This window comes from Pseudomonas sp. QD4 (assembly GCF_049199125.1).
GTDB lineage: Bacteria > Pseudomonadota > Gammaproteobacteria > Pseudomonadales > Pseudomonadaceae > Aquipseudomonas.
The window spans coordinates 1-57,671 of the sequence record NZ_JBLZOM010000007.1 but is presented as its reverse complement, the minus strand read 5'-3'; the positions used below and the strand labels follow the sequence as shown (position 1 = coordinate 57,671).

Annotated in this window: 44 protein-coding genes (1 of these 44 running past the window's edge); 20 read left to right on the top strand and 24 right to left on the bottom strand. The window is 65.2% G+C overall.

The window, feature by feature from the left end:
* The 3 genes from ACOZJV_RS29265 to ACOZJV_RS29255 form a co-directional block, all read left to right on the top strand.
* Positions 1-367, top strand: the 3' end of a protein-coding gene (locus ACOZJV_RS29265; RefSeq protein ID WP_078468755.1) for an ATP-binding protein. 641 nt of this gene lie to the left of the window's left edge; 367 of the gene's 1,008 nt are visible here — the last part of the coding sequence; the start codon falls outside the window, past its left edge; its stop codon occupies positions 365-367.
* A gap of 53 nt (positions 368-420) precedes the next feature.
* Positions 421-1,035 carry a vWA domain-containing protein gene (locus tag ACOZJV_RS29260; protein ID WP_421549058.1) on the top strand — a complete coding sequence of 205 codons (615 nt, stop codon included), beginning with the start codon at positions 421-423 and terminating at the stop codon, positions 1,033-1,035.
* Positions 1,036-1,222: 187 nt separating this feature from the next.
* Positions 1,223-2,869, top strand: coding sequence for a phospholipase D-like domain-containing protein (locus tag ACOZJV_RS29255; RefSeq protein ID WP_421549057.1), 1,647 nt, complete (start codon positions 1,223-1,225; stop codon positions 2,867-2,869).
* A 33-nt stretch (positions 2,870-2,902) separates the two neighbouring features.
* Here the strand turns inward: ACOZJV_RS29255 and ACOZJV_RS29250 are convergent, their stop codons facing one another.
* A complete protein-coding gene (locus tag ACOZJV_RS29250; protein ID WP_078468758.1) occupies positions 2,903-3,475 on the bottom strand; it encodes a LuxR C-terminal-related transcriptional regulator in 573 nt (190 codons plus the stop codon).
* Positions 3,476-3,624: 149 nt separating this feature from the next.
* Here ACOZJV_RS29250 and ACOZJV_RS29245 point away from each other — a divergent pair, with 149 nt between their 5' ends.
* From ACOZJV_RS29245 to ACOZJV_RS29220, 6 genes are all read left to right on the top strand, one after another.
* Entirely contained in the window at positions 3,625-4,803 is a 1,179-nt protein-coding gene (locus ACOZJV_RS29245) for an acetyl-CoA acetyltransferase (protein WP_078468759.1), read from the top strand.
* Positions 4,804-4,805: 2 nt separating this feature from the next.
* Entirely contained in the window at positions 4,806-6,335 is a 1,530-nt protein-coding gene (locus ACOZJV_RS29240; protein ID WP_421549056.1) for a class I adenylate-forming enzyme family protein, read from the top strand.
* Positions 6,336-6,377: 42 nt separating this feature from the next.
* Positions 6,378-7,718, top strand: coding sequence for an MFS transporter (locus ACOZJV_RS29235; protein ID WP_421549055.1), 1,341 nt, complete (start codon positions 6,378-6,380; stop codon positions 7,716-7,718).
* A gap of 189 nt (positions 7,719-7,907) precedes the next feature.
* Positions 7,908-9,977: a type VI secretion system tip protein TssI/VgrG gene (gene tssI, locus ACOZJV_RS29230; RefSeq protein ID WP_078468762.1), complete on the top strand. Its 2,070-nt coding sequence runs from the start codon at positions 7,908-7,910 to the stop codon at positions 9,975-9,977.
* 48 nt (positions 9,978-10,025) lie between these two features.
* Positions 10,026-13,973, top strand: coding sequence for an RHS repeat-associated core domain-containing protein (locus tag ACOZJV_RS29225; RefSeq protein WP_421549054.1), 3,948 nt, complete (start codon positions 10,026-10,028; stop codon positions 13,971-13,973).
* On the top strand, positions 13,970-14,158 hold the full coding sequence (locus tag ACOZJV_RS29220) for a hypothetical protein (protein ID WP_020297025.1): 189 nt from the start codon (positions 13,970-13,972) through the stop codon (positions 14,156-14,158). Before ACOZJV_RS29225 ends, ACOZJV_RS29220 begins: the two co-directional genes overlap by 4 nt.
* 26 nt (positions 14,159-14,184) lie before the next feature.
* On the opposite strand, the gene ACOZJV_RS29215 is transcribed toward ACOZJV_RS29220, so the two are convergent.
* From ACOZJV_RS29215 to ACOZJV_RS29200, 4 genes are read right to left on the bottom strand one after another with little or no spacing between them, the layout of a single operon-like run.
* Positions 14,185-14,838, bottom strand: a complete 654-nt coding sequence (locus tag ACOZJV_RS29215; RefSeq protein ID WP_421549053.1) for a response regulator — start codon at positions 14,836-14,838, stop codon at positions 14,185-14,187.
* Between the two features lie 55 nt (positions 14,839-14,893).
* Positions 14,894-18,013 carry an ATP-binding protein gene (locus ACOZJV_RS29210; protein ID WP_421549052.1) on the bottom strand — a complete coding sequence of 1,040 codons (3,120 nt, stop codon included), beginning with the start codon at positions 18,011-18,013 and terminating at the stop codon, positions 14,894-14,896.
* Positions 18,014-18,018: 5 nt separating this feature from the next.
* Positions 18,019-19,293 (bottom strand): EAL domain-containing response regulator, encoded by a 1,275-nt coding sequence (locus ACOZJV_RS29205; RefSeq protein WP_201131492.1) that lies wholly within the window; start codon positions 19,291-19,293, stop codon positions 18,019-18,021.
* A gap of 2 nt (positions 19,294-19,295) precedes the next feature.
* Positions 19,296-22,067 (bottom strand): ATP-binding protein, encoded by a 2,772-nt coding sequence (locus tag ACOZJV_RS29200; RefSeq protein ID WP_421549051.1) that lies wholly within the window; start codon positions 22,065-22,067, stop codon positions 19,296-19,298.
* 201 nt (positions 22,068-22,268) lie between these two features.
* Here ACOZJV_RS29200 and ACOZJV_RS29195 point away from each other — a divergent pair, with 201 nt between their 5' ends.
* From ACOZJV_RS29195 to ACOZJV_RS29185, 3 genes are all read left to right on the top strand, one after another.
* Positions 22,269-25,391 (top strand): autotransporter outer membrane beta-barrel domain-containing protein, encoded by a 3,123-nt coding sequence (locus ACOZJV_RS29195; RefSeq protein WP_421549050.1) that lies wholly within the window; start codon positions 22,269-22,271, stop codon positions 25,389-25,391.
* Between the two features lie 166 nt (positions 25,392-25,557).
* On the top strand, positions 25,558-26,106 hold the full coding sequence (locus tag ACOZJV_RS29190; protein WP_421549049.1) for a dihydrofolate reductase family protein: 549 nt from the start codon (positions 25,558-25,560) through the stop codon (positions 26,104-26,106).
* Positions 26,099-26,641 (top strand): TetR/AcrR family transcriptional regulator, encoded by a 543-nt coding sequence (locus ACOZJV_RS29185; RefSeq protein WP_078468767.1) that lies wholly within the window; start codon positions 26,099-26,101, stop codon positions 26,639-26,641. Before ACOZJV_RS29190 ends, ACOZJV_RS29185 begins: the two co-directional genes overlap by 8 nt.
* 114 nt (positions 26,642-26,755) lie before the next feature.
* On the opposite strand, the gene ACOZJV_RS29180 is transcribed toward ACOZJV_RS29185, so the two are convergent.
* Positions 26,756-28,297 (bottom strand): FAD-dependent oxidoreductase, encoded by a 1,542-nt coding sequence (locus tag ACOZJV_RS29180; RefSeq protein ID WP_421549048.1) that lies wholly within the window; start codon positions 28,295-28,297, stop codon positions 26,756-26,758.
* Between the two features lie 16 nt (positions 28,298-28,313).
* A complete protein-coding gene (locus ACOZJV_RS29175) occupies positions 28,314-28,673 on the bottom strand; it encodes a hypothetical protein (protein ID WP_421549047.1) in 360 nt (119 codons plus the stop codon).
* 356 nt (positions 28,674-29,029) lie between these two features.
* On the opposite strand from ACOZJV_RS29175, the gene ACOZJV_RS29170 reads away from it, so the two are divergent.
* From ACOZJV_RS29170 to ACOZJV_RS29155, 4 genes are all read left to right on the top strand, one after another.
* Positions 29,030-30,970 carry a PAS domain S-box protein gene (locus ACOZJV_RS29170; protein ID WP_421549046.1) on the top strand — a complete coding sequence of 647 codons (1,941 nt, stop codon included), beginning with the start codon at positions 29,030-29,032 and terminating at the stop codon, positions 30,968-30,970.
* Positions 30,967-31,761, top strand: coding sequence for an exodeoxyribonuclease III (gene xth, locus ACOZJV_RS29165; protein ID WP_421549045.1), 795 nt, complete (start codon positions 30,967-30,969; stop codon positions 31,759-31,761). The genes ACOZJV_RS29170 and xth overlap by 4 nt, the downstream gene beginning before the upstream one ends.
* Before the next feature lie 241 nt (positions 31,762-32,002).
* Positions 32,003-33,376: an iron-containing redox enzyme family protein gene (locus tag ACOZJV_RS29160; RefSeq protein ID WP_421549044.1), complete on the top strand. Its 1,374-nt coding sequence runs from the start codon at positions 32,003-32,005 to the stop codon at positions 33,374-33,376.
* A gap of 20 nt (positions 33,377-33,396) precedes the next feature.
* Positions 33,397-34,377, top strand: coding sequence for a methyltransferase (locus ACOZJV_RS29155; protein ID WP_421549043.1), 981 nt, complete (start codon positions 33,397-33,399; stop codon positions 34,375-34,377).
* Here the strand turns inward: ACOZJV_RS29155 and ACOZJV_RS29150 are convergent.
* From ACOZJV_RS29150 to ACOZJV_RS29105, 10 genes are all read right to left on the bottom strand, one after another.
* Positions 34,372-36,321 carry a response regulator gene (locus ACOZJV_RS29150; protein WP_421549042.1) on the bottom strand — a complete coding sequence of 650 codons (1,950 nt, stop codon included), beginning with the start codon at positions 36,319-36,321 and terminating at the stop codon, positions 34,372-34,374. The two genes, ACOZJV_RS29155 and ACOZJV_RS29150, sit on opposite strands and share 6 nt — an antisense overlap.
* A complete protein-coding gene (locus tag ACOZJV_RS29145) occupies positions 36,311-37,186 on the bottom strand; it encodes a sensor histidine kinase (protein ID WP_078468775.1) in 876 nt (291 codons plus the stop codon). The genes ACOZJV_RS29150 and ACOZJV_RS29145 overlap by 11 nt, the downstream gene beginning before the upstream one ends.
* Positions 37,179-38,195, bottom strand: a complete 1,017-nt coding sequence (locus ACOZJV_RS29140; RefSeq protein WP_178102899.1) for an ATP-binding protein — start codon at positions 38,193-38,195, stop codon at positions 37,179-37,181. The genes ACOZJV_RS29145 and ACOZJV_RS29140 overlap by 8 nt, the downstream gene beginning before the upstream one ends.
* Complete coding sequence (locus ACOZJV_RS29135; RefSeq protein WP_078468776.1) at positions 38,186-38,590, bottom strand: anti-sigma regulatory factor; 405 nt, start codon at positions 38,588-38,590, stop codon at positions 38,186-38,188. Before ACOZJV_RS29135 ends, ACOZJV_RS29140 begins: the two co-directional genes overlap by 10 nt.
* Complete coding sequence (locus ACOZJV_RS29130) at positions 38,587-38,949, bottom strand: STAS domain-containing protein (protein WP_078468777.1); 363 nt, start codon at positions 38,947-38,949, stop codon at positions 38,587-38,589. The genes ACOZJV_RS29135 and ACOZJV_RS29130 overlap by 4 nt, the downstream gene beginning before the upstream one ends.
* A 2-nt stretch (positions 38,950-38,951) precedes the next feature.
* Positions 38,952-39,803, bottom strand: a complete 852-nt coding sequence (locus ACOZJV_RS29125) for an STAS domain-containing protein (protein ID WP_421549041.1) — start codon at positions 39,801-39,803, stop codon at positions 38,952-38,954.
* 374 nt (positions 39,804-40,177) lie between these two features.
* Positions 40,178-41,926: a ubiquinone-dependent pyruvate dehydrogenase gene (gene poxB, locus ACOZJV_RS29120; protein WP_421549040.1), complete on the bottom strand. Its 1,749-nt coding sequence runs from the start codon at positions 41,924-41,926 to the stop codon at positions 40,178-40,180.
* A gap of 118 nt (positions 41,927-42,044) precedes the next feature.
* A complete protein-coding gene (locus tag ACOZJV_RS29115; RefSeq protein WP_078468780.1) occupies positions 42,045-43,112 on the bottom strand; it encodes an NAD(P)/FAD-dependent oxidoreductase in 1,068 nt (355 codons plus the stop codon).
* A 139-nt stretch (positions 43,113-43,251) separates the two neighbouring features.
* Positions 43,252-44,790: an MFS transporter gene (locus tag ACOZJV_RS29110; protein WP_421549039.1), complete on the bottom strand. Its 1,539-nt coding sequence runs from the start codon at positions 44,788-44,790 to the stop codon at positions 43,252-43,254.
* Positions 44,787-45,284 carry a GlcG/HbpS family heme-binding protein gene (locus ACOZJV_RS29105; protein ID WP_078468782.1) on the bottom strand — a complete coding sequence of 166 codons (498 nt, stop codon included), beginning with the start codon at positions 45,282-45,284 and terminating at the stop codon, positions 44,787-44,789. The genes ACOZJV_RS29110 and ACOZJV_RS29105 overlap by 4 nt, the downstream gene beginning before the upstream one ends.
* Before the next feature lie 103 nt (positions 45,285-45,387).
* Here ACOZJV_RS29105 and ACOZJV_RS29100 point away from each other — a divergent pair, with 103 nt between their 5' ends.
* Positions 45,388-46,269 (top strand): LysR family transcriptional regulator, encoded by an 882-nt coding sequence (locus ACOZJV_RS29100; RefSeq protein ID WP_421549038.1) that lies wholly within the window; start codon positions 45,388-45,390, stop codon positions 46,267-46,269.
* A gap of 72 nt (positions 46,270-46,341) precedes the next feature.
* Here ACOZJV_RS29100 and dhaL read toward each other — a convergent pair whose 3' ends face one another.
* From dhaL to ACOZJV_RS29065, 7 genes are all read right to left on the bottom strand, one after another.
* Entirely contained in the window at positions 46,342-46,986 is a 645-nt protein-coding gene (gene dhaL / locus ACOZJV_RS29095) for a dihydroxyacetone kinase subunit DhaL (protein ID WP_201131477.1), read from the bottom strand.
* A gap of 3 nt (positions 46,987-46,989) precedes the next feature.
* The gene (locus ACOZJV_RS29090; RefSeq protein ID WP_078468784.1) at positions 46,990-47,991 is read right to left on the bottom strand and encodes a dihydroxyacetone kinase subunit DhaK; all 1,002 of its coding nucleotides are present in this window, start codon (positions 47,989-47,991) and stop codon (positions 46,990-46,992) included.
* 83 nt (positions 47,992-48,074) lie between these two features.
* On the bottom strand, positions 48,075-49,193 hold the full coding sequence (locus ACOZJV_RS29085; RefSeq protein WP_201131475.1) for an MDR/zinc-dependent alcohol dehydrogenase-like family protein: 1,119 nt from the start codon (positions 49,191-49,193) through the stop codon (positions 48,075-48,077).
* A gap of 39 nt (positions 49,194-49,232) precedes the next feature.
* Positions 49,233-49,991, bottom strand: a complete 759-nt coding sequence (locus ACOZJV_RS29080) for an SDR family oxidoreductase (RefSeq protein ID WP_078468786.1) — start codon at positions 49,989-49,991, stop codon at positions 49,233-49,235.
* A 185-nt stretch (positions 49,992-50,176) separates the two neighbouring features.
* On the bottom strand, positions 50,177-51,199 hold the full coding sequence (locus ACOZJV_RS29075; RefSeq protein ID WP_421549037.1) for a substrate-binding domain-containing protein: 1,023 nt from the start codon (positions 51,197-51,199) through the stop codon (positions 50,177-50,179).
* A 44-nt stretch (positions 51,200-51,243) separates the two neighbouring features.
* Positions 51,244-52,236 (bottom strand): ABC transporter permease, encoded by a 993-nt coding sequence (locus ACOZJV_RS29070; protein WP_078468788.1) that lies wholly within the window; start codon positions 52,234-52,236, stop codon positions 51,244-51,246.
* Positions 52,233-53,720 (bottom strand): sugar ABC transporter ATP-binding protein, encoded by a 1,488-nt coding sequence (locus ACOZJV_RS29065; protein ID WP_421549036.1) that lies wholly within the window; start codon positions 53,718-53,720, stop codon positions 52,233-52,235. The genes ACOZJV_RS29070 and ACOZJV_RS29065 overlap by 4 nt, the downstream gene beginning before the upstream one ends.
* Positions 53,721-54,003: 283 nt before the next feature.
* Here ACOZJV_RS29065 and rpiB point away from each other — a divergent pair, with 283 nt between their 5' ends.
* From rpiB to ACOZJV_RS29050, 3 genes are all read left to right on the top strand, one after another.
* Entirely contained in the window at positions 54,004-54,465 is a 462-nt protein-coding gene (gene rpiB, locus ACOZJV_RS29060; RefSeq protein WP_201131472.1) for a ribose 5-phosphate isomerase B, read from the top strand.
* 92 nt (positions 54,466-54,557) lie between these two features.
* Positions 54,558-55,538 (top strand): sugar-binding transcriptional regulator, encoded by a 981-nt coding sequence (locus tag ACOZJV_RS29055; protein WP_078468791.1) that lies wholly within the window; start codon positions 54,558-54,560, stop codon positions 55,536-55,538.
* A 456-nt stretch (positions 55,539-55,994) separates the two neighbouring features.
* Positions 55,995-57,551: a TerC family protein gene (locus tag ACOZJV_RS29050; RefSeq protein ID WP_078468792.1), complete on the top strand. Its 1,557-nt coding sequence runs from the start codon at positions 55,995-55,997 to the stop codon at positions 57,549-57,551.
* The last annotated feature ends 120 nt before the right edge of the window (positions 57,552-57,671 follow it).

The following is a 57,671-nucleotide window of genomic DNA, read 5'->3' as shown; positions in this document are numbered from 1 at the left end:
TGAGTTGCTGGGGCAGATCGCCCTGGACGATGGGGCTCTGGCGCAGATCACCGAGCGCTGTTTCGCCGCTGGGGTCGACGGTCTGCGCGCCGACCTGGTGTGGTTGCGCGCGGCCCGGGCCCATGCCGCCTGGCGCGGGGCAACGGCGATCACTGGGCAGGATATCGACGCCGTGGCCGAGTTTGCGTTGCGCCATCGCCGTCGCGACACCCCGCCGGCGGCGGCAGACCAGCCCCAATCTTCCCAGGCGCCGTCCGCGACGCAGCAGCAAGCCGCCACGGGCCAGGGCCAATGGGGCGAAATGCCGGCCCAAGCCCAAGCCACCGGCGTGCGCCGTGAAGTGCCGAGCTGGCCAAAAAAGCCCTAGGCATCCGCCCTCGCTCTGCCGCGGGGGCGGATGCCAGGCCCCGGGCAGGGAGGTTGGACCAGGGACGGCAGGGTCGGGGCCGGGCGGCGCCTGAGGGCACGATCAACTGGCCAGGGACCTTGCTTAAAGGTCGGCCACGGGTGCGCGAGGATCTGCTGTATCGCCTGCGCAGTCGCACGGCCCATGAGCTGTGGCTGGTGATTGTCGACGCCTCGGCTTCGACCCGCCGGCATTCGGCGCTGAGCGATGCCAAGGGGCTGCTGGCGCAACTGTTCGACGACGCCTACCGCCAGCGCGCCCGGCTGGCGCTGCTGACCGCCAGTGGCCGCACACCGAGCTGGCAGGTCCAGGGTTTGAAGGCTTCGGCGGATTTGCGCCAGTGGCTGGACGGGCTTGGCGCGGGTGGCGGAACGCCCTTGCTGCAGGCGCTGGAAGAAGCCGCGCAATGGCTGGCCCGGCGCCAATGGCGTTTTCCGGCAGAGCAGCAGCGGGTCTTGCTTATCACCGACGGCCGGCTGAAAAGCCTGCCGCCGCAGCCCCCCCTCAACTGTCCGGCATTGCTGATCGACATCGAGCGCGGCCCCATCCGCCTCGCCCGCGCCCAGCAACTGGCCACTGCCCTGGGCGCCGAATACCGTCATATCGACCTGCTGCTCCCAACCGCCTGACACAACTCCTGTAGCCGCTGCCGATAGGCTGCGCTGTCCCTCACAACCGCCGTAATTCACCTGACACGCCACGGCGTCTGTGCTGCCCAGCGCAGCCTGCTGGCTGCGGCTACGGGTGTCCGTCGCGGGCGCAGGCCGGGGAGCGGTTCAGGGGCTACGCTTGGTCCACCGTCACAGGAGTGAATGTATGCGGGTACTGGTGAGTAACGACAAGGATGATTTTCGGGTCAAGGCTTATGCCGGGACTAACGGGGTGTTGCTGGCCATGGACCTGGACCCCGCGCGGCGCAAGGGGTTGCTCGGGTTTGCCATTGAAAAGCGCAGCGCCACCAAGCCCTGGCTGTTTCTGTTCAACAGCCTGACTTTCCCCGGCAAGGCCCACAGTTTCCCTCAGTACAACGCCACGCCGAGCGATCAGGCGCCGCTGCAAAAATTTCGCTGGGCCGATTACGCGGTCAACCCCGGGGCGACCATGGATTACCGGGTGCACCTGGCCTATGGCAGCCCGGATGCGCCGCAACTGGGGGAGTCGCTGCAGGTCACGGTCACGGCCGATAACGGCCTGCCGCCGGGGCAGCGGGTGATCTTCAATCGAGCGGTGGCCGCCAGCCAGGCGTTTTCGCGCAAGTTTCCCGAGCTGGATGCGCTGATCAGCGCCAACAAGCACCTGCCCATCGAAGCCTGGCCCGAGGCGCCCCGGCAATGGCTGGAAAACGGCCTGCTCGGCGAGCTGCTGGGGTTTATCGAACGTGCGGTGGATGCGCACTGGGCGCTGGATATCGCGATCTACGAATACCAGCTGCAATCGGTCATCGACGCGGTCAATGCCGCCTTCGACCGTGGCGCCAGGGTGCGGGTGCTGTACCACGCCCAGCCCGGGGATGCGGACACGGCGCTGAATCAGGCCAATCTGCAGCACCTGCCGCCGGCCAATGCGCGCGGGCGGGTGACCCACAGCATTTTCCATGACAAGTTCATTGTCCTCAGCCAGCTCGACGCCAACGGCACGGCGCAGCCGGCCGCCGTGCTCTGCGGCAGCACCAACTTCACCGCCAACGGGGTCTACCGCCAGGCCAACGTGGTGCACGTGCTGGACAACCCCAGCCTGGCCGCGAGCTACCTGGAGGTATTCGAGCACATCTGGGCCGCCCCGGCAGACGTCGGCGCGACGCGCAAATGGCTGACCCAGCACAACCCGGTGCGGCTGGACACGCCGCTGTTTGCCGGGTTTTCCCCGCGCTCGGGGCAGGGCGACCTGCAAGCCTTTGTCGAGATCATCAACGCCTCGAAAAAGGACCTGCTGTTCGTCACCGCATTCACCCTGCCGGACATGATCCTCAACGCCTTGCTCGGCCAGCCCCACGACGACGTGCTGCGTTACGGCCTGCAAAACACCGCCAGCCGCATCACCGGTTTCCATGCCGACCGCAGCGCCGAGTTCGCCGCCACCGCATTGCTCAACGACGGCCTGGAAGGCTGGCTGAAGGAAGGACTGAAGGGCCAGAAGGGCAATTTGCTGGTGCACACCAAGGCCATCGTCAGCGACTTCACCAGCGACGCGCCGGTGATCATCAGCGGCAGCCACAACCTCAGCGCCGCCGCGAGCAATGGCAATGACGAGAACTTTCTGATCATCCGTGGCGACACCGACCTGGCGGACCGTTACGGCCTGGAGTTGCTGCGTTTTTACGAGCATTACCGCTTTCGCTATTACGCGAAGAAGCTGGCGCTCAAGCAGGTCCAGCCATTGGCGGTGGATGATGCCTGGAGTGACGATTACTACCGCGAGGGCGACTTGCGCCAGTTGTCGCGGCTGCGCTTTGCCGGGCGCTGAGGCCGCCCGGGGCCTGGCTTGGGCCGGGCCCGCTCAATTGACGAAAATGATCTTCGAGACCAGTTCCGCACTGTTTTTGGCTTGCAGCTTTTTCATCAGCCGCGCGCGGTGGACTTCCACCGTGCGGTGGGAGATCGCCAGTTTCTTCGCCACTTCCTTGCAGGTCAGGCCGTTGACGATATGCATCGACACTTCGCGTTCGCGGGGTGTGAGGTTGACCGTGGCGTGGTGCGGGCGGTCCATGCGCTCGAAGTGCCAGATCATCAGCTTGAACGGGTCGTCCAGGGTCAGGGTGTAGCCATGGGCCTTGGCCCAGAACACTTCGCCACTCTTGTGCTGCATGAAGCGTTCGTCGGAATAGGCGCAGCTGTTGCTGTTGAGCAACCAGTTGCGGCTGCGGTTGCCGATGGTGGTGTAGTCCGCCTGAGAGGGGTAGATCAGCAGGGTCAGGTGGCCCACGAGTTCTTCATGGGAGTAGCCGAACAGCTGCAGGAAGGCCTCGTTGCAGTCGAGCATCACCCGGTGGCCGGTGATCAGCTGCGGGGCGGGAGACATTTGGAATGCCAGGCGCTCAAGGTCATTTTTCTGTTGGGCGAAAGCGTTCATTGGGCATCCTGCCTCGATGTGAATTCGCAGTCGGGGTGCTGCTCCCCGGCGCGGCTACTTATCCATGTACGTAGTTGCACGAACTAGCGAGGGGTTCGTGCTGGAGGCATTGTAAGGAATGCCTGTGACAAGCAAAGAAGAAAATCGCCATGACCCATGATTCCGTATCCATCGTCGCCGCCGGACACACCCCCTTTGGCCGGCTGGACGGTCGCACCCTGGAAGACCTGATCGTCCAGGTCAGCCGCGAGGCCCTGGCGGACGCCGCCATCGATGCATCGGAGATCGATGCGCTGTTCCTCGGGCACTTCAACGCCGGGATGGTGCCTGATGCGTTCCCCGCGTCCTTGCTGATGCAGGCCGACCCGGGCCTGCGCTTCAAGCCGGCCACCCGCTGCGAGAACGCCTGCGCTTCGGGCTCGGCGGCGATCCAGGCGGGGATCAACGCCATCCTTTCCGGCGCCGCCGAGCTGGTGCTGGTGGTGGGGGCCGAGAAGATGACCCACAACTCCACGGCTGAGGTCACCCAGGCCCTGGCGGGCGCCGGCTACCAGAACGACGTCGAAGAGGCGGGGCTGAGTTTTCCCCAGTTGTTCGGCCTGGCCGCCGAGCAGTACCGCGATCGCTATCAGTGCCCGATGGCCTCGATGGCCGCCATCGCCACTAAAAACCACTCCAACGCCATGGCCAACCCTTTGGCGCAGATGCACCGGGTCATGGATTTCGAGCATTGCAACAACGTGTCCAAGAGCAACCCGTATGTGGCGCCATCGCTGCGCCTGACCGATTGCTCGCTGATCAGTGACGGCGCGGCGGCCATTGTGCTGGCCTCGTCCAAGCGCGCCCGGCTGTTTCGGCGTGATGTACTGATTCGCGCCGCGACCCAGGTCAATGACTTCCTGCCGATCGCCCAGCGCGACCTGCTGGCCTTCGAGGGCCCGCAGCGGGCGATTCACTCGGCGCTGCGCGGTGCCAGCCTGACCTTGACCGACCTGAGCTTTGCCGAGGTCCACGATTGCTTCACCATCGCCGAACTGCTGATTTATGAAGCCATGGGCCTGGCGCCCAAGGGCGAGGGGCATCGGGCCCTGGACGACGGCATCGTCCGCGCCGGTGGCCGCCTGCCGGTAAACCTGTCCGGCGGACTCAAAGCCAAGGGGCATCCAGTGGGCGCGACCGGGGTGTCAATGCACGCCCTGGCGTTCCGCCAACTGACCGGCGAGCCAATCGGGATCGCCGTGCCGGGCCCGGAGTTCGGGCTGGTGTTCAACATGGGCGGCATGGCGGTGGCCAACTATGCCTCGGTGCTTCAGGCACTCAGGGCCTGAGCATGAATATCGCCAACTGGTTACTGGATGCCGGTCGCCGCTGGCCCGAGCGCCCGGCGTTGTTCAGCGGCGCGCGGGCAGTGGCCGACTATCGCACCTTTGCCGCCCACGCCGCGCAGCGTGCGGCCGAGCTGGTGCAGCAGCACGGTATTGCGCCGGGCGAGCGTGTCGCGTTGTTCATGAAAAACAGCTGCCACTACCTGGAGTTGCTGTATGCCATCTGGTGGGCGGGCGCAGTGGCGGTGCCGATCAATAGCCGGCTGCACCCGGCCGAAGCCGCGTGGATCGCCGACAACGCCCAGGCGCGGCTGATCTTCACCGATGACGGTCAGGTGTTCGAGCCCCAGGCGCTGACGCCGCCGTGCCGGGAGCTGGCCCTGAGCGCCTGCGGGCCGCTGACCGAGAGCCTCGGCAGCCCATGCCCGCGTCAGTCCGAGGACCTGGCGTGGTTGTTCTACACCTCCGGCACCACCGGGCGCTCCAAGGGGGTGATGCTGTCCCACGGCAACCTCAGCGCCATGTCCCTGTGCTACCCGATCGATGTCGACCCGGTAGCCGCCGGGGATGCGGTGGTCTATGCCGCGCCGATGTCCCACGGCGCCGGGCTGTACAACTTTATTCATGTGCGCTGCGGTGCGCGGCATGTGGTGCCCGAGTCCCGCGGGTTCAAGGCCGAGGAGCTGTTCGCCCTGGCCGGTGAGCTAGGGCAGGTCAGCCTGTTTGCCGCGCCGACCATGGTCAAACGCATGGTCGAGCAGGCGCGGGCCCAGGGTTATGCCGGGGCGGGGATCAAGACCATCGTCTACGGCGGAGCCCCGATGTACCTCGCGGACTTGCGCGAAGCCCTTGCCACCTTTGGCCCGCGACTGGTGCAGATCTACGGCCAGGGCGAAAGCCCGATGACCATCAGCGCCTTGCCCCGCGAACTGATCGCCGACTGCGACCGCGCCGACTGGGCGGCCCTGGCGTCGTCGGTGGGGCGTGCCCACTCGTGCGTCGAAATCAGCATTCGCGACCCTCAGGGCGCGCCGCTGCCCGCTGGCCAGCCCGGTGAAATCGCCGTGCGCGGCGCCACGGTGATGCTCGGTTACTGGCGCAATGCGCGGGCCACCCGCGAGGCCCTGGTGCAGGGCTGGTTGTTGACCGGGGACATCGGCTACCTCGACTGCGCGGGTTACCTGACCCTGACCGATCGCTCCAAGGATGTGATCATTTCCGGTGGCAGCAACATCTACCCGCGCGAGGTGGAGGAGGTGCTGGCCCAGCACCCGGCGGTGTTTGAAGTTTGCGTGGTGGGTGAGCCGCACCCGCAATGGGGCGAGTCGGTGGTAGCCTTCGTCGTTGCGCGCGACGGCGCGGTGCTTGATCAACAGCAACTCAACGCCTGGTTTGTGCAGCGCATGGCCTCGTTCAAGAAGCCGACGAAGTACGTGTTTCGCAAAGAATTACCCCGCAACAGTTACGGCAAGATCCTCAAGACCGAACTGCGTCTGTCGTTGATGGAGGCGGTGAGCGTTTCAGCGACGCCTTGAGGCGTGTTTTTCATGGATAGCGACAAGACAGGAGTCCACACAATGGATCTGCAACAGAAAAACCCGGCCCGGCAACGGCGCCGGGCGTTTATCGGTGCCACGTCGGGGCACCTTATCGAGTGGTACGACTACGGCGTCTACGGCTTTCTCGCGGTGTACATCGGCAAGGCATTTTTTGTCTCCGACGACCCGACCACCAGCCTGCTGGCGAGCTTCGCCGCCTTTGCCCTGAGCTTTTTCATCCGGCCCCTGGGTGGTCTGTTTTTCGGTCCGCTGGCGGACAAGATCGGCCGGCGCAAGACCCTGATCACGGTACTGGTGATGATGGCCGGCTCCACCTGCCTGCTGGGGCTGTTGCCGACCTATGCCTCGATCGGGATCGCCGCGCCGATCATCCTGGTGTTGATTCGCTGCGTGCAGGGCTTCTCGGCCGGTGGCGAGATCGGCACCATCACCAGCTTTATTTCCGAGTACGCCGGACCCGGGCGCCGTGGGTTTGCCACCTGCTGGCTGATGGTCACCGCGGTGCTCGGGCTGTTGCTGGGCGGGGCGGTGGCCAATGGCATGACCTGGGCCCTGGGCGCGGACCTGATGCAGGCCTGGGGCTGGCGCATTCCGTTTCTGATTGCCGCGCCCCTGGGCCTGGTCTCGATGTACATCCGCCTGCGGCTCGAGGACAGCCCCGAGTTCCTGGCCCTGCAACGCGCCGGACAAACGTCCAGGGCGCCGCTGCGTGAGGTCTGGCAATGGAAGCGGGCGATTGCCCTGGTGTTCTTCATCATCACCTTGCACAGCTCGATCTTTTACCTGGTGCTGACCTTCGCCTCGACCTACATGTCGAGCATCCTCAAGTTCGACAGTGGCACCACCCTGTTGTACGTGTTCGTCGCCAGCTTCTCGGCGGCGTTCGTCATGCCGTTCGGCGGGGCCTTTACCGACCGCTACGGACGCAAGCCGTTTTTGCTGGTGGTCGGGACGCTGGCCACGCTGGCGATGTTCTGGTTCTTCAAGTCGGCCCCGACCGCGACGCCCACCTCGTTTTTCTTCCCGCTGATGGCGGTGGCGATTCTGTTCGGGCTTTACGCTTCCTCGACCTACGCCCTGATGAGCGAGCTGTTGCCGACGCGGATCCGCTCCACGGGCATCGCGGTGGCCTACAACATCCCGGTGGCAGTGTTTGGCGGCAGCGCGCCGCTGATTTCCACCTGGCTGATCAAGCTCACCGGTGACATCACGTCGCCCTGGTACTTCTACATCGGCACCGGTGTGGTGTCGCTGATTGCCCTGGTGGTACTGCGCCAGGACGACTTTGTGGCCCGCGCGGCCAGCGCCGAACCGCCTTTCGCCCCGGCCCCCGGTGCGCTGCTGACCCCGGTGCGCTGAAGACCTGCCGGACTCGGGCCGCGCCTGCGGCCTGAGTCACAAATCCTTGATTGTCTTCAGATTCTTCCTGGTCGATGTGGTTATAAATCTGGCGCTGGGTCCGTGCATTCTGAATAATGCGGGTTTGGGTGCACCCTGGGTCCCGCGGACCGACAGGGTACCGTCCCTCATCGTCAGGCAAGGATCGCAATGAATCTCACTCAGCAGGCCCGAGTGGTCAAGCTCATCAGCCCGTTGGGCGCCGATGTCCTGCAACTCGACCGAATGGATGGCAATGAAGCCCTGGGCCGTCCCTTCGAATACGAGCTGGCGCTGGTTTCCAAACACCATTCGTTGCCGCTGAACGCCTTGCTCGGCCAGCCGGTGAGCCTGTCCATCGAGCAATACGACGGCTCCCTGCGCTACTTCCACGGCATTGTCAGCCGCTGCGGGCAGACTGCCGGCAGTGGGCAGTTTGCCGGTTATCGGCTGTCGGTCCGACCCTGGCTGTGGCTGCTGAGCCGCACCTCCGATTGCCGGATCTTCCAGAACCGCACGGTGCCGGACATCGTCATGCAGGTGTTTCGCGACCTGGGCTTCACCGACTTCGAAGACGCCCTGACCCGCACCTACCGCGAGTGGGAATACTGCGTGCAGTACCGCGAGACCGCCTTCGATTTCGTCAGCCGCCTGCTGGAGCAGGAGGGCATCTACTATTTCTTCCGCCATGAGGCGGGGCGCCATGTGCTGGTGCTGGCCGACGACTACGGCGCCCACAGCACGGCGCCCGGTTACGCCAGCGTGCCGTACTACCCGCTCAAGGACCGGATCCGCGAGCGCGACCACATCTTCGACTGGCACCTGGACCACGAGGTGCAGCCCGGCTCCCTGGAGCTCAGCGATTACGATTTCCAGCGCCCCAGCACCCGTTTGGAAGTGCGCTCCACGGTGCCGCGCCCCCACAGCAACGGCGACTACCCGCTGTACGACTACCCCGGCGAATACGTGCAGGCCGAGGATGGCGAGCAGTACGCGCGCAACCGCATCGAAGCGATCCAGACTCAGTACGAGCGCATTGTCATGCACGGCAACGCCCGGGGCATTGGCAGCGGGCATCTGTTCAGCCTGACCGGCTACCCCCGGCTCGACCAGAACCGCGAGTACCTGGTGGCCACCGCCCGTTACCGGATCAGCCAGGAGGCCTACGAATCGGGCGCCGCCGATGGCGATTTTCAGTTTGAAAGCACCCTGGATTGCATCGACGCCACCCAGGTCTTCCGTCCGCTGCCGCTGACCCCGCAACCCCTGGTGCGCGGCCCGCAGACGGCGATGGTGGTGGGCCCCGCCGGCGAGGAAATCTGGACCGATAAATTCGGCCGGGTGAAGGTGCATTTCTATTGGGATCGCCACGACCGCTCGGATGAAAACAGCTCGTGCTGGATCCGCGTCTCGCAAAGCTGGGCCGGCAAGAACTGGGGCGCGATGCACATTCCGCGCATCGGCCAGGAAGTGATCGTCAGCTTCCTCGAAGGCGACCCCGACCGCCCGATCATCACCGGCCGGGTGTACAACGCTGAGCAGACGGTGCCCTACGACCTGCCGGCCAACGCCACCCAGAGCGGGATCAAGAGCCGTTCAAGCAAGGGCGGCACGCCGGCCAACTTCAATGAAATCCGCATGGAGGACAAGAAGGGCGAGGAGCAGCTGTTTATCCATGCCGAGAAGAACCAGGACATCGAGGTCGAGAACGACGAAACCCACTGGGTGGGCCGCGACCGTGCGAAAACCATCGACCGCGACGAGACCGTGCACGTCCACCGGGACCGCACCGAAACCGTGGACAACAACGAGACCATCACGGTCCACGCCAACCGCAAGAAGACCGTGGACCTGAACGAGACGGTGCTGATCGGCATGAACAAGTCCGAGACCATTCTCATGGCCTCGCTGCAGAACGTCGGCATGGGCCGCATGGAAAACGTCGGGCTCGGCTACAGCCTCAACGTCGGCATGATGATGAACACCTTTGTCGGCCTGAACCAGACCACCCAGATCGGCAAGAAAAACGTGATCTCGGCCGGTGAAAGCTATCACCTGGCGGTGGGCGGCAGCGACGATGGCTCGACCATCACCCTGGACGGCAAGAGCCTCAAGCTCGGCAGCCAGACCATCGAACTCACGGCCGACAAGGAGATCCGCCTGACCTGCGGCCAGAGCACGATCCGCATCACGCCCTCGGAGATCGAGATTCTCTCGCCGAATGTCGATATCAACTGCTAGCACACCCTCAGGTAAACGGTCCCACAGACCTCAAGGATGGACAGATAGATGAGCGGTCTTCCCGTTTCCCACGTTGGCGAAAAGGTTTCCGGCGGTGTGATCGCCACCGGCTCGCCAACGGTGCATGTCGGCGCGTCCGGGGTCGGCATCGCCGACCGGGTGTCGGCCTGCGTGCCCAATGTCGGCCAGCCGGTGAACCCGATGCTGGGCTGCAAGCTGCTGCCCGAGGAAGTCGACTTCGCCCTCGCCGCGCCGGACACCTTCACCTTCGGTCGCGGCTACCTGTCGAGCAACCCGCGCATCAGCCGGCTCGGCCAGGGCTGGTGGCTGCCGGGGGAGAGCATGCACCTGGAGCTGAGCCCGACCGCCTGTGTGCTGATTGACGCCCAGGGCCGGCGCATCAGCTTTCCGGCCCTGGCGCCGGGGGCGGTGTTCTACTCCGGTACCGAGCGCCTGTGGCTGCGTCGGGGCTGCGCCCCGCAGGAAGGACCGGCCGTTCAGCCGTGGAAGGGGCGCTGGGCCGCGGTGCCGGAGGCGCTGGCCGCCGACGAGGGTGCCGTGCTGCTGTTGATCGACACCAGCTACCTGCATTTCCAGCGCCAGGCCGACGGTGTCTGGCGCCTGCACGCCACATTCGGCCGCAGTGGCTACCGCACCGAGTTCGGCTGGAGCCAGAGTGGCCTGCTGACCAGCATCCGCGACAGTGCCGGACGCAGTTACGCCCTGGTCTACCAGGGCTGTTGCGAACCGTCGCCGGGGGATGACGGGGTGCGTCTGCAGGGGGTGATCCTGGCCAATGTCGACGGCCCGGTACCGGCCGACCTGGACCTGCAAAGCCGCCGCCTGGACTGGCTGGTGCGCTACCAGTTCAACGACAGCGGCGACCTGGTGGCGGTGCGCAACCGCCTCGGCGAAGTGGTCCGGGTGTTTGCCTGGCACAACCACATCCTGGTGGCCCACGGTGAGCCGGGCGGCCTGGAAGTGCGCTACACCTGGGACCTGCACCAGCCCCACGGCCGGGTGCTCAAGCAAAGTGAAACCGACGGCCTGACCCGGGAGTTCCGTTACCAGCGCGAGGCCACCGAGGTGGTCGACAGCCTGGGCCGTACCGAGCGTTACGAGTTCAGCGGCAGCGGCGGCGAGCAGCGCTGGACCGCCCTGGTGCGTGCCGATGGCAGCCGTACCGAGTTCGAGTACGACATGTTCGGGCGCCTGGTGCTGATCCGCGATCCACTGGGCCGCGAGTTCCGTCGTCGACTCGATGGCCAGGGCCGGGTGCTGGAAGAACAGACCCCGGGCAAGACCCGATTCCGCAAGAGCATCGACGACGAAACCGGGCTGCTCAAGGAACTGATCGACAGCATGGGTCGCCAGTGGCTGCTCAAGCATGACGCCAGTGCCCGGTTGCTCAGCGTCCAGGGGCCGGCCGGCATCACCCGCTATGCCTACGACGACCCGGCGCTGCCGGACCGGCCCACCCAGGTGGTGGATGCCAGGGGCGGCATCAAGCGCCTGACCTGGAACCGCCTCGGCCTGCTGGCCAGTGTCACCGACTGCTCGGGCCAGACCCGGACCTGCGAATACGATGGCGAAGGCCAGTTGCTGGCCGAAACCGATGCCCTGGGCCAGGTCACCCGCCGTGGCTACGATCACCTGGGCCAGGTCACGGGCCTGTCCATGGCCGACGGCACCCAACTCAAGTACCGCTACGATGCCCAGGGGCGCCAGACCCATATGGCCGATGGCGACGGGCACTTCACCCAGTTCTTCTGGGACCGCGCCGAACGCCTGACCTGCGTCACCGATGCTGCCGGACATGAGCAGCATTACCGCTACGACGAAGCCGGACGCCTGGTCATGCTGACCAATGAAAATGGCGCCCAGGCGCATTTTGCCTATGACCTGCTGGACCGTCTGGTGCAGGAAACCGGCTTCGACGGGCGCTGCCAGCGCTACCGCTACAACGCCGCCGATGAATTGGTGGCGCGGGTCGATGCCGACGAGCGCGAGACCACCTACGCCTACAACCTCGACGGGCGTCTGCTGAGCTGTCACCTGCCGGCCACCGCCAGCGCGCCGGCGAGCAGCCAGCATTACCGCTGGCTGGCCGACGGGCGCCTGGCCGGGGTCAAGGGCGCGGATTGCGAACTGCGCTTTGCCTATGACGAGGCGGGAAATCTGTGCCTGGAAAACCAGATCCACGCCGACGGCTGGGTCTACAGCGTCGCGCACCGCCATGACGAACTGGGCGCGCGCCAGAGCAGCCGTTTTGGCGATGCCCCCGAGGTCAACTGGTTGACCTACGGCCCCGGCCATGTGCACGGGGTGCTGGTGGCCCAGGCCGAGCTGGCGTTCGAGCGCGACGCCCTGCACCGTGAAACCCGCCGCGACGGCCGGCTCAAGGGCCAGCCCGAGGCGTTGTTCAACCTCGAGCGCCGCTACGACCGCCTGGGACGCCTGACCCACAGCCAATTGACCCTGGCGGCGGGCGATGACTGGCGGCGCAGCTATCAATACGACGCCCTGGGGCAACTGACCGGCATCGATGAAAACCTGCGCCCGAACCGGCGTTATGACTACGACCGCAGCGGCCGCCTGGTGGCCAGCCAGCGCAGCGACGGGACGCCCCAGCGCTACGCTTTCGACCCGGCGGGCAACCGTTTCGACAGCGAGGCCCTGACCTCGGCGGCGCAACACAGCAGCACCAGCCTGCACAACGAGTTGTACCGCTCGGGTTATGTGCACACCGACAGTGCGTCCCAGGCCGGGCCGCAGTCCGCGGTCGGCAGCCTGGGCAATCGGGTCGAAGCGTTCGGCGGCAGCCGCTACCGCTACGACGGCGCGGGCAATCTGCTGGAGCGCATCGACGCCGATGGCAACCGCCTGCAACTGGCCTACGACGGTGCTCATCGCCTGGTCCACCTGGTGCGCTGGCGCGCCGATGGGGGGCGGGTCGAGGCGCGCTATCGCTATGACGGCCTGTCGCGGCGCATTGCCAAGACCGTGCGCGAAGGTGAGCAGGAATACACCGTGCGCTTCGGCTGGGACGGCGATCGCCAGTGCGCCGAAGCCTTTGGCCAACGCCTGCGCACCACGGTCTACGAGCCCGGGACCAGTGTGCCGTGGCTGCGCCTGGAGCAGGACTGCGAGCCCGACAGCCCGGAACTGTTGCAGGTGCGCCAAGCCATGGCGGCCGAAGACCAACCGCTGCCGGCGCAGTGCTTCCCGGCGTTGGGCGCAGCGCGTATCGGCTTCTTTCACACCGACCATATCGGCACCCCGCTGCGCCTGAGTGACGAGCAGGGCCGTATCCTGTGGCAGGCCGAGGCCGACGACTGGCGCGCGATAACCGGGCAAAGCGGTTCCACCGACCAGCCGCTGCGTTTCCAGGGCCAGTATCACGACCTGGAAAGCGACCTCTACTACAACCGCTATCGCTACTACCTGCCGGAACTGGGGCGCTATGCGACCCAGGACCCGATCGGCCTGCGGGGCGGGCCTAACCTGTACGTCTATGCGTTGAACGTGCCCTCGGTGGCCTACGACCCGACGGGTCTGTTCGTGCCCTTGCTGGTGATCGGCGCCTTCGCCCTGCGCGGGGTGATCGGTGCCGGCATCGAGCTGGGGGTGCAGGCGGGCAAGCAGGTGCTGGGGCAGGTCAAGGACAACTGGGACAACGACCGCGAACTCACCGATATCAAGTGGAAGTGCATCGACATCAACTGGAAGCATGTGGCGGTATCGGGGGCCGTGAGCACCGTGGCCCCGGGTATGCTCACCACCGGCAAGAACGTGCTGACCTCGGCCAAGGCCCTCAAGACCCTGAATGGCCAGGCCGCCAATACCGCGAACCGCGCCGCTAAACTGGCTGCGCGCAAAGCGGCCCATTCCTCGAAAATCAAAAGTGCCGTCGGCACCCAGATTGCCTGGCAAGGCGCAAAACAAGTGGTCAAGTGTCCGTTGAAAGACGAAGAAGAGGAGTGCCAGGAACAATGAAACGCATGCTGTTGATGACGGCGATCTTCATCCCGCTGGCTCTTTTGTACAACGTACTGACCCAGTATTTCGGCGAGACCTGGCTGGTGGTCGGGGCCTTTTGCCTGCTGCTGGTGGCGCTGCGGGTCGGGTTGTACCTGTACCGCCGGTCCAGGGGTATCAAGGACAACTACCTGGATGAATGAGCACGGCCCGGGCCCGGGCCGCACGCTCACTGGAACGCGCCGGACTCCAGGCAGAACGCGACCAGGGCCTGGTCGCTGTCCAGGTTCAGCTTGCGGATCGCCGAGATCTTCTGTGCGCTGACGGTCTTGATGCTGCGCTTGAGGTTGGCGGCGATCTGCATCATCGATTCGCCACGCACGAAGTGGCGCAGCACCTCGTATTCCTTGGGCGTGAGGCTGCTCAGCCCCTCGGCCATCGAACGCACCGGGCCGTTGTGCTGCTCGTTGTACTCAAGGTCGGGCGGGTAGTGCACGCGCCCGCGCCGGACGTTGTCCAGGGCGCTGAGCAGCTCGCTCATGTCGTGGCGCTTGAGTAGCACCGAGCGCACGCCGATGTCGTACAGGGTGGCGACGATCATCGGGTTCGACATCATGGTCAGGACCAGCACCTGGACCCGCGGGAAGTGGCGGATGAGGTAGGTCACCAGGCGAATCCCGTCGCCGAATTTTTCATCGCCCTCCATGAAATAGTCGGTGATCACCACATCGATGCTCGGGTTGTCCGCCAACTGTTGGATCAGGGCGCTGGGGGTAGTGACTGCCGCCACCACCTCGTAGTGGGCGGTGCTGTTCAGCAGGCTGCTGACGGCAGCCAGTACCAGTGGATGATCGTCGGCCAGTGCAACGCGGATTTTTTTCATGTGGACACGATCCATTTTCAGAAGAAATGCACGGTAGAGGATAAGTGGCAGCGTTTCAGTCGGGCAGGCTGATCCGCTCCAGGGCGTGCAGCAGAGTCAGGCTATGCGCGTGGGTGGAGGGCGTCAAACCGGCCTCCCTCAGGTCATTCCCGAAACGCTCGAGCTGCTCGATCAGCGCCTCGTAGCCGGCCACCGCGAGGGAGCCGCGAACCCGGTGCAGCAGCTCGAAGATGCGGTCGTAATCCTGTTCGTCGAGTGCCTGGCGCAAGGTCTGGATATCCACGGTCATGGTGCTGATGAAGATCTGCCGCAGGTCGCTGGGCAGGCCGGGCGGTTCCTCGAACAACGGGATGCACTGCTCGGTGTCGAGGCCGCTGAGTTGGGACAGGCTGGCCCACAGCGTCTGCAACTGCACCGGCTTGACCAGCCAGGCGTCCATGCCGCAGGCCCGGCAGCGTGCTTCCTCCTCGCACATGGCGTTGGCGGTGACGCCGATCACCGGTCGGTCATCGCCGCCCGCGCGAATGCGGGTGGTGAGCTCATAGCCGCTCATGCGCGGCATGTTGACGTCGGTCAGCAGCAGGTCGTAGTCGCCGATCCGCCACAGGTCGAGGGCCTCGGCGCCGTCGGCGGCCAGGGTGCTGTGGCAGCCCAATTGCTTGAGCTGGTGGCTGAGGGTCGCCTGGTTGATCGGGTTGTCTTCGGCGACCAGCACGTTCAGGCGAAGCGGCGGCAGGCTGTTCAGCGGCTGCAGGCCCGCGGCCCGGCCGGTCGGCCCGGGCTCGGGTTCACCACGCAGCTTGCGCTCCAGCAGAAAGCCGATGGCGCTGAAATCACAGGCATCGGCCAGGCTGGCCCCGGGGCCGGTCCGATGCCCGTCGAGGACGATTTCAGTCAGGCCGGCGAGGGCCTCGGCGCGGCCGCCGGGGGCGTCGAACATGCGCAGCAGAATGCCCGGCCCGACCCCGTCGAGCGTCGCGCCTTCCAGGGACGTGGCCTCGGCGCCCCAGCGATTGAGCCATTGGCAGAGGTTGCCGGTCAGTTCGTGATGGGGGCTGTGCACGTAGATTCGTGCACCGGCCAGGTCCGGCTGGCGCGTCGCGGTGCTGGTGCCAGCCAACGGCAGCTCGAGGCTCATGGAGAAACTGCTGCCCAGCCCCAGTGCGCTGGTCAGGCGGATTTCACTGCCCATCATCGCCGCCAGTTTGGCGCAGATCGACAGGCCCAGCCCGGCACCATGCACGGTGTGGGAGTGGGCGTCGATCTGATAGAAGGGGGTGAACAGCTGTTGCTGCTCTTCCTGGCCGATGCCGATGCCGGTGTCCACCACTTGCAGGGTCATCAGCACCTGGCCATCGCTCCCGGGCTCGGCACGGGCGCGGACGATGACGTGCCCGGAGAGGGTGAACTTGATGGCGTTGCTGATCAGGTTGGTGAGGATCTGGCGGATCCGCACCGGATCCCCCAGCAGCGCCTGGGGCAGTTGCGGATCGACGCAGGAAAACAGCAGCAGGTCCTTGTTCCGGGCACTGTCGATAAAGGCCCCGGTACAGCCTTGGACCAGCTCCCGGGGGTCGAACGACTGCCCGCCCAGGGCCAGTTGGCCGGACTCGATCCGGGTGATGTCGAGAATGTCGCTGATGATCTGCAACAGCAGCCCGGAGGACACCTGGATGCGTTCGAGCAACTGGCGCTGTTCGGGGTCGAGGTCGGTCAGCCCCATCAGCTCCAGCGAGCCGAGGACCCCATAGAGCGGGGTGCGGATTTCGTGGCTCATGGTTGCCAGGAACACCGACTTGGCGCCGTTGGCCCGGTCGGCGGCGTGCTTGGCCTGGGTCAGCTCCTGTTCCATCTGCGCCCTTGCACTGAGGTCGGCGAAGGCACAGACCACCACATCCTGGTCGTGGTAGCGGGTCGGGGCAAAGGCGATATAGAACGAGCGGCCATCGTGGGCGCGGTGGTTTTCGATGGTGCCCGGTTGCGTGGCGCGGCTGAGCCGCTCCAGCAGCGGTTGCTCCAGTCCGCTGTCGTGCAGGCTCTGGCCGACCTGGGTGTCGAACCACTTGAAGGCCAGGGTGTTGGCGAAGACGATCCGGCGTTCGTCGCGGCTGAACACGCAGAGCGCCACCGGGGTGGTTTCCAGCAGGGTACGACTGAACTGGTCGCTTTCCATCAGTTGCCGGTGGGCCTGTTGCGCCGGTGCGATCACCCGTCGGTTGTAGCGGCGCACATAGGCCCAGCCGGCCAGCGGGCTGAGTGACAGCAGGGCGATGATGCTTGCCAGCAGCCAATAGTGGCCGAAGAACAGGCTGGGGTAGGACAGGATGTAGTAGCCGGTCCAGGCCCCGTTGGCGGCGTCGACCCGGAACACCAGCCCGTCAGCCCGATAATTGACCCCGGGGCCGACCCCGCTCGGGTACGGCGCCGGACCCAGCAGCAGGCCGTCTTCCCGGCCGACCAGCCAATGGGCGTCGTAGACGCCACGTTGCAGCACCCGGGAAAAAATATTGATTCGCTCGCGGCTGATCAGGGTCGCGGCATAGGTGCCGGGGCTGCCGCTCGCGGCGTGACGCAAGGGCAGGTAGGCGATCACATGGTCGGGGTAGCCCTGCAGGCCGATCCAGCGGATGCGGTCGGCGCTCGCGGCATCGGCGCGGATCGCGGCCATCGCCGCCTGGGTCAGGGGCGCCGACAGGTTGGGGCGGCGGTTGCCGACCGTGGGCACGGTGTAGCTGGTGCCCGGTTCTGCATCCACCACCAGCAGGCCCGAGGCGGGAAAGCTCGAACGCACCCAGAAACTGGAATAGAGGTCGGCCAGGTAGCGCCCGAACCCCGCGGCACGGCTGCTTTGCAGAGGGCAGGACTTGAGATCCTGGCAGATCAGGGTGAACGGCGTATCGACCGGCGAAGGCGTGCCCTGGTACAGGGTCGCGCCGGGTATCTGCTGGTCGTCCATGGCGTGGAAGATCCACGGCGAATTCTGCTGCGGGTCGCTGTAGTCGAGGATATGCGCCTGCTGCAGGCGGGTGAGCAGCGCCTGCTGCTCGTCCATGTAGCGGCTCTGCAGGGTGAAGTCGATGCTGATGCGCTCCTGCTCCTGGCTGATGATCCGCTGGAAGCCCCAGAGCAGGGCACCGGACATGATCAGCAGCAGTGGCAGGACGCCGAACAGCACCAGGTTCAGTCGTCGAGAGTTTCGCGCGATGCGTCGTAGCGGGAGGTTTGGCATGGAGTAGGAAAAGCGGCCCGGGTGGGTGGAGAAAAAGGTGGCGGTACACTGCATCCCAGCAACTGCGAGAAAGCGTCCAGCTCCAATGCCGCGGAAATAAGATAACCCTGGGCGCTGTCACAGCCAATAAGCCGCAGAAACTCCAGGTCACGTCCTGACTCCACGCCTTCGGCAACCACTTCCAGGCCCAATTGCCGACCCAGTTGCACCGCTGCCACCAGGGCCGCGGCCCGGGCTTCGTCGGCTGCTGCGCCGTTGACGAAGTGGCGGTCGATTTTCATCTCGGTAAAAGGCGTCGAAATCAGGCTGTACATCGAACTGTAGCCCATGCCGAAGTCGTCCTGAGCCAGGCCGAAACCCTTCAGCCGCAGGCGACTGGCGCCCATGTGGTATTGCCCGGGCGACAGTGGGCGTTCGGTTTCCAGCAATTCGAAGCAGATGTCGCGGGTGGCCAGGCCGGCGCGGGCGGTCATCTGTTGCAGGTGGTCCGGCAGGTCGGGGTCATCCAGCAGCCCGGTGGGCAGGTTCACCGATACCGTGATGCGGTGGCCCAGGGCGTGCCAGTGCTTCTGCGCCTCGATCGCGTCGTCGAGCATCAGGAACAGCAGCGCGCGATCCAGCCGGTGCCGGGTAATGGACGCCAGGAACGAGTCCGGCATCAACAAACCGAAGGACGGGTTGTTCCAGCGCACCAGGGCTTCGGCGCCGATGATCTTGCCGCTGGCCAGCGAGCGGCGTGGCTGGAAGCGCGCCTGCAGTTCGCGGCGGGCGATGGCCCGCTCCAGCACCTGGCGTTCGAACACCGGCTCGTGCTCGGGCTTGAGCCGCGTGCCGGCGCGCTGGCCGGTGCTGATGATGGTGCAGATCTGCTGCACGTGGCCGGCGTCCAGCGGTTTGGGGAAGGTGCCTAGTACCGCCAGGCCTTTCTCCTTGGCCATCAGGCCGACGCTGTTCATCAGGCGCCTTGAGCAGGACGAGACTATAGCCAGGATCGGTGCCCGTGGCATACCGCTCAGGGCGTCGATGAATTGCACGCCGTCCATCTCCGGCATGTGCAGGTCCACCAGCACCAGGTCGTATTCCTGCTGGTGCAACAGGGCCAGGGCCTGGCGGGCGTCGAGGGTCGTGTGCACGGTGCCAAAGCCTGCCTCTTCCAGCAAGCGCTTGACCCGCAGGCACTGGATCGGGTGGTCGTCCAGTACCAGAACACGGATTGTCTTGGGCATGCTCACATCACCTTCCTCTTTACTGATTGAAGTACCTCGCAAAGCGTATCCAGAGGTACCGGCTTGATAAGCAGATGACGAATCCCCGCTGATTCGCAGCGGCTGCGCAGTACCGGCGACAGCTCACCGGTGATGCCGATGATCGGCCCGTCGAAGCCGCGCTCACGCAGGGTGCGGGCGAATGCCAGGCCGTCCATGTGCTGCATCTGCAAGTCGGTCAGCACCGCATCGAACGCCAGCAGGTCGTCGCGTTTCAGGGCGTCGACGGCGCTGGCGACCGCCACCACCCGGTTCCCCAGGTACAGGCCTTGTTGCAGGATCACCTGCAAGGCCAGGGGGCTGTCGTCCACCGCCAGCAGCCTGAGGTCCATCTGCGGTGCCAGGTTGTCCGGCGGCGAAAAGCGCATTTCGTTGACAATCCCGGCCTGTGCCTGGGCCACGGCGTCGCGCAGGCTGTCGAGGCTGTACATCCGCGCGACCCAGGCCGGGTTCGCCTGGCGTAGCGCGGGGGCTATCCCGGGGGCATGCATGATCACCCGCGGACCGCTCCAGGGGCCGAGCTTGAACGGGTCGAGAAACGCCTCCACCAACACCGAGCGCAGGGGCGGGGCCTCTTTGTCCGGGGTGTAGGGCAAGGCCAGTGCGCCCCAGTGGCGCAGCCAGTGGCAGAGGTTCTGCACCACTTCCAGCACGTCGCCCCGGACATACACCGGGGTCACGCCCAGGCGCGGCATTTCAGGTTCGGAGCGGTCGGTAACGGCTTCCAGGGCCAGGCTCAGGCCGAAGCTCGAACCCAGCCCGGGCTCACTGATGGCCGAGAGCTGGCCGTGCATCATGTCCGCCAGGCGCGCGCAGATCGCCAGTCCCAGGCCGGTGCCGCAGGCTTCCTGGCTCAACCAGCTGGGTACCCGGTAGTAAGGTTCGAACAACCTGGCCTGGAATTCGCCAGCAATGCCGGGGCCGGTGTCGACTACCTGGAAACGCAAGCGGGCCAGGTGGCCGCTGGTTGGCGTGCAATGTAGGCGCAGGATCACATGGCCCGACTCGGTGAACTTGATCGCGTTGCTCACCAGGTTGTTGAGGATCTGCCGGATCCGCCCGCCATCTCCGAGCACCTGTTCGGGCGTGTCCGGGTCCAGGGTCACGTACAGCCGCAGGCCCTTGCCACGGGCCCGGGCCGAGTAGCTGAAGGCCACTTCTTCTACCAGTTGCACCGGGGAGAACGGGGCGAGGTTCAGGCTCAGCCGGCCGGACTCGATCAGCGACAGGTCGAGGGTGTCGTTGATGGTGCGCATCAGCGCCGAGGAGGCTTGCTGCGAGGCTTGCAGATAGTCCTGCTGCTGGGCATTGAGGGGCGTGGTGTCGAGCATTTCCAGGGAACCGAGAATGCCGTACATCGGGGTGCGGATCTCGTGGCTGAGGGTGCTCAGGAACAGGGTTTTTTCACGGTTGGCCTGGTCCGACAGGCTCTTGGCCTGGAGCAGCGATTGCTCGGCCAGCTTGAAGTCGGTGACATCGTTCATGCAGCACAGCACCGCGGCCACGCCGTTGTAGCCGGTGGGGGCGCAGGTCAGCTGGAGAAAGGTGCCGTCCGCCAACTGGTGCTCGATGGCGTGGACCCGGCCGTGGGCGGTGGCCAGGATCTGCGCCTGCAGTTCCGGGACTGCGGCCAGCCAGCGCCGGCCCGATTCGTTGGACAGGATCAGCGAGCCCTCGTCGCGGCGAATCAGGCACAGGCCCACCGGGGCCATTTCGATAAACCGGTGGTTGAGCGAGACGCTGTCCGCCAGCGCGCTGTAATGGCGAACCGCAGGCTCCACCAGGCGCAGGCGGATAAAGCGTGCCCCGAGGAAAATCCCGGCAAACAGCAGCAGGGTCATCAGGGCCGTGGTGTACAGAGGGCCTGCGGTGTCCTGCAGCAATTGGCTGACCGGGGCGTAGTACACCAGGCGCCATCCGGCGTTGCCCACCGACTTGTTGAGCACGACGTAGTCGGGCAGGCCGCGCAGGCGGTGCAGGCCAAAGGAGTCTTCCTCGGCCTTGAACCGCGACAGCGCCTCGGGCACCGCCCAGGCGGCACTGTGCAGCACCACCGCGCCGTTGGCGTCATAGAGCACGTATTTGCCCTGGTGCAATTGCAAGGGGTCGAGCGCCAGGTCGGTCTCTTTGAGTTGCAGCCCGAGCCAGCCGTCGGCAGCGTTGTGCTCGTCGATAGGGCGCAGCAGGTACACCTGTTTCGAGCGGCCGTTGGGCACCCAGGACCACAGGGTGCGCGCCCCCGGGTGCTGGTTCAACAAGGCTTGCGCCGCGCTCTGGTCGAGGCTTTGCAGCCACTGGGCGCTGGCATCGAGGTTCGTGCCGCTGCCGCCCCCGGGCTCATACACGGTGCGGATCAGGCCCTGGTCCGGGGCCAGGTAAATCAGTTCGCTGTGGGTGTTGGCGATCTCGACCAGGTCGCGGGCCGTGAGGATCAGCGCCCAGGAATAGTTCGCGGCGTTATTCCCCAGGGGTAACAGGCGTAGTTGATTATTAGTTGCAAGGAAGTTGGCAGTTTTGGAACTTAGGCTGCCGTCGATATTGCGCACGGCGGAAGAAGAAATAGCCTTCAGCAGACTTTCCCGTTGATTGAAGAACTGTTGCGCATTGAAGGCCGCGGCATTCATCTGACGCCGATAGCTGGAAAGGGTTTCCGTCAATGAACCCTGAATCAAAAAACCCGCAATGATCAGGATGCAAGACAGCAAACTGAGCATGAACAGACGCAGCAGAGCCACCGGAATATGGGGTCCGGAAAAGTGCCTGAGGGGCTGCGGGGAAGGGCCGTGTTTAGTCATCCGCCCATGTTAGGGATATCGCTGAATAGTCCCTTTAAGAAAATTCTTAATACCCGTCATTTAGGATAATTCTCATAGGTTAGTTGCGTGAAAGATTCGACCATCCAGGCCTCTCTTGCTCTATGCAAAGGTGTGGAAGTTATGTTTCTGGTTAAAAGGGCGCTCACGGTATTTTCCGTGTTGCCGCTGCTGACACTTTCCGCCCAGTCTGCTCAGGCGACTGATTATGAAAAAATCGACCTCAGTTCCGCGCAAGGCGAATCTCGGGTGCTCGATGACGTGCGCGTCGACTTCACCGGCAGCGGCCCGGGGATTCTTGTCAGCGGCGCGCAAAACCAGTTGCAGGGCGACGGTTACCAGGTGCAGGTCACGGCGGCCAGCGCGAACAGCGCGGTGGTCGGGGTGCAGGTGGAGGCCGGAGGCCAGGCCACGTTGAATGACGTCAGCATCATCACCGGCGGCTCCGACCGGGCCGACGGCGCGCTGGTGACGGGGACCGGCAGCCGCCTGACGTTGAACGATGTGCAGATCACCACCGGTGGCTCCGGCAGTCGCGGGGTGGTGGCTACCGACGGCGGCCAGGCGGTGTTGTCCGGTGGCTCGATCAGCACCTCGGGCAACCAGGCCGAGGCCCTGTCCGCCAGTGGCAGCGGCTCCAGCATCCAGGCCTCGAACATGGATCTTTCCAGCACGGCGACCTGGAGCGGCACCCTGGTGCGGGCCGCGAGCGGTGCCTCCATCAGCCTGGACAACGTGACGCTCAACACCCTGGGCAGCATGGGCGCGATGTCCGCTGAAGGGGTTGGTTCGTCCATCAGCGCCAATGGCGTCAACCTGACGGCGACTGACGGGCAGGGCGTGCGTGTCACCAGCGCGGCGTTGACCTTCCGCAATGGCAGCATCAACGCCAAGGGCGACGGCATTCTGCTGAGTCAGCTGTACCAGATACCGGGCGGCGTGGCCCAGGTCAGCAACAGCGACATCGTTTCGCAGAACGGCTACGGCATCAACATCAACGCTGACAGCGCCGCCGCCGACCTGGATAACGTGCGCATCACCACCCAGGGCAATTACGGCTCGGGGCTGTGGATGCCCGGGAGCAACAGCCGCGCCGACCTCAAGTGCAGCACCATCGAAACCTTCGGCAACCAGGCGACGGGCATCGACAACCGCGCTGGCAAGGCGACCATCACGGGGGGCAGTATCGTCACCCACGGCGCCAGCTCTCACGCACTGTATGCGTCGGCCGATACCATCAACAGCCCGGGCGCCGAGTTCGACGTCAAAGGGGCGTGGATCGAAACCTTCGGCCGTAGTTCGGTGGGCGCCCTGGCGCGAATGTCCGGGGCCAAAGTCAGCGTCAGTAACAGCCGCATCCTGACCCACGGTGACTCCGCCTACGGCCTGTTCGCCTCCGGGCGTGGAGCCAGCGTGGCACTTGTCGACTCCGACCTGTTGACTGAGGGCGAGTCAGCCTATGGCCTGTCCATCAGCAACAATTCCACGGCCAGGTTTCAGGGATCGGCCGTGCAAACGGTGGGTACCTCCGCCCACGGCATTGTCAGTTACGCCACCGGGGCCGGGGTGGTGAATGACATCGAGGTCAACGCCAGCCAGATCGACACCCAGGATGGTGTGGGCATCCTGGTCAATGGCGGCGGCCTCGACATCCGCCTCACCGACAGCCGCCTGCTGGCCCGCAGCGCCGGCCAGCCGGGCACCGCGCTATGGATTACCGACCGTGCCGGCGGGGTGTTGGCGGGGGATGTGCAACTGGATGCCGTGAGGTCGCAGATCAGCGGCGACATCGTGGTCGACGCCGGCACCCTGCAACTGAACCTGGGCGATCACTCGACCTTGCACGGGGCCATTCAGGACAACCGGCAAAGCGCCCGGCTGGACATCGACGACAGCAGCTTCTGGACGCTCACGGGCGACTCCACGCTCAATCAGTTGACGAATGCCGGGGTGGTGGAGTTCGCCGATCCGGGCCTGGGCGGCGCCTTCAAGCAACTCAAGGTGAGCGGTGACCTGAGCGGCGACGGGCTGTACATCATGAACACCGACCTGGGCCAGCAGGCGGGCGATCGGCTGCTGGTCGGTGGCCAGGTCACCGGGCAGAACCAGATCCTGGTCCGCAACTCCGGCGCCGAACCCGGTGCCGACGGGCAACGCCTGACCCTGGTGGAGAGTGCCGGGGGACCGGGCTCGTTCAGCCTGGCCAACGCCGGAAAGGTGGTCGATGCCGGGACCTATCGCTATGAGCTGCAAGGCGATGCCCAGTCCGGCGAGTGGGACCTGGTCAACGTCGGGCGCAACCAGCCGCTGACCCCAGGGCCGGACAACCTGTCCACCGGCGCCAGTGCTGCCATCAACAGCAGCGCCATCGCCACCTTGCGCGGCACCTGGGACGCCGAGCGCGCGACCCTGGTACAGCGGGTCGGCGAACTGCGTGCCGGTACGGGCGGCCAGGGCCTGTGGGTCCGTGGCTTCGGGCAGCAGCAATCCCTGGACAACGGCGTGGGCCGGGACTTTTCGCAACGGGTGCAGGGCAGCCAACTGGGGATCGACACCCGCATCGCCACTGCCCAGGGGGCGCTGGTGGTGGGTGGCCTGGCGGGGTACAGCCAGACCGACCGCGATTTCAAGGGCGAGGGCAGCGGCAAGCTCGACAGTTACCACGCGGGGGCCTACGCCACCTACCTGGATGACTCGGGCTGGTACACCGACACCTTGCTCACCCTCAACCGCTGGTCCACCCGGCTGGATGTGCACGGCACCGATGGCGCCAAGGTCTCCGGGCATTCACGCAGCCACGGGGCCGGGGTTTCGGTGGAAGCCGGCAAGAAAATCAACCTCGATGACGGCTGGTTTGTCGAACCCCAGGTGCAAGTCTCGATGCTCTACGTGGCCGCGGACAGCTACCGCCTGGACAACGGCCTGCAAGTCGATGCCGGTAACGGCCTGTCGACCCAGATGCGCGCCGGCGCCCGCACCGGACGCGCATTGCCACTGGACAACGGCGTGCGCCTGCAACCCTACCTCAAGGCCGGTTGGGTCGAAGACTTCTCGGCCCGCAATACGGTCAAGACCAACGGCATCAGCAGCCGCCCCGATGGCAGTGGCGGCGGCTGGTATGCCGGGGCCGGGGTCACTGCGCAGGTGAGTCCCAAGCACCAATTGTATGCCGATCTGGAGACCAGCGAGGGTTCCAGCATCGACCGTCCCTGGGCGGCCAATATCGGCTACCGCTACAGCTTCTGACGCTGGGCGGCGTTTGTGGCCGGTGCTGCGAGCAGACGCAGCGCCGGCTTTTCAAGAGTGGGGCGTGCCTTTGGCCTGGCCGTGAATGAATGAGCAAGTGGCTGCCTGATCCACACGAAAAATGATTTATCATACGCCGTATGTTTATTTGCGCGAGGTAGCGGCTATGGCGTTCGGCAAGGTTTTTATCGCCACATCGGTGGATGGATTTATCGCCCGCAGCGATGGCGGCATCGACTGGCTGCCCGCTGGGGAGTCCGGCGAGGACTATGGCTACGGGGCGTTCATGGCCTCGGTGGATGGCGTTGTCATGGGCCGTGGCACCTATGAAAGCGTCCTGGGCTTCGAGCCCTGGCCGTTCGAAAAACCGGTGGTGGTGCTCAGCCGTACCTTGAGTGAGCAGGATGTGCCGCACCCCCTGCGGCACCGGCTGCGGATCAGCGCCGCCGAGCCCCTTGCGCTGGTGGCGCAGTTGCGGGCCCAGGGTTGGGAACATGCCTATATCGATGGCGGGGCGGTGATTCGAAGCTTTTTGCACGCCGGGTTGATCGACGAATTGACCCTGACCCGGGTGCCGGTGCTGATCGGCAGCGGGCGGCCCCTGTTCGGCGAACTTGAGGGGGATGTGCGCTTGAGCGTGGTCGCTTCGACGCTGTATGCCGATGGCCTGGTCAGTACCCGCTATCGCGTCGAGACGGGGCCCGCCCATGACTGAGAAAACCAGGCGCAGCGGTCGTCCCGCAGCCGGCAGTTCTCTCAACCTCGATCAGGTCCTGGACGCCGGCCTGAGCCTGCTGGAAGCAGTGGGGCCCCAGGCTTTTGGTGGCAGGGCCCTGGCGCGACAACTGGGGATCACGCCGATGTCGGTGGCCTATCACGTGGGCGATCAGCACAACCTGATGCGCCTGCTGGTGGAGCGGGTGCACGCCGAACCGCTGCCCGAACCGGCACCGGACCTGCCGCCCCGGCAACGGCTCCAGGCCCTGTTGGGTGGTTATATGGCGCGGGTTCGCCGGCACCCGGCTTTGACCTTGTGCGTCCTCAGTGACCCGCAGTTGTTCCATGGCTCGCTGGCGGACCTCAGCGCGCGCCTGCGGCAGGCCGTGGGCCAGTTCGACGATGACCCGGTGCTGTTCGACCTGCTGCTCGACTACACCCACGGCCATGCCCTGGCGCTGGCCTTGGCCGGTGAGGCTGGGCACGCACTGGAAGGGGCGTATGAAGCCGGGCTGCGGCGTTTGTTGCGCTGAATTCCGGCAGTGGCGGGGACCAGCATGGCCGCGACCATTGCCCGAGATCGAACCCTGCGACGCTGGGTTCGAACACCTGGAACAGCCCTGAGTCGACTGGCGCCGCATTCAGCGTCAGGCGCCATCACCCTCGATCGCCTCGATCAAGGCCAGGGCCTCGCTGCGTGACAGCGGGCGCTGCATGCGTTGCGCGAGCACGGCCATGGTGCGCTGGTGCTCGCAGGCCACCACCGACTCGACCTGTTCATCGACGCACAGCAGCGCGATAAAGCACTGGCGCTCCGGTTCTCCCAGGTACTCAATGTGCGTCCAGTCCCGGGCGTGGCCCAGGACTTCGAAGGTCTTGCCGTAGTGGTAAGTCCAGAAAAACGGCACATCGGCAAACTCCCGCTGCCCACCCAGCATATTGCCGGCGGCGAGAAAGGCCTGCTGCTGCGCCAGGCGCCAATGTTCGAGGCGCAGCGGGCGACCGGCGAGGGGGAAAGTCAGCATGTCGCCGGCCGCCCACAGGCCCTCGGCCACGCGCATCTGGCCATCGGCCTGGAGTGACTGGTCGTCGGCCAGGGGCAGGCCACGGGTCAGGCCGGTCGCCGGTTTGATGCCGGTGCCGAACAGCACCAGATCAGTGTCGAGCCGGGTGCCGTCCCGCAGCATTACCGCTTCGACCCGGCTCGTGCCCTCAAGCCTCACGGCCTCGGTGTCGGGGTGGAAAATCACGCCGTTGCGCTGGTGCAGGTCGCGCAAGGAGCGGCCGATGCGCTGCCCCAACTGCTTGGCCAGGGGCACGGCGTGGCGCGCCACCACCTGCACCTGCAACCCGGCCTTGATCATGGCCGAGGCCGCTTCCAGGCCGATAAAACCGTCGCCGATAATCACCACTCGGCTGCCCGGCGCGCAGGCATCGAGCAACTGTTCGGCATCGGCCAGGGAACGCAGGACAAAGGTCCCGGGTAGTTGGGCGCCGGCAATCGCCGGTCGCTGGGCAATGCCGCCGGTGGCCAGCAGCGCCGCGTCGTAGGTCAGGCTCTGGCCGTCGGCCAGGGTCAGGGTGCGCGCGTCGGCATCCACCGCGCGCACTTTGCCGCGCAGGCGCTGGATATCGGCGCTGCGATAAAAATGCGGGTCGAGCAGGGAGGGGATTTCTTCGACCGCCATGTCGCCGGCGATCACGAATTTGCTCAAGGCGGTACGGTCGTAGGACGTGGGGTGTTCCGGGTCGATCCACACCAGTCGCCCGGCATAGCCCTTGGACCGCAGGGCGAAGATGGCCGCGCTGCCGGCCGCCCCGGCGCCCACCACCACAAAACAGCGATTGTCGCGTCGGGAGGAGGGGGGCGTCGCCGGCATGGGCTGGTCATCGACCCACACGGTCTGTTCCTCGACCCGCACTCCGTAGCGCTTGAGGTGTGCCAGGGCCGGCGGCTCACAGACCTCGCCGTTTTCCAGGGCAAACGCCGCCTTGTGCCAGGGGCAGATCAACCGGCCTGCACAGACCGCCCCGTCTTCCAGCGGTGCGCCGGCATGCGGGCATTGGGCCTGGAACGCGCGGACGGCCTGGCCATGGCGCAGCAGCACGACTTCCTCGGCCCCGACCTGGAGCCGTATGCCGCGGTCGTCACGCAACTCATCCAGTCGGGCCACGGCATGAAAGGTCATGGGCCGTCTCCTTCAATCAGTCGCCGGCGCCCCCAGCCCCCGAACCTGCGCCGACCGCGCCGCCGGAGCCCGCCTTGCCGGTGCCCATCGGGCCTTTCTGGGTCTGTTCCGATTTATTGTTCTGCAACTGGTCGTTGGAGTACGGGCCGGGTTGGGTATTGGTGGTGTTGTTCTTGGGTTTGGCGCCCGAACCGGTGCCGCCGCTGGGCGGGCTGGGGTTGGTGCCCGGTGGCATCGCCGAGCCGCCGTTGTCGTTGCTGTTCATGCCCGACGCGTTCGGCGCCTGGTTGGTATCGGCGGTTGCAGCCTGCACCGGGCCTGCCAGCACGCAGGCCAGGCCAGCCAGGGCCAATGTGGTACGCAAAGAATTTTTCATGGGAGAACCTCTTGCTGGGACCAGGTGCAATGCACGACCCAAGGGCATCTGCCGCGGGCGGTCAGGGTGCAGTCCTCATCCGGTGAGCGATTTCAAACCTCGCCAGATTGGGAAAGCGCAGGAGCCCGGAAAGTTTAAAAAATTTGCCGATCAACGATGAATGGAAGCGCGCTGGGGCTTGTCCGATGAACATTGCAGCCCGCGTGGCGGCGGTTCCGGTGGGGGCAGGCCGCTGCAGGGCGGCACGAATGGCATGTTGTATTTTCAACGGGAGGGTGCAGACTGATTCGGCGCCCCGTCCGGGGCAGGCCCCCTCCCTTTGTTCAGGCACACAATAATAAACCGCGGAGACCGCCATGTCTGACCAGCCCGAGCTGCCACCCCGCGTCGATGATGATCGCTTCCGGCTGTTGGTCGATGCCGTGATCGATTACGCGATCTACATGATCGACGCCCAGGGGTTTGTCGTCAGTTGGAACACCGGGGCCAGGCGCTTCAAGGGCTATCAGGAAGCGGAAATCCTCGGCGCGCATTTCTCCTGTTTCTATACCCCCGAGGACCGTCAGGCCGGGCTGCCCCAGCGCACCCTGGATACTGCCCTGCACGAGGGCCGGTTCGAGGGCGAGGGCTGGCGGGTGCGCAAGGACGGCACGCACTTCTGGTGCCATGTGGTGGTCGACCCGATCCGCGACCCCCAGGGCCAGTTGCTGGGGTTTGCGAAAATCACCCGCGACCTGACCGAGCACAAACTCGCCGAACAGACCCTGAAGCAGAGCGAGCAGCAATTTCGCCTGCTGGTGCAGAGCGTCACCGATTACGCCATCTACATGCTCGATGCCCAGGGCCGGGTCAGCAGCTGGAACCTGGGGGCGCAACGGATCAAGGGCTATGCCGCCCAGGAGATCATCGGCAAGCATTTCTCGCTGTTTTATAGCGAGCAGGACCGCGCCGCCGGGGAGCCGGCGCGGACCCTGGAGATTGCCCGGCAGGACGGGCGCTTCGAAAAACAGGGCTGGCGGGTGCGCAAGGACGGCACGCAGTTTCTGGCCCATGTGGTGGTCGACCCGATCCGCGCCGACACCGGGGAAATCATGGGCTTCGCCAAAATCACCCGGGACATCAGCGAAGCCTTCGAAGCCCAGAAAAAACTCGAACTGGCGCGGGAGGCGCTGTTCCAGTCGCAGAAACTCCAGGCCATCGGCCAGCTCAGCGGTGGCATCGCCCATGACTTCAACAACCTGCTGACGGTGATTCTGGGCAACCTGGAACTGCTGCAAAAGCGCCTGGGGGATGACCCGAAGCTGACGCGTCTGGCGACCAATGCCGTGCTGGGCGCCCAGCGTGGGGTGTCGCTGACCCAGCGCATGCTGGCCTTTGCCCGGCGCCAGGAACTCAAGACCGAATCGGTGCAACTGAGCCAGCTGCTGGCCAGCCTCAATGACCTGCTGTGCAGTTCCGTGGGGCCCCAGGTGATCGTCACCGCCGAACTGCCGCCCGAGCTGCCGGCGGTGCAGGCCGATATCAACCAGTTGGAACTGGCCCTGCTCAACCTGGCGAGCAACGCCCGGGATGCCATGCCCGGCGGCGGCAATATCCATATCAGTGCCCAGGTGCGCGGCGCCCTCGGCACCCTGGGTGAAACACACTACGTGTGCCTGTCGGTGATGGACTCCGGCGAAGGCATGGATGAACAGACCCTGGCCTGCGCCGCCGAGCCTTTCTTCACCACCAAGGGCCTGGGCAAGGGCACCGGGCTCGGTTTGTCCATGGTGCATGGCCTGGCCGAACAGCTGGGCGGGCGACTGGTGCTCAAGAGCAGCAAGGGCCAGGGCACCACCGCCGAGCTGTGGCTGCCCCTGGCCACCGAAGCGGCCCGTCAGTTGCCGCTGAAACAGGATCCAGGCCTGAAACCGACGTTCAAACCGTTGTCGGTGCTGGTGGTCGACGATGACAGCCTGGTGCTCAACAGCACCACGCTGCTGCTCGAAGACCTGGGCCACCGGGTGATCTGCGCAGACTCCGGGGCCCAGGCCCTGCATTGCATCGAGCACGAGCCGGACATCGACCTGATGATCACCGACGTCGCCATGCCGCAAATGGATGGTGCGCAACTGGCCGAGGCCATGCGCCAATTGCGTCCGGAGTTGCCGGTCATCCTGGCCACCGGCTATGCCCAGGACCTCGCCGGCCTGGCCAGCACCCTGCCACGGCTGTTCAAGCCCTACACCCAGTTGCAGTTGCTCGAAGCCGTGACCCAGGCGCTGGAAAAGCCCCCGGCACAGGGGCGCCTGGGATGAAAGCGCTAAAGATCGCCACCTTCAATATCAATGGTATCCGCGCACGATTGCCCAACCTGCTGGACTGGCTCGAACGCGAGCGCCCCGACATCGCCTGCCTGCAGGAGCTGAAGGCAGTGGATCGGGATTTCCCCGCCAGCCAACTGGAAGCGGCCGGTTACGGCAGCCTGTATCGGGGCCAGGCCTCGTGGAACGGGGTGGCGATCCTGGCCCGGGATTCGCAGCCGCTGGAGATCCGCCGGTCCTTGCCCGGCACCGAGGACGACCCCCAGAGCCGCTACCTGGAAGCGGCGGTCCACGGCATCGTGGTGGGCTGCCTGTACCTGCCCAACGGCAACCCGCAACCGGGGCCCAAGTTCGACTACAAACTGGCCTGGTTCGAACGCCTGATCGAGCACGCGGCGCAGCTGCAAAGCAGCGAGCATCCGGTGCTGCTGGCCGGCGACTACAACGTGGTGCCCACCGATTTCGATATCTACAACACCCGCTCCTGGCTCAAGGACGCCTTGCTCCAACCGCAAAGCCGCGCCTGCTACCAGCGTCTGCTGGACCAGGGCTGGACCGATGCCTTGCGCCACCTGTACCCCGAGGAACGGGTCTACACCTTCTGGGATTACTTTCGCCGGCACTGGCAGAGCAACTCCGGGCTGCGCATCGACCACCTGCTGCTCAACCCGGCCCTGGCGCCTTACCTGAAAAACGCCGGGATCGACGCCTGGGTGCGCAACGAGCCCCATGCCAGCGACCACGCGCCGACCTGGATCGAACTGGGCACGCGCAAACGCCGCTGACCCGCCTCGCCGCCGTCCATTCCCGTAGTGCTCAACAGCCGCCTGCACCGGTGGTCGCGGGCGGCTGCACGCCGATGGAATTTTTTTCGAGGCGCAGCGCTCTTCCTTCTAGAGGCGTGCAACAACGCCCGGCGTCCGGCCGTGATGGCCGTCGACGCGTCGACCCTTTACTGGTGCTGGAGCCTGCCATGCCTGATTTAGCCGCCGTACGCTATTCGTCTCGCACCCCGGGGAGCCGCTCATGAGCCTGCTCGAAGCACTGCGCGGTACTCCCGGCGAGTTGTACCAGGGTGAGCCCCTGCATAGCCTTTACCAGCGCTTGTTGGCCGATGCCGACCCGCAGTCACGGACCCTGGCTGACGACTTTTTGCGCCAGCAACTGCAACAGGCCGAGGCCGGCGATGACCCGCTGCCCGAGCATCCCGAGCAGTTGCTGGCCTGGATCGAGGGCAATTGTGCCGATGTGGCCCAGGACTACGCCGCGTATTTAACGGCGCGGCAGCAGGGCGCCCCCCGGCGCTACTTTCAGAACAAGGCCCATGCGCTGTATTTCCTGCAAGGCGTGGCGCCTACCAAACTGGTGGACGGGGCCTGGCTCTACGGCGCCCTGGGCCACTGGCAGGACTACCGTTACGACGGCCTGTTGACCACCTACCTCGAAGAGTTGGGCGACGGCGAGCCGGCGCAGAACCATGTGGCGATTTATCGTCGCCTGCTCGCCGAACAGGGCTGTGACGGCGACCTGCCGCTGGATGACGAACTGTATCGTCAGGGCGCCATTCAGCTGGCACTCGGCTGTTGCGCCGAGGTCTTTATGCCCGAGGTGCTGGGCTACAACCTGGGCTACGAGCAACTGCCCCTGCACCTGTTGATCAGTGCCTATGAACTCAGTGAACTGGGCATCGACCCGTACTACTTCACCCTGCATGTCACCATCGACAACGCCAGCACCGGCCATGCCCGGCGCGCGGTGCAGTCGGTGCTGGAGCTCAGGCCTATGGGCATGGACGCCGACGAGTACTGGCGTCGGGTGCGGCGTGGTTATCGCCTCAACGACCTGGGCCTGGGATCGAGCGCGGTGATCCGGGGTTTCGACCTGGAGCGTGAGGTGGTGGCCATGCTCGAACGCAAGCGGCGCTTTGGCCAGCACATGCATTCCGACTACTGCCGCTTCGATGGCAAGAGCGTCAACCAATGGCTGGCCGAGCCGGGGCAGATCCCGGCATTCCTCCAGGCGTTGCAGGCCAGAGGCTGGATCAAGCGCCATCAGGACCCGGCCGACAGCCGCTTCTGGCAATTGATTGAGGGCGCGGGCGCGGCGATGTTCGGGGTGTTCAGCGGTTTTGAGAAACAACTGCTGCAGGACTGGATCGCCGGCGACTGGGACGCCCGCCCGCGCATCACCCCGGCGCGCCTCGGCAGTGCCCATGACGCCGCGCCACCGCCCGCAGTCGAGGACCCGGAAACCCAGGCCCTGGCCACTGCCCTGGAGCAGCAGCCGGTCGAGGGGCAACTGGCGCTGCTGCTGCCCTGGCTCGGCCCGCAGCGTCATTCGCGTCCGGCCGGGCTGTACGCCACGCGGCGCTTTATCCAACTGCGCGCCAGTGTGCGCTGACCCACAAGGAAGCCCGGTCCATGATTGATTCCGCGCCACGCACCACGCCTTTGCATGACTCGTCCCAAGCCCAGGCCGATCAGGCCCTGCTGCGACTTGGGCAACGGCTGATGGCGGCCAGCTATCGGTTCATTACCCCGACGCCCCTGACCCACCAGCGGGTCAATGGGCGCCTGGCCGACCCGCGCGCGACGGACCTGCGTGGGGTGTTCGGCTGGTCACGGCCCTTCGATGCAGGGCTGTTCGACGCCGCCGAACTGGCCGAGCTGCAACAGGCCGGCATTGTCCAGGAGGACGCCGGGCAGTTGCGCAGCACGGTGCGCTGGTCGAGCCTGGGGCCCTTGCTGCTGGCCCATTCCGCGTACCCCACGGAGGAGGCGGACGCGGTGTTTTTCGGTCCTGACAGCTACCGCTTCGCCAGCCTGATCGAGGACCACCTGCGCCAGCGTTTCAGCCCTGTGCGGCGGGCGGTGGACATCGGTTGCGGGAGTGGGGTCGGCGCCTTGCTGGTGGCCCGCGCGCGCCACACGGCCGAGGTCCTGGCGGTGGACATCAACCCGCGGGCGCTGCGCATGAGCGCGGTCAACGCCGAGCTGGCCGAGGCGCACAACGTCAGCGTCTATCACAGTGATGTGCTGGGCAGCGTCGAGGGCCGGTTCGACCTGATCCTGGCCAACCCGCCCTATATGCAGGACACCCAACAACGGGCCTATCGCCACGGTGGCGGTGAGCTGGGGGAGCAGCTGTCGCTGCGTATCCTGCGGGAGGCGCTGCCGCGTCTGCAGTGCGACGGCAGCTTGCTGCTCTACACCGGCGTGGCGATGGTCGAGGGCCGCGACCCGTTTCTCGCCGCCGCGCGACCGCTGCTCGACAACGATGCCTATGCCTGGACCTACCGCGAACTCGATCCGGATGTGTTCGGTGAAGAGCTGGAGAAGCCGGGCTACGAACGGGTCGAGCGCATCGCCGTGGTGGCCTTGACCGTCACCCGCCGGTCATAGGTCCGGTGGCGCGTCGGCCACGGGGCTCCACTCCAGGGTCCGCCGCACCTTGGCCAGCAGCTCCTGGATATGAAACGGCTTGGAGATGATGTCCATGCCGTCCCCCAGGAAACCCTGGATATTGGCTGCGTTTTCCGCATAGCCGGTCATGAACAGCACCGGCAGTTCGCGGCGCCAGACCCGGGCCATATCCGCCAGTTCGCGCCCGTTCAGGCCCGGCAGGCCGACATCGGTCAACAGCAGGTCGATCGACGGGTCGCCCTGCAGGCTGGCCATGGCCTGTTCGACCTCAGCCGCCAGGGTGCAGCGGTAGCCGGCATCCACCAGCACCTCGGCGACAAAGCTGCGCACCGAGGGCATGTCTTCGACGATCAGCACATGCTCGCCGCTGCTGTCTTCGACTGCCACCAGGTGCTCGACCTGTTGCGCTGCGGCGTCGGCACTGGCCGGCAACATGATGGTGACCTCGGTGCCCTGGCGCGCCACGCTGCGAATCCGCGCATCGCCCCCCGATTGCCGGGCAAAGCCGTAGATGGTCGACAGTCCGAGGCCGGTGCCCTGGCCCAGGGGTTTGGTGGTGAAGAACGGATCGAACACTTTGTCGATCACGTTGTGGTCGATGCCGACCCCGTCGTCCCTGACCGACAGCGCGACATAGGGCCCGTTGTCCAGTTTCAGGTTGCCATGGGAGTACGCGGCATAGGTGGTGACCCAGATATTGCCGCCCTTGGGCAGCGCGTCGCGGGCGTTGATCACCAGGTTCAGCACCGCGCTCTGCAACTGGATCGGGTCCACCAGGGCCACGGCGGCCTTGGTGGTCAATTCGAGCTTGAGGGTGATGTGTTCGCCGATGGTGCGCACCAGCAATTCTTCCAGGGAGCGGATGTGCTCGTTGATGTCGATCGGCCTCGTGTCCAGCGGCTGCTGGCGGGCAAAGGCCAGCAGCCGATTGGTCAGCCCGGCGGCGCTCAGGGCCGAACTCAGGGCGGCGTCGGCGTAGTCGATGACCTTGTCGGTGCGCTCGCTGAGCATGCGCTTCTTGATCAGTTCCAGGCTGGTGATGATGCCGGTCAGCAGGTTGTTGAAGTCGTGGGCAATGCCGCCGGTGAGCTTGCCCAGGGCGTCCATTTTCTGCGCTTGCAGCAACTGCGCTTCGGTGCGTGCCAGCTGGCTGGTGGCGATGTCCAGCTCGGCCCGCTGGTCACGTTCGCGCAGGCGGTGTTCGGTGACGTCTTCGACAAATATCAGGCTCAGCTCGGGGCTGCGATAGGGCGAGATCTGCCATTCGGTTTCCCGGGTCTGGCCGGCGACCTGCATCTGCAACGTGCCTTTCCAGCGCTCGCCGGCCGCCAGGCGCAGACGCAGTTCCTTGAGCACCGCGCACTGGTCCCTGGCAAAGCATTCGAGCAGGGTGTCGGGGTTGAGGTTGTCCTGGATCAGTTGGGCGAACGCGTGGTTGCATTCGTGCACTTTCAGCTCGGCGTCCATCACCGCGATGGGCGCGCTGATATTGAAGAAAATCTCGCGAAAGCGTGCCTCGCTTTCTCGTAAGGCATATTCGGTGTCGCGCACCCGCAGCAGGGTGCGCAGGGTGGCCAGCAGCACGTCCGGGTCCACCGGGTGGATCAGGTAGGCATCGGCCCCGGCATCCAGGCCGGTGATGATGTCGCCGGTCTCGATCGACGCGGCCGACACATGCACCACCGGCAGCAGGGCGGTGGCCGGGTCGGCGCGCAGGGTGCGGACAATGTCGAAGCCGCTCATGTCCGGCAGGTTGACGTCCAGGATCAGGCCGTCGACCACCTCGCTGGCGATGATGTCCAGGCCTTCCTGGCCGGTGCCGGCTTCCAGTACTTGATAATGGTGGCGCTCCAGGCGCCGGCGCATGGCGTAGCGGGTGGCGGCGTTGTCGTCGACGATCAGCAAACGGATGTCACGCTTCATCGACGGGCTCCTCGGCAATTGAGAGAGGGATGATCACAAAGAAGGTCGAGCCTATCCCTGGCGTGCTGTCTACACCCACTCTGCCGCCCAGCAGTTCGGCAAAGCGCTTGCACAAGGATAGGCCAAGCCCGGTGCCGCGCAGGCGCTTTTGCAGCGGTGAGTCGATTTGCGAGAAGTCCTCGAACAGGTTGCTGTGCAGCTCCGCCGGGATCCCGAGCCCGGTGTCATTCACCGCAAAGCGGATTTCCTGCTGGTTCTCCATCCGCGCCGAGACCCGCACCTCGCCTTGCAGGGTGAATTTCAGGGCGTTGGAGATGAAGTTGCGCAGGATCTGCGCCAGTTTTTTATCGTCGGTGAACAAGCGAGGCAACCCCGACGGCTCTTCGAAGATCAGGTCGATGGACGAGGCGTCGACAATCGGCCGGAACATCCCGCGCAAGGCGGAAAACAGGTCCAGCATGTCGAACCAGGCCGGGGAAATGCTGATTCGCCCGGCTTCGATCTTGGCCAGGTCCAGCAGGTCATCGACCATGTCGCTGAGCTCGCGGGCAGAGCTGCTGACAAAGGCCACCTGCTTGTGCTGCTCGGGGCTCAGGGGGCCGTCCAGCTCGTCGCTGAGCAGGCTGGCGATGCTCAGGATCGAGCCCAGCGGGGTGCGGAACTCGTGGCTCATATAGGACAGAAAGCGGCTTTTCAGGTCCGAGGCCTGGCGCAGTTGCTCGGCCTGGGTATCCAGCTCGGCGTAGAGCGCCAGCACGCCCTGGTTGGTTTCATCCAGTTCGTCGCGCAGCGCCTCGGCTTCCGCTTGCAGCTGGCGCACCAACGGCGAATCTTCGGGGATAGGCGGGGGAGTGGAATCAGCCATCGATGGCCTCCAGGGCAATCACCAATACGGTTACGTCATCCCGGCCGCGACAGTAGTCACGATGCAGGACGGTCGCGATCAGGGCCGGGTGGCGCTGGGCGAGCCCGGGGTAATCCTGCAGGTTCCAGCGCGACTGTAAGCCGTCGCTGTATAGGATCAGCAACTGGCCGCTGGCGTCCGGGTAGTCGAAGGGTTGCGCCTTGCGGAACTGGCTGCCGACGATGCCCGGGTGCGAGGCCAGGCCCCGGGATTTACCCTGGCTGATCAGGCTGGCACCGATGTTGCCGATGCCGGTGAAGGTCAGCCGGCCTGCGGTGGCATGGTACTGGGCAATCGCCACGGCGCCTCCCCGGGTGCCGGTCATGGCGATATGCAGGTCGTTCATCAGCTCGGTGGGGCTGAGGAACGGTGCCAGGGCGAACACCTCTTCGCCGGCCCGCGCCGCCCGTTCGGCTTCACTGCCGTGACCCAGCCCGTCGACCACCAGCACACTCAGGCGCCCGGGTTCGAGCGCCAGGTGCCAGGCATCGCCGCAGGCCGGGTCGTTGTGCAGCGAGTGCTGGCTGACCCCGTAGCGCAGGTCCTTGACCACGGACTGGCGCGGATACAGCCGGGCCAGCAGCACCGAGCCACGTTCGTCGGCGTAGGCGTCGAACACCTGCGCCAGGCGGCTGATGCTGCCCAGGCCAATGCCCTGGGTGCCGCCGGTGGAATAACCGTCGATCAGGCAGTGGCGCAGGTCGAAGCCCTGGCCCCGGTCCACGGCGATGATCTCGATGCCCTGGGCCTCGGGCCCCGCCAGGGTGCGCAGGTGCAGGGCGCCGTGAGTCGCATGCTTGAGCAGGTTGCTCGCCAGTTCGGTGACCACCAGCGCCACGCGCCCGCAGTCGGTTTCGTCGAAACCCAGCTGCTCGGCGCGCTTTTGCGCGGTGCGCCGGGCATGCCCGATCTGGCTCGGGTCTTCGATCAACAGCACTTCGGTGAGTGCGCTCGGAATATTCAGGCCCATCGTGTAATCGTCACGCGGGTGCCCTGGCCGGGCGCAGTGTCCAGTACGAACTCATCCACCAGGCGCTTGGCCCCGGTCAGCCCCAGGCCCAGGCCGCCACCGGAGGTCCAGCCGTCGGTCATCGCCAGCTTGATGTCGGGAATGCCCGGGCCCTCGTCGCGAAAGGTCAGGCGCAAGCCGGTGCGGGCCTGGTCTTCGATGATGTCCCAGTCCATGTGGCCGCCACCGCCGTAGACCACGGTGTTGCGCGCCAGCTCGCTGACCGCCGTCACCAGCTTGGTCAGGTCGATCAGGCGCATGCCGCACTCCTGGCACAGCTTGCGTGCCAACTGGCGGGCCAGGACCACGTCCTGCTCGATCAGGATCGGATGGGTGCCGCTGCGCGCCGGGGTCATTCTGCCTGTACTCGGGTGCGCAACAGTTGCATGCCGCGCTCGACATTCAGCGCGGTGCTGACCCCGGGCAGGGTCAGGCCCAGTTCCACCAGGGTAATGGCCACGGCCGGCTGCATGCCCACCAGCACGGTCTGGGCGTCCATGATCCGCGACAGCCCGGAGATGGTGCCGATCATGCGCCCGATAAACGAGTCGACCATGTCCAGCGCGGAAATATCGATCAACACGCCCCGGGCCGAGGTGCGGCTGATGCGTTCGGACAGGTCGTCCTGCAGCGTCAGCGCCAATTGGTCATGCATATCGACCTGGATCGTCACCAGCAGAAAGTCGCCCATCTGCAGAATAGGAATGCGCTCCATGCTTAAACCGCCTTGCTGACAGTGACGCCCAGGCGTTTCAGGGCCAGGGCCAGGGCATCGGCCAGGTTGGCCTTGGTCACCACGCCCTGCAGGTCCAGGCCGAGGTGGACGATGGTCTGGGCAATCTGCGGACGCACGCCGCTGATGATGCAGTCGGCGCCCATCAGGCGGATGGCGGTCACGGTCTTGAGCAGGTGCTGGGCCACCAGGGTGTCGACGGTCGGGACCCCGGTGATGTCGATGATCGCGATCTCCGAGCCGGTGTCGACGATGCGTTGCAGCAAGGATTCCATCACCACCTGGGTGCGCTGCGAATCCAGGGTGCCGATCATCGGCAGGGCCAGCACGCCTTCCCACAGTTTGACCACCGGGGTCGACAGCTCCAGCAGTTCTTCCTGCTGACGCTTGATCACCGATTCGCGGGACTTCTGGAAGGTCCGGATGGTGTGCATGCCCAGGGCGTCCAGCAGCTCGGAAACTTCCCAGAGTTGCTCGGCCAGCAGCGCCGGCTGTTCCACGTACTCGTGTTGCAGCAGGGCAAACAGCGGGCCCTTGAGGGAGAAGATGAAACTGGCGGTCTGCTGCGAATCCTGGCCGATCAGGGCGCGGCTATGGGACAGCTTTTCCAGGAACTGCCGGGCTTCGGCCCAGTCGTCATGGTTCACATTCTGCGAATTGCCGGTTTTCAATGCGGCAATGATCAGCCCCAGGAAATCGGCGCCCTGCTGCCGCAAGTCGTCCTGCTTGATATTGCGCGCGGCACCTGAGGCCTCGAGGCTGGCGACCCATTCGCCCAGCAGGTTCTTTTGATTGTTCTGCAATAAATCCAGTGTGCGAGCTTGAAGTACCGCCATGTTGATCTCCTGGGAATAACGCTGATGTACACGACAGAAAGGACAAAAAGGTGACTGACCCGTGGCGGCGTCCCTGGGCGATAGTGCCTTTGGACCCGGACCTGGGGGCAGTCTTGCGCGGGCGGTAGTTTCTACCAATTTGAACCATTTTGAACACTGCCACGCTTGAAGAAAGTCTTAAAAAATACCGGGGTTGTGCTGGGTTGCTCATATCGAAATGAGGTCAACCAGCCAGAGCGTAGAAGACCTGCGCCCACGCTGCGGATTTTCTCCCACCATGCGGGGCACAAACGGGGGCAGGCGGGCAATGATGCGCACCACGGCCGTAGGTTGCGGGCCGTGGTGGCAATCATGAAGTTGCTGCTGTTTTGATGTCATTCCTGAGGCTTGGACCAGAGGCCCTTGAGCCAGTTGGTCTTGGCCAGTTCGATCACCTCATCGCCGCGCCCGCTCATCACCGCCTTGAGCATGTAGAGACTGAAGCCCTTGGCCTGTTCGAGCTTGATCGCCGGCGGCATGGCCAGCTCCTGTTTGGCGGTGACCACGTCCACCAGCGCCGGCCCGTCATGGGCCAGGGCGGTGCGCAAGGCGCCTTCCAGGTCTTCGGAGCGCTCCACCCGCAGGCCGAGGATGCCCATGGCATTGGCCATGGCGCCGAAGTCCGGGTTGTGCAGGTCGGTGCCGGTGTCCAGGTAGCCGGCGGATTTCATCTCCATGGCGACAAAGCCCAGGGAGGCGTTGTCGTAGACGATGACTTTCACCGGCAGCTTGAGCTGGGCCAGGGAAATGAAGTCGCCCATCAACATGCTGAAACCGCCGTCGCCTGACAGGGAAATCACCTGGCGCCCGGGGAATGCCGCCTGGGCGCCCATGGCCTGGGGCATGGCATTGGCCATCGAGCCATGGTTGAACGAACCCAGCAGGCGCCGCTTGCCGTTCATTTTCAGGTAGCGCGCGGCCCACACCGTGGGGGTGCCGACGTCAGCGGTGAAGATCGCGTCTTCGTCCGCCAGTTCGCTGAGCACCCGGGTCAGGTACTGCGGGTGGATCGGCCGGTTGGCGGCGCTGGGTTGGGCCAGGTCGTCCAGGCCCTTGCGGGCCTTGGCGTAATGCTTGAGGGACTCGTCGAGGAAGCTGCGGTCGCCCTTGTACGGCAGGCGCGGCAGCAGGGCGGCCAGGGTTTCGCCGACGTCGGCGGCAATCCCCAGGTCGAGGGTGGCGCGCCGGCCGAGGGCCTGCGGGTCGCGGTCGATCTGCACGATGCGGGCATCGCTGGGGTAGAACTGGCGGTACGGGAAGTCGGTGCCGAGCATCACCAGGGTGTCGCAGTTGAGCATGGCGTGGTAACCGGAACTGAAGCCGATCAGCCCGGTCATGCCGACATCGAACGGGTTGTCCCATTCAATGTGCTCCTTGCCGCGCAGGGCATGCACCACCGGCGCGCCGAGGGCGTCGGCCAGGGCCACCACCTGGTCATGGGCACCGGCGCAACCGCTGCCGCAGAGCAGGGTGGTGGCCTTGCTGTTGCTCAGCAGCTCGACCAGCCGGTCCAGGTCCTGGGGCGCGGGCAGGGTGCGCGGCGCGTGCAGTGCCGGCCAGGGCTTGAGGTGCGCCTCGACCTCCTGCAACGCCACATCGCCGGGAATCACCACCACCGCCACGCCCCGGTTGAGGATCGCGCTGCGCATGGCCCGGTGCAGCACCTGGGGCATCTGCGCCGGGTTGCTGACCAGTTCGACGAAGTGGCTGCATTCCTTGAACAGCTCCTGGGGATGGGTCTCCTGGAAATAGTTGAGGCCGATCTCCGAAGACGGGATCTGCGCGGCAATCGCCAGCACCGGCACATGGTTGCGATGGCAGTCGAACAGGCCATTGATCAAGTGCAGGTTGCCCGGCCCGCAGCTGCCGGCGCACACCGCCAGCTCGCCGGTGGCCGCGGCTTCGGCGCCGGCGGCAAAGGCCGCCACCTCCTCGTGGCGCACGTGCATCCACTCGATGCTGTCCATGGTGCGCAAGGCGTCGGTCAGGCCGTTCAGGCTGTCGCCGGTCAGGCCCCAGATGCGCTTGACCCCGGCTTGCTCAAGGGTGGTTGCCAGTTGCTGGGCAAGGGTGATTTTCGCCATGGAGTGCTCCCGTCGTCCGATTAAGAAGTCGTTGCGATCAAGAGAGGACAACAGGCGAGGGCGGATGATTCCACTGAGGGGGCACTTATCCGGCCCCCAGGGCGGTGTTGCCGCGCCCTCAGCTAAAGCGCGAGGGGCGGCAGGGGGCGAGGGCGTCGCAGGTCTGGCCGTGGATCAGTTCTTCGCTGACCAGGCGCCCGACCGTGGCCGCGAGGATCACCCCGGGGTGCATCACCGCCAGATACAGCCCCGGGTGCCCGGCACTCGGGCCAATCACTGGCAGGCGGTCGGCGGGCATCGGGCGCTGGCCGACCTCGACGCTGCGCAGGGTCACGGCTTCGGCGCCGCGCAATGACTGGCGCACGCTGAGCAATGCGGCCTGGGCCAGGGCGTCCGGTCCTTGTGCGCCGCTGGCGGCGATGTAGTCCTCGGCCATCAGCAAGCTGCCGTCCGCCGCTTCGCGGATTTCCATCTCGCTGTTGGAGATCAGGGTCTTGATCAGGCCTGGCGGGGCATCGAGACGGATCAGGATCGACGGCGAGGCCTGCACCGGCAGAGGCAGGCCCAGTGGGGCGACCAGGGTCGGGGTCGCGCAGCCGGCGGCGAGCACCACGTAATCGGCATGGCAGGCGCCGTTGGCGGTGTCGACGCCGATCACCCGGCTGCCGTCGAGTCGCAGGCCCAGCACCGGGGTCTGTTCCAGCACCTGGGCGCCGTGGGCTCGGGCCCCGTCCAGCAGGGTGCGGGTGGCGGCCACCGGATCCAGACTGCCCTCCGCGGGGGCGTAGCGGGCGCGCTGCGGCGGCGTGATCAGGTTGGGTTCAAGCTGCGCGACCTGGGCCTGGTCGAGCCACTGCAGCGATGGGCTGGGGCTGAGGTGGGCGCTGGCGCCGTTCGCGGCCAGGGCGGCGGCGGTGTAGCACAGCGCTCCCGACCACGTGATGCGCAGGTCCGGCAGCTCGTGTTCGAGGCGCCAATAGTCCCCCAGGGCTTGGGCGCGCAGGGCCTGGATCGCCTTAGGCGCTTCATCGGCGGTGTTGATCCAGGCAAATGAATGGCGGGTAACGCCGCTCGCCGCAACCGACTGCTCAAGCACCGTCACCTGTGCGCCCTGGCGTGCCAGGTGGTAGGCGATGGAGGCGCCGACAATGCCGGCCCCGACCACGATCACACTTGAAGGGGGCATCTGCACCTCGGGGGAGTGGGTATTTCAGGTGGCCGCACCTTAGCGCTGGCGGGTGGCGCCAGGCAAAGGAATGAATGTTATGAAAGTGCAACCGCCCCCAGGCTCGGGCGCGAGCCTGGGGGCGGTTGCAGAGGGGCTTCTATTCCAGCTTCAGGCTCAGGCCCTGGGCCTGGGGCAAGGGGGTGCGCATCAGCCGGCCGACCATCAGCGCCCCCAGCAGTGCGAGGATCCCGGCCACCGTCAGCACCCGGCCGAAACCGCCGACAAAGGCCTGCACGGCCAGGGGCTCGACCAGGGCCCGGGCGCTGTCCGGCAGGCTGGCCAGGGCGCCTTGCATATCCCCGGCGACCACCCGCGAGGCGATGTCCGGCGCCTGGTCCAGCCATTGCGGCGCCTGCTGGCCGAGATCGACCTGCAACAGGTGCTGGGTGTGGCTGGCCAGCAGCGCCCCGAACACGCCGATGGCCAGCATGATGGCGCTGAAACGCATGGTGGTGCTCATGCCCGAGGCCATCCCGGTCCGCTCCCGCGGCACGCAGGCCATGATGTTTTTCTGGGTGTCGCCATTGAGCAGCCCGGCGCCGGCACCGGTGACGGCAATCGCCAGGGCAAAGCTCAGGTAGCCACCGGCGTGCACTGCCCAGGCACTGAGCAGATTGCCCACCCCGACCAGGGTCAGGCCTGCGGCCATCAGGGTGGCCGGGGCGTAACGCCCGGCCAGGCGTGCGCCGATGCGCGGGCAAATCAGCATGGTCAGGGCAAATGGCAGCATGCCCAGGCCCGAGGCGATGGCGGAAAACTGCAGGCCGTTCTGCAAGTAGAACGGCAGCAGCGTCATCATCACCTGGGCGCAACCGGCGTAGGCGAACATCCCCAGCAGGGCGCCGATCAGTCGTGGGTGGCGCAGCAACTGCAAATCCACCATGGGCCGGCGCTGGGCTTTTTCGATCAGCACGAACAGCCCGAGTAAGGCCGCGCCGCCCAGCAGGCGGGCGTAGGTCAGCGGGTTGCTCCAGCCGATGCGGTTGGCTTCGATCAGGCCCCAGATCAGGCACAGCAGGCTGGCGCTGAAGGCCAGACTGCCCCAGGGATCGAGGCGCGCGGCCTGGGTGTCGCGGGACTCGGGCACATGGCGCAGGACCATGGTCATCAGCGCCAGGCCCACCGGCAGGTTGAGGTAGAAGATCCAGCGCCAGCCGATGTACTGGGTAATCAGCCCGCCAAGGGTCGGTGCGGCGGTCATCGCCACGCCCATGCAGGCGCCCCAGAATGCCCAGGCCTTGGCCCGCTGCACATCGTCGTGAAAGGTATGGCCGATGGAGGCCAGGGCCGAGGTCAAGAGCAAGGCTGCGCCCACGCCTTTGATCGCCCGGGCGATATCCAGCCACAGCGCCGAGGGGGCGGCGCCGCAGCCGAGGGAGGCGAGGATGAAAATCACCAGGCCGCAGAGCAGGGTCTTCCTGCGTCCGAAGCGGTCGGCGAGGCTGCCGGCGGGCAGCAGCAAGGCGGCGAAGGCCAGCATGTAGGCGCTGACCACCCATTCGATATCGACGAAGTTGGCCCCCAGGTCGCGGGCGATGCTCGGCAGGGTCACGGCGACGATATTGGTGTCGAGCACGATCAGCGAGCACACCCCGGACGCGGTGAGCAGGGTCCAGCGCGGGTTGGGTTGACTCATGGCTGACTCCGCTGGGGCAGGGCCGCCAGGGCGGCGAGGGCGATTTCATCATCATGGGCCGGGGTGTCGGCGCTGACCCCGATGGCGCCGATCACCTGGCCGTCGACGATGATGGGCTGCGCGCCTTTCATCATCAGCAAACCGGCGGTAATCGCCGCCTGACGCCCGCCATTGATGGCATTTTCCAGATCGCCCGAGGGCCGCTTGAACAGCGCCGAGGTGCGCGCCTTGCCCTGGGCCAGCTCGATCCCGGCGACCACCGGAGCACCGTCCATGCGCGCACTGAGGATCGGCCAGCCGCCGTCGTCGACGATCACCACCGCGCACGGCCAGCCCTTGGCGTCGGCGGTCTGCTGGGCGGCCTGGAGCAGCTGTTGGGCGCTCTTCAGGTCAAGGATTGCCTTGTGGGCAATACCGGTGTCGGCAGCGCCGGCAGAAGCGAGCTGCAGGCTGTAACAAGTGATCATCGCCAGAAACAGGGGTTTGACGCGCATGGCATAGGCTCTCTAGGGTGGAGGTCGAGCCAGCTTATCGCGACGCTTCGGGTGCCTTGTTAGGCGCAACGCGGGACTTCATTACCTTTGAGCTAACGCCTTTATGGAAATTCGTCATTTTCGCTACTTCCTGGCCGTGGCCCGGCAGCGCAATTTCACCCGCGCCGCCGAGCAGTTGGGCATTGCCCCGCCGACCTTGAGCCGGCAGATCCAGGACATGGAGCAAGCCCTGGGCACGCGCCTGTTCCTGCGCCAGCAGCGCGAGGTCAGCTTGACCGAGGCCGGTGCCGCGTTGGTGATGGAGGCCGAGGCCACGGTGCGCCAGTTCGAGTTTGCCCAGCGCAATGCCCAGCGCGCCGGGCGCGGGGAAATCGGCCATATCGAACTGGGCTACGTGGCCTCGGCGGTGTACTCGGGCCTGCTGCAAAAGCAGGTGCAGGCTTTTTGCCGGCAATACCCGGACGTCAGCCTCAGCGTGCGCGAAAAGCCCATGGCCGCGCTGCCGGGACTGGTGGCCGATGGGCGCTTCGATATCGGTTATATCCGCTCCCCCATGACCCTGCCCGAGGGGCTGGAAGCCATCGCCCTGGACGCCGATGGGTTTGTGCTGGCGTTGCCGGCGCAGTCCTGGCTGGCCCGCCTGGGGGACATCAGCCCGGAACATCTGCGCGGCGAGACCTTTATCCTCCCCGAACAGATCAGCGGCACCCTGCAAGTGGCGGCCCAGGGCGGCTACGCGCCGACCCTGGGCCCCCAGCCCGGCGGCCTGGTGGCCGTGCTGGCCCTGGTGTCCCTGGGCCAGGGCGTGGCCGTGGTGCCTGAGTCGGTGATCGGTCATATCAGCCTGCCCAACGTCCTGTACCGGCCGATCAAGGGCGGCGACGCCTCCTCACGCCTGTCCCTGATCCACCGCCGCTTCGAACAGGCCCCGGCCGTGGTGCGCTATCTCGAACAGATCAAGCGCGAGTATCGAAGAGTGCCCTGATAGAGCTGAATGGCGTGGCCGTTGGACCCTTGAGATCGCCGCGTTCCGTCAGATGCGCCAAGGCGGCAGCGGCTACAGGAGTCGGGGGCGGATGGAGTCGGCGAGGCGGGTCAGGATCAGGCAACAGGACACGGCGCCGGCATCCAGCACGCCGAGTGACCGTTCGCCCAGGCGGCTGGCACGGCCGATCCGGGCCACCAGGTCGCGGGTTGAGTCCCGGCCCTGAGACGCCGCGCTTTTCATGTGCTCCAGTGCTTCATGGAATGAAGCCCCTGCTGCGTGTGCCTGTTCGAACGCCTGCACCGCAGGGATCAGGGTGTCCATCAAGCACTTGTCGCCGACGCCGGCCTCGGTGATGTCTTGCAGCGAGGTCAGGCCACCGCGCAGCAGGCGGGCGAAGGTCGCCGTGTCGATCTCCTGGCGGTCGCGCACCTCATTGGCCATGCCGATAAACAGGCTGCCGTAGAGCGGGCCCATGGAGCCGCCTATGCCTTCCATCAGGCTCAGGGTCAGTTCGTCGAGTGCCCCGGCCAGGTCCAGTTCACGCCCTTCCAGGGCACGGCCACAGTGGGCAAAGCCCTTGGCCATATTGATGCCGTGGTCACCGTCGCCGATGGCTCCGTCGACTTCGCTCAGGTATTCACGGTTGGCGACTATTACGGTCACCAGGTCGGCCACGATGGCGCCGCCGTCACTGCTGGAAAAAGACTGGCTCATGGTTCACTCCGTCTGGGTCATGCCGATGGAGCGGCAAGGTTGGTCGATCAGGGTTTTGAGTTCGGCGTCCAGGCCCAGCAGGGTCAGGGTCACGCCCATCATTTCCAGTGAGGTGAAATAGTTGCCGACGTAACAGCGGTGCACCTTGAGCCCCTTGGCGCGGATCTGCCGTTCGACTTCAGCGTAGAAAATATACAGCTCCATCACCGGCGTCGCACCGAGGCCGGAAACCAGTACCACCACGCTATCGTCGGTACTGAAATCGCGGTCGGCGAGGATTGGCGCCAGCATGCGCTCGGCCATGGCCGCAGCGGACTCGACGGGGATGACCTCAATCCCCGGCTCGCCGTGGTGACCGATGCCCAGTTCCATTTGCCCGGGGGCGATCTGGAAGTTGGGCTTGCCCACCGCCGGAATGGTGCAGGGGGTGAGCCCCACGCCAATGGAACGGCACCGGTCGACGGCGTTCTGCGCGACCCGAATCACTCCGTCGAGGTCATAGCCCTTGGCCGCCGCCGCGCCGCCGACCTTCCACATGAAGATCTCGCCGGCCACGCCCCGGCGCTTGGCAATCTCGGCCTGGGGCGCGGAGGCCACGTCGTCGTTGGCGACCACAGTGCGCACCTGCAGGTCTTTGCTGGCGGCCATCTTCATCGCCAGTTTCACGTTCATATTGTCGCCCGCGTAGTTGCCGTACAGGCAGGCGACGCCCGCGCCCTGGTCAGCGGCTCGAAAGGCGTCGAAGAAGCTTTTGGCGGTGGGCGAAGAAAAGATTTCGCCCACCGCCACCGCGTCCACCAGGCCTGGGCCGACATAGCCGAGAAACGCCGGTTCATGCCCCGAGCCGCCGCCGGTGACGATGCCCACCTGGCCTGTCGGCGAGGCGTCGCGTTTGCAGATCACCCGTGGGTTGGTCTCGAACTGGGCCAGTTCCGGGTGCGCCAGCAGGATGCCCTGCAGCATGTCCTCGACCACGTGGTCCGGGTCGTTGATCACTCGATTCATGACGGGGTTTCCTGTGTTCTTGTTGTTGATATTGGCCAGCGTCCGAACATGGCCAGAATAGTGCTGGTAGCGGCTGCCGAGGGCTAGGGTTTGAGCACCACTTTCAATGAGCGGTCGCCGCGCTCCATGACGGCGAAGGCTTCCTTGAAGTCGGCCAGGGCGAAGGTGTGGGTCACCACGTCGCGCATGTCGATCTTGCGGTTGCCGATAAAGTCGATGGCCCGTGGGTACATGTAGGGGCCCAGGTGCGAGCCGAGGACGTCCAGTTCCTTGCGGTCGCCGATGATCGACCAATCCACTGTGGCTTCGTCGTTGAAAACGCTGAATTCGACGAACCGCCCCAGTTTGCGCAGCATCGCCAGGCCCTGGTTGACCGCCTTGTGATGGCCGGTGGCTTCGATGTAGATGTCGCAGCCGTAGCCTTCGGTGATTTCGCGAATCTTCGCCAGTACGTCGACTTCGGCCGGGTTCCACACTTCGTCGGCGCCCATGCGCAGGGCGAGTGCGGTGCGTTCGGGCTTCATGTCGAGGACGATCAGGCGCTTGGGGTTGCGCATGCGCACCGCACCGATGATGCCCAGGCCCAGGGTGCCGGCCCCGGCGACGACTACGATGTCGTCGAAACCCACGTCGGCGCGATCAGCGGCGTGCAGCGAACAGGCCAGCGGCTCGATCAGGATCGCTTCATCCGGCGCGATGCTGTCCGGCACTTTGTGCACGATGCCTTCCTTGGTGAAGATCATGTACTGCGCCATGGCACCCTGGACGTTGTTCTGGAAGCCATACAAGTCGTGCTTCTGGCACATCCAGTACTGGCCGTGATTGCAGAAGCGACAGCCCCAGCACGGCACTATCTGTTCCGAAATCACCCGGTCGCCCACCTTGACCCCGCGTTTCTCAGCCCCTGGCCCCAGGGCCACCACACGGCACACGAACTCATGGCCGGGGATCATCGGTGGCTTGACGTAACGTGGCTGCTCGGCGTCGCCCCAGAACGAAGGCGCTCCGCGATAGGTCTTGATGTCGCCCATGCAGATCCCGCAGAGCTCGACCTTGGTCAGGATCTCCTCGGGCCCTGGGATGGGCACCGGGACCTGCTCCAGGCGGTAGTCCTCCGGGCCATAACAGACCACGGCCTGCATGGTTGCCGGAATCGTTGGCGACAGGCGTTCGTGTGTCGGGGTTTCGAGCAGCGTAGACATGGCAGCGGACCTCATCGAAATGATGTGAAAAGCGCGTATTTACTGAATGCTGTAGCCGCCATCGATGACCACGTTCTCCCCGGTGATCATCTTGGCCGCGTCGCTGAGCAGGTACAGCACCAGCCCGGCGATTTCCTCGGGCTGGGCGAAGCGCCCGACCGGGATCTGCAACTTGGCCCGTTCACCCAGCTCGCCGGCCCAGGCTTTCTTGCCCAGGGCCGTTTCGACGATGGTCGGTGAAATGGCGTTGACGTTGATGCCGTGGGGCGCCCACTCCATGGCCAGGACCTTGGTCATGCCCACCACCGCTGCCTTGCTCGCGCAGTACGCCACGTGCCGGTCGAGGCCGATGACCGCAGCCTGGGAAGCGAGGTTGACGATGCGTCCGTGGCCTTGCTCGATCATGTGCCGGGCACAGGCCTGGGCCACGAAGAAACTGGCCTTGAGGTTGATGTCCAGGGTGGTGTCCCAGGCGCTTTCGCTGACTTCCATGGCCTTGTCCAGCAGGGCGACCCCGGCGCTGTTGACCAGGAAGTCCAGGCGCCCGTAGTGCGCGGCCATCAGGTCCACCGCGTCTCGTACTTGATCTAGCTGGCGCAGGTCGATGGCCAGCCCCAGGTGCCCGTCGCCGAGGCTGGCGGCGATATCGGCCACCGCCGGGTCGCGGTCGAGCAGGGCAACCTTGGCCCCGCGCTCCACCAGCAGGTTGGCGCACGCCAGGCCGATCCCGGCGGCGCCGCCCGTGATCACCGCGCAGCGGCCGTTCAGGTCGAAGGCCTGATCCCAGAATCCGGACATGTCATGACTCCTCTATAAAACGATGGGCTGTAAAACCGACCAATCAACTGCGTCAGGTGTTGGGGGCGGCTGCACCACCCAGCGCGAGCAAGTGCGCTCGCCACGGGGAGGGTGCAAGCCAGCGATAGATGATTGCGCTGGCAGAGCGCAGGTGCCAGGCCCCGGAGCGCTGGCGCAGGTCCGACCTATTTGCTGCCCGCTACCTGCTGGTACAGCGCATCGGCATTGCCGTTGGTCACCGGCACCCACGGCAGGATGTACAGCTTGTCGCTGCCATCGCCCCATTTCACGTCCTTGGCATAACGTTCCCAGATCACCGACTGCGGCTTGTAGTCCTTGCCGGCCAGGGTTCGCAGGGCTACATCCAGCGCACCCTGGGACTGGGCCTGGGCATCCTGGAGGAAGGTGGTGACTTCGCCTTTTTTCGCCGCCTGGATCGCATCCGGCATGCCGTCGATGGAGGTCACCGGCACGTCGCTCGGCGACAGGCCGCGAGATTTCACCGCCTGCAGGGCGCCCAGGGCCATGTCGTCGTTCTGGGCGATGATCCCGGAGATGCCGCCATTGGGGTGGGCGTTGAGCCAGTCTTCGGTCAGCGACAAGGCCTCGGCGCGGGACCAGTTGGCGGTCTTCATTTCGATGACCTTGATCCCCGGATTCCTCTTGAGGATCTCCATCTCGCCTTTTTCCCGGTCAATCTGCGCCGACTGGCCAATCGGTCCCTGGATGATCACCACATTGCCCTTGCCCTTGAGCTTGTCGACCATGGCCTGGGCTTGCAGGCGCCCGCCCTCGACATCGTCGTTGCCGACATAGGGCACGTTGGCGCTGGCGACCTTGGTGTTGGAGGCGATCACCGGGATGTCGTTTTCCATGGCCCGGGCCACGGCGCCGACCCCTGCCTTGGTGTCGATCGGCACAAAGATGATCGCGTCATAGTGCTGGGTGACCATGGTTTCGATCTGGTTGTTCTGGGTCAGGGCGTCATAGTTGCCGTCGAACACAGTGATCTGCACCGTGCCGTCCTTGACCGCCGGGTGCTGCTTGAGCTCGCGGACCCAGTTCTGCATGAACTGGCCCTTGAGCCCGTACACCGCCGCGCCGATCTTGTAGGTTTTTTCTGCAGCGAAGGCAACGCTGCTGCTGAGCAGGGAGACAGCCGCCAGTGTGGCCAGGGATGTGCCGAGCTTCTTCGGTGAAAGCTTCATGGGGAACTCCTTATTGTTGTGGTCGTGCCGTGCAATGAACGGGGTTAGCGTTTTTTCTTGCGCCAGACATCGATGAGCACCGCAAACACGATGATCAAGCCCTTGGCGACTTGCTGGTAATAGGAGGACACCCCGAGCAGGTTCAGGCCGTTGTTGATCACGCCGATCAACAGGGCGCCGAACAGGGTGCCGACAATGCTGCCGGTGCCACCGGAGAGGCTGGTGCCGCCGATCACCACGGCGGCGATGGCGTCCAGTTCATAGGAGGTACCGGCCTGGGGCAGGGCGGAGGTGGTGCGCGCCGAGAGCACCACGCCGGCCAAGCCCGCCAGCAGCCCGGATACCACGTACACCGAGAACATCACCTTGCGCACGCCGATCCCGGAAGTGCGGGCGCTTTTTTCGTTGCCGCCCACGGCATAGACGTAGCGTCCGTAGGTGGTGTAGCGCAGGACCATCCAGAAAATCAGCGCGACCACGGCGAAGATCACCACCGGCACGCCGACCGGGCCGATCTTGCCGATGCCCAGGGCCAGGTAGTTTTCCGGCAGGTCGGTGACCGGGCTGCCGTCATTGAGGATAAAGGTCATGCCGCGGGCAATGCTGAGCATGCCAAGGGTTGCGACAAAGGGTGGGATCGACAGGTTGGCCACCATGAAGCCGTTGACCACGCCGAGCATGGCCCCGGCGAACATTCCGGCGCTGACCGCCGCCAGCAGGCCGTAGCCCTGGGTCGCCACCAGGGCGCTGCACAGGCCGGCGAACGCCAGGATCGACCCCACCGAGAGGTCAATGCCCTTGGTCAGGATCACGTAAGTCATGCCTACGGCGAGGATCCCGTTGATCGAGGTCTGGCGCAGGATGTCCATCCAGTTGCGCCAGGTCATGAAGTATTCGCTGGCAAACGCCATGACCAGGCACAGCAGGATAAACACCAGCGGCAGGCCGAAGCGGTCCAGGGCCAGGCGCAGTCGGCTGCGTGGCGCGGGGTGGGTCGAGGCTGGCAGGGTCGGGGTGGCATGGGTCTTGGCGTTCATGAGGCGAGACTCAACAAGGCTTCCTGGGAAAGGGCGGTGTCAGTGCTGATGGTGACCAGCCGGCCGCCCTTGAATACCGCGATTCGATCACTCAGATGCAGCAGCTCGGGGGCCTCTGAAGACACCACGATGGCTGCGCCGCCGGCACGCACGAACTCGTCCAGCAGGTGGTAGATCTCCTGCTTGGCGCCCTCGTCGATGCCTCGGGTCGGCTCGTCGCACAGCAGGCAGATCGGCGTGGTCGACAGGCACTTGGCGAGCACCACCTTTTGCTGGTTGCCGCCGCTCATGGATTCCACCGGCAGGTCCAGGGAGCTGGTCTTGATCTGCAGGCGCTGGACCATGTCCCGGGCCAGTTGCAGTTCTTTGCGCGCACTGATCAGCGACCAGCTCGACAGCTGGCGGTAGGCGCTGAGGGCGATGTTGGAGAGGATGCTGCTGCTGAGTACCAGCCCGCTGTCCTTGCGGTCTTCGGTGACCAGCGACATGCCGGCGCGAATGGTCGCTGCCGGCACGCCCACCGGCAGCGGCTGGCCTTGCAGGGTGACGCTGCCAGCATGGGGTTCGGTCAGGCCATAGATGCAGTTGAGGAATTCGCTGCGCCCTGACCCCATCAGGCCGTAGATGCCGAGAATTTCGCCCTGGCGCAGTTGCAGGCTGATGTCCTGGAACTCGCCGTGGCGGCTCAGGCCCTGGATATCGAGGCAGTTTTGCGCGGCGCACTGGCGCCCGGCCTTGTGATCGATGCGTGTCAATTCCTGGCCGACGATGCCGCGCACCAGGTGGGCGCGGTCGATGTCGGCCATGCGCCCGCTTTCAACAAAGGCGCCGTCGCGAAAGATGCTGTAGTCGTCGGCGATCTGCGCCAGTTCGCTGAGGCGGTGCGACACGTAGATGATGCCGGCGCCACGCGCGGTGAGGCGGCGGATGGCCTTGAACAGGGTCTCGGCCTCGCGTTCGCCAATGGCCGAGGTCGGCTCGTCCATGATCATCACCTGGCAGTCATGGCTGAAGGCCTTGGCAATTTCCACCAGCTGGATTTGCGCCACGCTCAAGCGGTGCATGGGGCTGTTGGCGTCGACCTCGAACTCCAGGCTGGCCAGCAACTCGCGGGTGCGCCGGTTGAGTTCCTTGCTGTCGACGATGCAGCCGGCGCGACGCGGTTCGCGACCGAGCCAGATGTTTTCGGCGACGGTCATGTAGGGGATCGGTTCCAGCTCCTGGGTGATCATCGCCACCCCGGCCGCCAGGGCGGCGCTCGGGCGGTCGAACTGCACCGGCTGGCCGTTGAGCAGGATGCTGCCGGCATCGCGCTGGGTGATGCCCATCAGAATGCCGAGGAAGGTGGACTTGCCGGCGCCATTGCCGCCGCACAGGGCATGCACGCTGCCGGCACGCAGGGAGAGGCGACCGTCACGCAGGGCAGGGATCCCGGCATAGGCCTTGGCGACATGTTCAGCCTGGAGCAGTAATGGCGTGGCCATCGGCGTGTCCTCGTGCTGTGAATTCTTATTAGATCGCATAACCATGTTTTGCGCTGATCATATGTGTAACAAATGAAATTCTGATCAGTCAATCCCTTTCGCTTTAAATATGTCCCGGTGGCGAGTGAGGCTTTTTACCGCCCTGTGTAGGGCGTTATTCCTCGGACCTGGTAAATCTCGCTTGACAGTTGAGGGGCGAATGCCTGAAAAATGACTGATCAAAGTTTCACTGATTGATCATATGATCAGTCATGCTCTTTCCCTGTCAGCGGAGCGAAATGCGATGAATAGAGCCTTTTCAGTGGCGATTGGATGCGATGAGGCGGGGTTTGAACTCAAGGAGCTGCTCAAGCGGCACATCGAGGCACTGGGGCATCCGGTCGAGGATTTCGGCACCCATTCCCTGGAACCGGTGCTGTACCCGGACATAGCCCTGGCCGTGGCCACGGCCATAAATGCCGGGCACCACCGGTTGGGAGTGCTGGTGTGCGGCACCGGCATCGGCATGGCCATCTCGGCGAACAAGGTGCTGGGGATTCGCGCGGCCCAGGCCCATGACACCTATTCCGCCGAGCGCGCACGCAAGAGCAACGATGCGCAAATTCTCTCGATCGGCGCGCGGGTAGTGGGGGTGGAACTGGCCAAGAGCATCGTCAAGGCGTTCCTGGAGTCGGAGTTCGAGGCGGCGCGCTCGGGGGCCAAGGTCGAGCGGATCAATGCCATCGAGCGTGATGGTCATCAGTGAGGGGCGCAGGGCTGCGCGCAAGCCGCTTGTAGACGTACCCCGCATCCACTAGAGAGAATGCGCCTTTGACGCCAAGACGGAAGCCAGTCCACATGAGTGACAGTACCCAGCGCGGGGCCAGCGATATCGATCTGATGACCGAAGTCGCCATGCTCTATTACCTTGAGAACGTCACTCAGGAAGCCATTGCCAAGCGCTTCGACCTGTCGCGGGCCAAGGTCAGCCGCCTGCTCAAGCGGGCGCGGGATGAAGGGATTGTCGAGGTCCGGGTGCTGCAGCATCCGGCGATGAACAATGAGCTGGAGCAGGCGCTGGTGGAGCGCTTCCAGTTGGATCGGGCGCTGATTGCGGTCGATCACAGTGACCCGGATACCCAGCGTTCGGCGGTTGCCAGCCTGGTGGCCAACTACCTGAACAAGACCTTGAGCGACGGCATGATCGTCGCCGTCGGCATGGGCCGCAATGTCGGGGCGGTGGCCGATAACGTGTTTTTGCCGGTGACGCGCAACTGCACGTTCGTCTGCGCCATCGGCGGTTCGCTGCGGGCTGGCGAATATATGAACCCGGACCATATCTGTCGCCGTCTTGCCCTGCGTTTCGGGGCTGAAAGCGAAACCCTGTATGCCCCGGCGCTGGTGGCCAATCCGGAACTGCGCAGCGTGCTGATCAGCAACGATACCGTGCGCTCGACCCTGGATCGCGCACGCCGCGCCGACATCGCCCTGATTGGCATCGGTGATATGAGTGAAAACAGCAATATGGTGCGCATGGGCTGGTTCTCGCCCCAGGAAATCGCCCAGGCGCGATTGTCCGGCACGGTGGGCGACATGATGGGCTACGACTTTATCGACATCCATGGCCAGCCGGCGGTCAACGCGATCCAGGGGCGGGTGATCGGTTTGAGTGTGCAGGAATTGGTACGCATCCCCGATGTGGTCGCCATCGCCAGTGAAAACACCAAGGCTGCCGCGACCCTGGGTGCCTTGCGTTCCGGGGTGATCAACACCCTGGCGACCACCGTCACCAATGCCCACACCATCCTCGCCCTGGATGATGCGACCCGCAGGAGCTAAGGGTTGCAGGTGCGGCTTTCAGGTTGCACATAGCGCCTGTAGCCGCTGCCGCCAGGCTGCGCTGGCCCTTGAGGTCGCCGTATGCCGTCAGATACGCCACGGCGGCAGCGGCTACGGGGTTTATAAAGTTTTGTAATGATTTCCTGCTGTGGGGAATGTGACTGGGCGCTGTAATCTCCAAGTCCGTTTTTTATATCAGGACTTGCATGAACACCCTTTCGGAGCCTCCCAGTCGTCCTTTCCCCAGGACGCCGCACCTCTCCCTCGTTCCATTCGCCTCACGCCATTCGGCCGCTCTGAGGCGTTGCCGTCGCACTAAGTTTCCGGTTTTTCGATTCTCGCCAACGGTTGCCCTGGTCGGTCGGCGCATGCGCCCGATTCCTGCTACAACCCGTTGTGCGGGCGTTTTTTTGCGCCCGGCTGCCTGAATTCAATTAGAGAGATCGCGTCGTTTTTATGGAATGGATAGTGGACCCCACGGCCTGGCTTGGCCTGTTGACCCTGATCGTGCTCGAGCTGGTGCTGGGTATCGACAACCTGGTGTTTATTGCGATTCTGGCGGACAAGCTGCCGCCCCATCAGCGCGACCGGGCGCGGATCATCGGCCTGTCCCTGGCGCTGTTGATGCGCCTGGGCCTGCTGGCCAGTATTTCGTGGCTGGTCACCCTGACGCAGCCGCTGTTCGAGGTGTTCGACAAGAGCTTCTCCGGGCGTGACCTGATCATGCTGTTCGGCGGTGTGTTCCTGCTGTTCAAGGCCACCATGGAATTGCACGAACGGCTTGAGGGCCATATCAGCCAGCGTACCGGCAACGCCGCCTACGCCATGTTCTGGCCGATCGTGGCGCAGATCGTGGTGCTTGACGCGGTGTTCTCCCTGGATGCGGTGATCACCGCCGTGGGTATGGTCGACGAACTGGCGGTGATGATGATCGCGGTGATCATTTCCATCGGCCTGATGATCGTCGCCAGCAAACCCTTGACCCGCTTCGTCAATGCGCACCCGACGGTGATCATGCTGTGCCTGGGCTTCTTGATGATGATCGGTTTTGCCCTGACCGCCGAAGGCCTGGGCTTCCATATTCCCAAGGGCTACCTGTACGCGGCCATTGGCTTCTCGATCCTGATCGAAGTGTTCAACCAGATCGCCCGCGCCCGGCGCAAGAAGTCGATGCAGGGCCTGCGGCCGATGCGCGAGCGTACAGCCCATGCGGTAATGCGCCTGCTGGGCGGGCGGAAACTGGCGGTGGAGGAGGTAGGTGAGGAAATTGCCGACCTGCTGGACAACGGCCAGGAACCCACTGCCGAGCTGTTCGACCGGCGCGAGCGGGTGATGATCAGCGGCGTGCTGCAACTGGCCGAGCGGCCGATCCGCAGCATCATGACCGCGCGTGCCGATGTCGACCATATCGACCTGGCGGACAGCCCCGAGGTCATCCGCACCAAGCTTATGCATTCGTCCTATTCGCGCCTGCCGCTGATCCGCAATGGCGCGGTGGATGAACCCCTGGGCTTCGTGCACAAGAAGGAACTGCTCAAGGAATACCTGGCCGGCAATCCGCCGAACCTGGAGCACCTGGCGCGCAAGACGCCGAACCTGCTGGACAGTTTCTCGATCCTCAATGCCCTGGAGCAGATGCGCAAGGCCTCGACCCACATCGCCTTCGTGATCAACGAATTCGGCGATTTCATCGGGCTGTTGACCATGACCGACATTCTCGAATCCATCGCCGGCGAGTTGCCGGACGCCAGCGAAATCGAAGGCCCGGACATTGTCGAGACCGAGGATGGGCTATTGGTCGGCGGCGCGTTGAACCTGACACAGATCCGCCAGCGCACCGGCTTCGCCGCCGAGCCGACCGATGATTATCAGACCCTGGCCGGGTTGGTCATCAGCCTGTTGGACCGCCTGCCGGTGATCGGCGATCGCCTGGAATGGCAGGGCTGGAGCCTTGAGGTGATAGCTGTGGAAGAGCGCCGGGTCACCCGGGTCCTGCTCAAGCGCCTGGGATAGCCGTCGGGGGGGGGGGGGGGGGGGGCCCCCCCCCCCCCCCCCACCCCCCAAAAAAAAAAAAACAAAACACCAAACGAACAGCGCCCCCCACAAAAACCAAAAAAAAAAACAAAAAAAAAA

Coding starts and splice junctions, on each gene's coding strand:
- ACOZJV_RS29255 (WP_421549057.1), top strand. CDS start 1,223: ATGCGGGTACTGGTGAGTAACGACAAGGATGATTTTCGGGTCAAGGCT.
- ACOZJV_RS29250 (WP_078468758.1), bottom strand. CDS start 3,475: ATGAACGCTTTCGCCCAACAGAAAAATGACCTTGAGCGCCTGGCATTC.
- ACOZJV_RS29245 (WP_078468759.1), top strand. CDS start 3,625: ATGACCCATGATTCCGTATCCATCGTCGCCGCCGGACACACCCCCTTT.
- ACOZJV_RS29240 (WP_421549056.1), top strand. CDS start 4,806: ATGAATATCGCCAACTGGTTACTGGATGCCGGTCGCCGCTGGCCCGAG.
- ACOZJV_RS29235 (WP_421549055.1), top strand. CDS start 6,378: ATGGATCTGCAACAGAAAAACCCGGCCCGGCAACGGCGCCGGGCGTTT.
- tssI (WP_078468762.1), top strand. CDS start 7,908: ATGAATCTCACTCAGCAGGCCCGAGTGGTCAAGCTCATCAGCCCGTTG.
- ACOZJV_RS29225 (WP_421549054.1), top strand. CDS start 10,026: ATGAGCGGTCTTCCCGTTTCCCACGTTGGCGAAAAGGTTTCCGGCGGT.
- ACOZJV_RS29220 (WP_020297025.1), top strand. CDS start 13,970: ATGAAACGCATGCTGTTGATGACGGCGATCTTCATCCCGCTGGCTCTT.
- ACOZJV_RS29215 (WP_421549053.1), bottom strand. CDS start 14,838: ATGAAAAAAATCCGCGTTGCACTGGCCGACGATCATCCACTGGTACTG.
- ACOZJV_RS29205 (WP_201131492.1), bottom strand. CDS start 19,293: ATGCCCAAGACAATCCGTGTTCTGGTACTGGACGACCACCCGATCCAG.
- ACOZJV_RS29195 (WP_421549050.1), top strand. CDS start 22,269: ATGTTTCTGGTTAAAAGGGCGCTCACGGTATTTTCCGTGTTGCCGCTG.
- ACOZJV_RS29190 (WP_421549049.1), top strand. CDS start 25,558: ATGGCGTTCGGCAAGGTTTTTATCGCCACATCGGTGGATGGATTTATC.
- ACOZJV_RS29185 (WP_078468767.1), top strand. CDS start 26,099: ATGACTGAGAAAACCAGGCGCAGCGGTCGTCCCGCAGCCGGCAGTTCT.
- ACOZJV_RS29180 (WP_421549048.1), bottom strand. CDS start 28,297: ATGACCTTTCATGCCGTGGCCCGACTGGATGAGTTGCGTGACGACCGC.
- ACOZJV_RS29175 (WP_421549047.1), bottom strand. CDS start 28,673: ATGAAAAATTCTTTGCGTACCACATTGGCCCTGGCTGGCCTGGCCTGC.
- ACOZJV_RS29170 (WP_421549046.1), top strand. CDS start 29,030: ATGTCTGACCAGCCCGAGCTGCCACCCCGCGTCGATGATGATCGCTTC.
- xth (WP_421549045.1), top strand. CDS start 30,967: ATGAAAGCGCTAAAGATCGCCACCTTCAATATCAATGGTATCCGCGCA.
- ACOZJV_RS29160 (WP_421549044.1), top strand. CDS start 32,003: ATGAGCCTGCTCGAAGCACTGCGCGGTACTCCCGGCGAGTTGTACCAG.
- ACOZJV_RS29155 (WP_421549043.1), top strand. CDS start 33,397: ATGATTGATTCCGCGCCACGCACCACGCCTTTGCATGACTCGTCCCAA.
- ACOZJV_RS29150 (WP_421549042.1), bottom strand. CDS start 36,321: ATGAAGCGTGACATCCGTTTGCTGATCGTCGACGACAACGCCGCCACC.
- ACOZJV_RS29145 (WP_078468775.1), bottom strand. CDS start 37,186: ATGGCTGATTCCACTCCCCCGCCTATCCCCGAAGATTCGCCGTTGGTG.
- ACOZJV_RS29140 (WP_178102899.1), bottom strand. CDS start 38,195: ATGGGCCTGAATATTCCGAGCGCACTCACCGAAGTGCTGTTGATCGAA.
- ACOZJV_RS29135 (WP_078468776.1), bottom strand. CDS start 38,590: ATGACCCCGGCGCGCAGCGGCACCCATCCGATCCTGATCGAGCAGGAC.
- ACOZJV_RS29130 (WP_078468777.1), bottom strand. CDS start 38,949: ATGGAGCGCATTCCTATTCTGCAGATGGGCGACTTTCTGCTGGTGACG.
- ACOZJV_RS29125 (WP_421549041.1), bottom strand. CDS start 39,803: ATGGCGGTACTTCAAGCTCGCACACTGGATTTATTGCAGAACAATCAA.
- poxB (WP_421549040.1), bottom strand. CDS start 41,926: ATGGCGAAAATCACCCTTGCCCAGCAACTGGCAACCACCCTTGAGCAA.
- ACOZJV_RS29115 (WP_078468780.1), bottom strand. CDS start 43,112: ATGCCCCCTTCAAGTGTGATCGTGGTCGGGGCCGGCATTGTCGGCGCC.
- ACOZJV_RS29110 (WP_421549039.1), bottom strand. CDS start 44,790: ATGAGTCAACCCAACCCGCGCTGGACCCTGCTCACCGCGTCCGGGGTG.
- ACOZJV_RS29105 (WP_078468782.1), bottom strand. CDS start 45,284: ATGCGCGTCAAACCCCTGTTTCTGGCGATGATCACTTGTTACAGCCTG.
- ACOZJV_RS29100 (WP_421549038.1), top strand. CDS start 45,388: ATGGAAATTCGTCATTTTCGCTACTTCCTGGCCGTGGCCCGGCAGCGC.
- dhaL (WP_201131477.1), bottom strand. CDS start 46,986: ATGAGCCAGTCTTTTTCCAGCAGTGACGGCGGCGCCATCGTGGCCGAC.
- ACOZJV_RS29090 (WP_078468784.1), bottom strand. CDS start 47,991: ATGAATCGAGTGATCAACGACCCGGACCACGTGGTCGAGGACATGCTG.
- ACOZJV_RS29085 (WP_201131475.1), bottom strand. CDS start 49,193: ATGTCTACGCTGCTCGAAACCCCGACACACGAACGCCTGTCGCCAACG.
- ACOZJV_RS29080 (WP_078468786.1), bottom strand. CDS start 49,991: ATGTCCGGATTCTGGGATCAGGCCTTCGACCTGAACGGCCGCTGCGCG.
- ACOZJV_RS29075 (WP_421549037.1), bottom strand. CDS start 51,199: ATGAAGCTTTCACCGAAGAAGCTCGGCACATCCCTGGCCACACTGGCG.
- ACOZJV_RS29070 (WP_078468788.1), bottom strand. CDS start 52,236: ATGAACGCCAAGACCCATGCCACCCCGACCCTGCCAGCCTCGACCCAC.
- ACOZJV_RS29065 (WP_421549036.1), bottom strand. CDS start 53,720: ATGGCCACGCCATTACTGCTCCAGGCTGAACATGTCGCCAAGGCCTAT.
- rpiB (WP_201131472.1), top strand. CDS start 54,004: ATGAATAGAGCCTTTTCAGTGGCGATTGGATGCGATGAGGCGGGGTTT.
- ACOZJV_RS29055 (WP_078468791.1), top strand. CDS start 54,558: ATGAGTGACAGTACCCAGCGCGGGGCCAGCGATATCGATCTGATGACC.
- ACOZJV_RS29050 (WP_078468792.1), top strand. CDS start 55,995: ATGGAATGGATAGTGGACCCCACGGCCTGGCTTGGCCTGTTGACCCTG.